This is a genomic window from Microbispora triticiradicis (genome assembly GCF_005864065.1).
In the GTDB taxonomy this organism is placed as follows: Bacteria; Actinomycetota; Actinomycetes; order Streptosporangiales; family Streptosporangiaceae; genus Microbispora; species Microbispora triticiradicis.
The window spans coordinates 57672-114356 of sequence record NZ_VANP01000015.1 but is presented as its reverse complement, the minus strand read 5'-3'; the positions used below and the strand labels follow the sequence as shown (position 1 = coordinate 114356).

At 72.2% G+C, this 56685-nt stretch carries 55 protein-coding genes (2 of these 55 running past the window's edge); 32 read left to right on the top strand and 23 right to left on the bottom strand.

The annotated features are described in order from the left end of the window. Both FED44_RS29585 and FED44_RS29580 read left to right on the top strand, forming a co-directional pair. Positions 1 to 82, top strand: the end of a protein-coding gene (locus FED44_RS29585) for an LOG family protein (protein WP_138462756.1). Its footprint begins 665 nt before the window's first position; the window shows 82 of its 747 coding nt (coding positions 666–747); its start codon lies beyond the left edge, outside the window; its stop codon occupies positions 80 to 82. 9 nt (positions 83 to 91) lie between these two features. Then, the gene (locus tag FED44_RS29580; RefSeq protein ID WP_111701362.1) at positions 92 to 670 is read left to right on the top strand and encodes an LOG family protein; all 579 of its coding nucleotides are present in this window, start codon (positions 92 to 94) and stop codon (positions 668 to 670) included. A 22-nt stretch (positions 671 to 692) separates the two neighbouring features. Here the strand turns inward: FED44_RS29580 and FED44_RS29575 are convergent, their stop codons facing one another. Then, a complete protein-coding gene (locus FED44_RS29575) occupies positions 693 to 1010 on the bottom strand; it encodes a hypothetical protein (protein ID WP_138462755.1) in 318 nt (105 codons plus the stop codon). A 44-nt stretch (positions 1011 to 1054) separates the two neighbouring features. Between FED44_RS29575 and FED44_RS29570 the strand changes: the two genes are divergently transcribed. Together FED44_RS29570 and FED44_RS29565 are read left to right on the top strand one after the other, a co-directional pair. After that, positions 1055 to 1537 carry a hypothetical protein gene (locus FED44_RS29570; protein WP_138462754.1) on the top strand — a complete coding sequence of 161 codons (483 nt, stop codon included), beginning with the start codon at positions 1055 to 1057 and terminating at the stop codon, positions 1535 to 1537. Between the two features lie 22 nt (positions 1538 to 1559). Further along, a complete protein-coding gene (locus FED44_RS29565) occupies positions 1560 to 2138 on the top strand; it encodes a DNA-3-methyladenine glycosylase I (RefSeq protein WP_138462793.1) in 579 nt (192 codons plus the stop codon). Between the two features lie 23 nt (positions 2139 to 2161). Here the strand turns inward: FED44_RS29565 and FED44_RS29560 are convergent, their stop codons facing one another. After that, positions 2162 to 2932, bottom strand: coding sequence for a PaaX family transcriptional regulator (locus FED44_RS29560; protein ID WP_138462753.1), 771 nt, complete (start codon positions 2930 to 2932; stop codon positions 2162 to 2164). 181 nt (positions 2933 to 3113) lie between these two features. Between FED44_RS29560 and FED44_RS29555 the strand changes: the two genes are divergently transcribed. Continuing rightward, complete coding sequence (locus FED44_RS29555) at positions 3114 to 3281, top strand: DUF3117 domain-containing protein (RefSeq protein ID WP_076433904.1); 168 nt, start codon at positions 3114 to 3116, stop codon at positions 3279 to 3281. A 76-nt stretch (positions 3282 to 3357) separates the two neighbouring features. Continuing rightward, on the top strand, positions 3358 to 4794 hold the full coding sequence (locus FED44_RS29550; RefSeq protein WP_244302372.1) for a leucyl aminopeptidase: 1437 nt from the start codon (positions 3358 to 3360) through the stop codon (positions 4792 to 4794). Between the two features lie 7 nt (positions 4795 to 4801). On the opposite strand, the gene FED44_RS29545 is transcribed toward FED44_RS29550, so the two are convergent. After that, entirely contained in the window at positions 4802 to 5431 is a 630-nt protein-coding gene (locus FED44_RS29545) for an O-methyltransferase (RefSeq protein ID WP_111701366.1), read from the bottom strand. A gap of 185 nt (positions 5432 to 5616) precedes the next feature. Between FED44_RS29545 and sigE the strand changes: the two genes are divergently transcribed. From sigE to FED44_RS29525, 4 genes are all read left to right on the top strand, one after another. Beyond that, positions 5617 to 6225, top strand: a complete 609-nt coding sequence (sigE, locus tag FED44_RS29540; RefSeq protein ID WP_111701367.1) for an RNA polymerase sigma factor SigE — start codon at positions 5617 to 5619, stop codon at positions 6223 to 6225. Next, positions 6222 to 6776 (top strand): anti-sigma factor family protein, encoded by a 555-nt coding sequence (locus FED44_RS29535; RefSeq protein ID WP_111701368.1) that lies wholly within the window; start codon positions 6222 to 6224, stop codon positions 6774 to 6776. The genes sigE and FED44_RS29535 overlap by 4 nt, the downstream gene beginning before the upstream one ends. Before the next feature lie 81 nt (positions 6777 to 6857). Further along, the gene (locus FED44_RS29530; RefSeq protein ID WP_111701369.1) at positions 6858 to 8159 is read left to right on the top strand and encodes a S1C family serine protease; all 1302 of its coding nucleotides are present in this window, start codon (positions 6858 to 6860) and stop codon (positions 8157 to 8159) included. 95 nt (positions 8160 to 8254) lie between these two features. Then, positions 8255 to 8608, top strand: coding sequence for a sec-independent translocase (locus FED44_RS29525; protein ID WP_111701370.1), 354 nt, complete (start codon positions 8255 to 8257; stop codon positions 8606 to 8608). Here FED44_RS29525 and FED44_RS29520 read toward each other — a convergent pair. The 3 genes from FED44_RS29520 to FED44_RS29510 are packed head-to-tail and all read right to left on the bottom strand — an operon-like array spanning position 8605 to position 11458. Further along, positions 8605 to 9744: an Mrp/NBP35 family ATP-binding protein gene (locus tag FED44_RS29520; protein ID WP_111701371.1), complete on the bottom strand. Its 1140-nt coding sequence runs from the start codon at positions 9742 to 9744 to the stop codon at positions 8605 to 8607. The two genes, FED44_RS29525 and FED44_RS29520, sit on opposite strands and share 4 nt — an antisense overlap. Before the next feature lie 17 nt (positions 9745 to 9761). Then, positions 9762 to 10256, bottom strand: a complete 495-nt coding sequence (locus FED44_RS29515) for a DUF1003 domain-containing protein (protein ID WP_138462752.1) — start codon at positions 10254 to 10256, stop codon at positions 9762 to 9764. Next, complete coding sequence (locus tag FED44_RS29510; protein WP_111701373.1) at positions 10253 to 11458, bottom strand: magnesium transporter MgtE N-terminal domain-containing protein; 1206 nt, start codon at positions 11456 to 11458, stop codon at positions 10253 to 10255. The genes FED44_RS29515 and FED44_RS29510 overlap by 4 nt, the downstream gene beginning before the upstream one ends. 85 nt (positions 11459 to 11543) lie before the next feature. On the opposite strand from FED44_RS29510, the gene FED44_RS29505 reads away from it, so the two are divergent. From FED44_RS29505 to FED44_RS29490, 4 genes are all read left to right on the top strand, one after another. Then, positions 11544 to 12488: an EamA family transporter gene (locus FED44_RS29505; protein ID WP_138462751.1), complete on the top strand. Its 945-nt coding sequence runs from the start codon at positions 11544 to 11546 to the stop codon at positions 12486 to 12488. Positions 12489 to 12561: 73 nt separating this feature from the next. Further along, positions 12562 to 13500 (top strand): HpcH/HpaI aldolase/citrate lyase family protein, encoded by a 939-nt coding sequence (locus tag FED44_RS29500; RefSeq protein WP_138462750.1) that lies wholly within the window; start codon positions 12562 to 12564, stop codon positions 13498 to 13500. A gap of 56 nt (positions 13501 to 13556) precedes the next feature. Next, on the top strand, positions 13557 to 14690 hold the full coding sequence (locus tag FED44_RS29495; RefSeq protein ID WP_138462749.1) for a CPBP family intramembrane glutamic endopeptidase: 1134 nt from the start codon (positions 13557 to 13559) through the stop codon (positions 14688 to 14690). A 135-nt stretch (positions 14691 to 14825) separates the two neighbouring features. Continuing rightward, a complete protein-coding gene (locus FED44_RS29490) occupies positions 14826 to 18200 on the top strand; it encodes a beta propeller repeat protein (protein ID WP_138462748.1) in 3375 nt (1124 codons plus the stop codon). Here FED44_RS29490 and FED44_RS29485 read toward each other — a convergent pair. Then, positions 18187 to 18624: an NUDIX hydrolase gene (locus FED44_RS29485; protein ID WP_138462747.1), complete on the bottom strand. Its 438-nt coding sequence runs from the start codon at positions 18622 to 18624 to the stop codon at positions 18187 to 18189. The two genes, FED44_RS29490 and FED44_RS29485, sit on opposite strands and share 14 nt — an antisense overlap. A gap of 72 nt (positions 18625 to 18696) precedes the next feature. Between FED44_RS29485 and FED44_RS29480 the strand changes: the two genes are divergently transcribed. The 3 genes from FED44_RS29480 to FED44_RS29470 are packed head-to-tail and all read left to right on the top strand — an operon-like array spanning position 18697 to position 21076. Then, entirely contained in the window at positions 18697 to 19344 is a 648-nt protein-coding gene (locus tag FED44_RS29480; protein WP_117409114.1) for a DUF6758 family protein, read from the top strand. A 39-nt stretch (positions 19345 to 19383) separates the two neighbouring features. After that, the gene (locus FED44_RS29475; RefSeq protein WP_117409113.1) at positions 19384 to 20094 is read left to right on the top strand and encodes an MBL fold metallo-hydrolase; all 711 of its coding nucleotides are present in this window, start codon (positions 19384 to 19386) and stop codon (positions 20092 to 20094) included. 4 nt (positions 20095 to 20098) lie between these two features. Then, positions 20099 to 21076, top strand: coding sequence for a RecB family exonuclease (locus FED44_RS29470; protein WP_244302371.1), 978 nt, complete (start codon positions 20099 to 20101; stop codon positions 21074 to 21076). 36 nt (positions 21077 to 21112) lie between these two features. On the opposite strand, the gene FED44_RS29465 is transcribed toward FED44_RS29470, so the two are convergent. From FED44_RS29465 to FED44_RS38330, 3 genes are all read right to left on the bottom strand, one after another. Continuing rightward, positions 21113 to 22030, bottom strand: coding sequence for an oxygenase MpaB family protein (locus FED44_RS29465; protein WP_138462746.1), 918 nt, complete (start codon positions 22028 to 22030; stop codon positions 21113 to 21115). Between the two features lie 10 nt (positions 22031 to 22040). Then, positions 22041 to 22919 carry an alpha/beta fold hydrolase gene (locus tag FED44_RS29460; RefSeq protein WP_117409111.1) on the bottom strand — a complete coding sequence of 293 codons (879 nt, stop codon included), beginning with the start codon at positions 22917 to 22919 and terminating at the stop codon, positions 22041 to 22043. Positions 22920 to 23265: 346 nt separating this feature from the next. Next, positions 23266 to 25428, bottom strand: a complete 2163-nt coding sequence (locus FED44_RS38330) for a DEAD/DEAH box helicase (RefSeq protein ID WP_316246858.1) — start codon at positions 25426 to 25428, stop codon at positions 23266 to 23268. 464 nt (positions 25429 to 25892) lie between these two features. On the opposite strand from FED44_RS38330, the gene FED44_RS29450 reads away from it, so the two are divergent. Next, positions 25893 to 26552 carry a ferritin-like fold-containing protein gene (locus FED44_RS29450; RefSeq protein ID WP_117409110.1) on the top strand — a complete coding sequence of 220 codons (660 nt, stop codon included), beginning with the start codon at positions 25893 to 25895 and terminating at the stop codon, positions 26550 to 26552. A 401-nt stretch (positions 26553 to 26953) separates the two neighbouring features. Here the strand turns inward: FED44_RS29450 and FED44_RS29445 are convergent, their stop codons facing one another. The 4 genes from FED44_RS29445 to ligD form a co-directional block, all read right to left on the bottom strand. Beyond that, complete coding sequence (locus FED44_RS29445; protein ID WP_138462745.1) at positions 26954 to 27184, bottom strand: DUF3107 domain-containing protein; 231 nt, start codon at positions 27182 to 27184, stop codon at positions 26954 to 26956. A 102-nt stretch (positions 27185 to 27286) separates the two neighbouring features. Then, positions 27287 to 27907 (bottom strand): TetR/AcrR family transcriptional regulator, encoded by a 621-nt coding sequence (locus tag FED44_RS29440; protein ID WP_117409108.1) that lies wholly within the window; start codon positions 27905 to 27907, stop codon positions 27287 to 27289. A 72-nt stretch (positions 27908 to 27979) separates the two neighbouring features. After that, the gene (locus FED44_RS29435) at positions 27980 to 28180 is read right to left on the bottom strand and encodes a hypothetical protein (RefSeq protein ID WP_117409107.1); all 201 of its coding nucleotides are present in this window, start codon (positions 28178 to 28180) and stop codon (positions 27980 to 27982) included. 80 nt (positions 28181 to 28260) lie between these two features. Continuing rightward, on the bottom strand, positions 28261 to 29142 hold the full coding sequence (gene ligD, locus FED44_RS29430) for a non-homologous end-joining DNA ligase (protein WP_117409106.1): 882 nt from the start codon (positions 29140 to 29142) through the stop codon (positions 28261 to 28263). Between the two features lie 237 nt (positions 29143 to 29379). On the opposite strand from ligD, the gene ku reads away from it, so the two are divergent. After that, positions 29380 to 30339: a non-homologous end joining protein Ku gene (gene ku, locus FED44_RS29425; RefSeq protein ID WP_138462744.1), complete on the top strand. Its 960-nt coding sequence runs from the start codon at positions 29380 to 29382 to the stop codon at positions 30337 to 30339. Positions 30340 to 30468: 129 nt separating this feature from the next. On the opposite strand, the gene FED44_RS29420 is transcribed toward ku, so the two are convergent. From FED44_RS29420 to FED44_RS29395, 6 genes are all read right to left on the bottom strand, one after another. Further along, complete coding sequence (locus tag FED44_RS29420) at positions 30469 to 30771, bottom strand: hypothetical protein (RefSeq protein ID WP_117409104.1); 303 nt, start codon at positions 30769 to 30771, stop codon at positions 30469 to 30471. 551 nt (positions 30772 to 31322) lie between these two features. Next, positions 31323 to 31871 (bottom strand): hypothetical protein, encoded by a 549-nt coding sequence (locus FED44_RS29415; protein ID WP_138462743.1) that lies wholly within the window; start codon positions 31869 to 31871, stop codon positions 31323 to 31325. 690 nt (positions 31872 to 32561) lie between these two features. After that, positions 32562 to 33086 carry a hypothetical protein gene (locus FED44_RS29410; protein WP_117409102.1) on the bottom strand — a complete coding sequence of 175 codons (525 nt, stop codon included), beginning with the start codon at positions 33084 to 33086 and terminating at the stop codon, positions 32562 to 32564. Between the two features lie 709 nt (positions 33087 to 33795). Continuing rightward, positions 33796 to 34266 carry a hypothetical protein gene (locus FED44_RS29405; RefSeq protein ID WP_117409101.1) on the bottom strand — a complete coding sequence of 157 codons (471 nt, stop codon included), beginning with the start codon at positions 34264 to 34266 and terminating at the stop codon, positions 33796 to 33798. A gap of 539 nt (positions 34267 to 34805) precedes the next feature. Continuing rightward, positions 34806 to 35420: a hypothetical protein gene (locus FED44_RS29400; RefSeq protein WP_117409100.1), complete on the bottom strand. Its 615-nt coding sequence runs from the start codon at positions 35418 to 35420 to the stop codon at positions 34806 to 34808. Positions 35421 to 35849: 429 nt separating this feature from the next. After that, positions 35850 to 36437, bottom strand: a complete 588-nt coding sequence (locus FED44_RS29395) for a hypothetical protein (RefSeq protein WP_117409099.1) — start codon at positions 36435 to 36437, stop codon at positions 35850 to 35852. Between the two features lie 392 nt (positions 36438 to 36829). Here FED44_RS29395 and FED44_RS29390 point away from each other — a divergent pair, with 392 nt between their 5' ends. Together FED44_RS29390 and moeZ are read left to right on the top strand one after the other, a co-directional pair. After that, positions 36830 to 37747, top strand: a complete 918-nt coding sequence (locus FED44_RS29390; RefSeq protein WP_117409098.1) for an alpha/beta fold hydrolase — start codon at positions 36830 to 36832, stop codon at positions 37745 to 37747. A gap of 112 nt (positions 37748 to 37859) precedes the next feature. Then, positions 37860 to 39038: an adenylyltransferase/sulfurtransferase MoeZ gene (moeZ, locus tag FED44_RS29385; RefSeq protein WP_117409097.1), complete on the top strand. Its 1179-nt coding sequence runs from the start codon at positions 37860 to 37862 to the stop codon at positions 39036 to 39038. An 84-nt stretch (positions 39039 to 39122) separates the two neighbouring features. On the opposite strand, the gene FED44_RS29380 is transcribed toward moeZ, so the two are convergent. Both FED44_RS29380 and FED44_RS29375 read right to left on the bottom strand, forming a co-directional pair. Further along, positions 39123 to 39455 (bottom strand): transcriptional regulator, encoded by a 333-nt coding sequence (locus FED44_RS29380; protein WP_117409096.1) that lies wholly within the window; start codon positions 39453 to 39455, stop codon positions 39123 to 39125. Continuing rightward, a complete protein-coding gene (locus FED44_RS29375; protein ID WP_117409095.1) occupies positions 39455 to 39922 on the bottom strand; it encodes a hypothetical protein in 468 nt (155 codons plus the stop codon). The genes FED44_RS29380 and FED44_RS29375 overlap by 1 nt, the downstream gene beginning before the upstream one ends. 156 nt (positions 39923 to 40078) lie before the next feature. Here FED44_RS29375 and FED44_RS29370 point away from each other — a divergent pair, with 156 nt between their 5' ends. The 10 genes from FED44_RS29370 (at position 40079) to FED44_RS29325 (ending at position 55167) form a co-directional block, all read left to right on the top strand. Further along, positions 40079 to 40798, top strand: a complete 720-nt coding sequence (locus tag FED44_RS29370) for a hypothetical protein (protein WP_117409094.1) — start codon at positions 40079 to 40081, stop codon at positions 40796 to 40798. Beyond that, on the top strand, positions 40792 to 42066 hold the full coding sequence (locus FED44_RS29365) for a S8 family serine peptidase (protein WP_244302370.1): 1275 nt from the start codon (positions 40792 to 40794) through the stop codon (positions 42064 to 42066). Before FED44_RS29370 ends, FED44_RS29365 begins: the two co-directional genes overlap by 7 nt. A 9-nt stretch (positions 42067 to 42075) precedes the next feature. After that, positions 42076 to 42948, top strand: a complete 873-nt coding sequence (locus FED44_RS29360; RefSeq protein WP_138462742.1) for a hypothetical protein — start codon at positions 42076 to 42078, stop codon at positions 42946 to 42948. Then, complete coding sequence (locus FED44_RS29355; RefSeq protein WP_138462741.1) at positions 42942 to 44162, top strand: S8 family serine peptidase; 1221 nt, start codon at positions 42942 to 42944, stop codon at positions 44160 to 44162. Before FED44_RS29360 ends, FED44_RS29355 begins: the two co-directional genes overlap by 7 nt. Positions 44163 to 44263: 101 nt before the next feature. Continuing rightward, positions 44264 to 44632, top strand: coding sequence for a hypothetical protein (locus FED44_RS29350; protein ID WP_117409452.1), 369 nt, complete (start codon positions 44264 to 44266; stop codon positions 44630 to 44632). Then, on the top strand, positions 44625 to 44936 hold the full coding sequence (locus tag FED44_RS29345; protein ID WP_117409451.1) for an MGMT family protein: 312 nt from the start codon (positions 44625 to 44627) through the stop codon (positions 44934 to 44936). The genes FED44_RS29350 and FED44_RS29345 overlap by 8 nt, the downstream gene beginning before the upstream one ends. A 202-nt stretch (positions 44937 to 45138) precedes the next feature. Beyond that, a complete protein-coding gene (locus tag FED44_RS29340; protein ID WP_244302369.1) occupies positions 45139 to 47997 on the top strand; it encodes a CDP-glycerol glycerophosphotransferase family protein in 2859 nt (952 codons plus the stop codon). After that, positions 47994 to 48566 carry a signal peptidase II gene (locus tag FED44_RS29335; protein WP_208759259.1) on the top strand — a complete coding sequence of 191 codons (573 nt, stop codon included), beginning with the start codon at positions 47994 to 47996 and terminating at the stop codon, positions 48564 to 48566. Before FED44_RS29340 ends, FED44_RS29335 begins: the two co-directional genes overlap by 4 nt. A gap of 113 nt (positions 48567 to 48679) precedes the next feature. Next, on the top strand, positions 48680 to 51898 hold the full coding sequence (locus FED44_RS29330) for an ATP-dependent helicase (protein WP_117409448.1): 3219 nt from the start codon (positions 48680 to 48682) through the stop codon (positions 51896 to 51898). Then, complete coding sequence (locus tag FED44_RS29325; RefSeq protein WP_138462739.1) at positions 51892 to 55167, top strand: ATP-dependent helicase; 3276 nt, start codon at positions 51892 to 51894, stop codon at positions 55165 to 55167. The genes FED44_RS29330 and FED44_RS29325 overlap by 7 nt, the downstream gene beginning before the upstream one ends. 60 nt (positions 55168 to 55227) lie before the next feature. On the opposite strand, the gene FED44_RS29320 is transcribed toward FED44_RS29325, so the two are convergent. Then, a complete protein-coding gene (locus FED44_RS29320; RefSeq protein ID WP_117409446.1) occupies positions 55228 to 55860 on the bottom strand; it encodes a TetR/AcrR family transcriptional regulator in 633 nt (210 codons plus the stop codon). 45 nt (positions 55861 to 55905) lie between these two features. On the opposite strand from FED44_RS29320, the gene FED44_RS29315 reads away from it, so the two are divergent. Further along, positions 55906 to 56685, top strand: the 5' portion of a protein-coding gene (locus FED44_RS29315) for an ABC transporter ATP-binding protein (RefSeq protein WP_138462738.1). Its footprint extends 72 nt past the window's final position; 780 of the gene's 852 nt are visible here — the first part of the coding sequence; the start codon lies at positions 55906 to 55908; its stop codon lies beyond the right edge, outside the window.

The window sequence follows — 56685 nt, the reverse complement described above, 5'->3', positions numbered from 1 at the left end:
CGAGCTGGTCTCGGTCACCGACGACCCCGACGAGGCCGTAAGGACCATCGTGGAGGCGGACCGCCGCGACCCCAACAAGTAGGGTGTCCGGGTGTTCGTGTGCGTCTACTGCTCGTCCAGCCAGCGGATCGACCGAAAGTACGCCGACCTCGCCCGGGAGGTGGGCACGGAGCTGGCCCGCCGGGGCCACGGGCTCGTCAGCGGCGGAGCAATCGTCTCCTGCATGGGCGAGGTCGCGCGGGCCGTCCGCGCGGGCGGCGGCCGGACGGTCGGCGTGATCCCCCAGGTGCTCGTGGACATCGAGATCGCCGACACCGACTCCGACGAGCTGATCGTCACCGCCGACATGCGCGAGCGCAAGGGGGTCATGGACGCCAGGTCCGACGCCTTCCTCGTGCTCCCCGGCGGCATCGGCACGCTGGAGGAGCTGTTCGAGATCTGGACCTCCAGGGTCCTCGGCATGCACGAACGGCCGCTGGTCGTGCTCGACCCGTGGGGGCTCTACGGTCCCCTGCGCGTCCTGGTCGACGGCATGTACGAACACGGCTTCCTGCGGCCCGACGCCTTCGACGCGATCGCGTGGGCGACCACCGTGGACGAGGCCCTCGACCTGCTCGAACGGCCGGTCCCGCAGTTGCGCCCCACCGGAGAGGAACTCGGCGAGAGCTGACCGCCCGGAGGACGGGCCCGGCTCAGGCCAGCCCGCGGCGGGTCAGGGCCGGGGGCCGGCGGCCCAGCAGGGCCTCGGTCATATCGAGTGCCTGCCGCACGGAGTGGGAGGTCGCGGGGTGGGAGATCGCAGGGTGGGAGGTCGCGGAGTGCGACGTCCGGAAGACGCCGGCGCCCGCCCAGGCGTACGCCGCGGCGGCGGCGATCGCCTCGGTCTCGTCCTCCGGCAGCGTCACCAGGACGGTGCGCCCCGCCCGGACCAGGGCGGACACCTCCGGCAGCGAGGCAGCCTCGGCCCACTCCGGGTCGGCCGGGTCGTCCGGCCCGATCACCAGCGTCATGCCTTCCATGCTCGCACGCACACGAGTTGTGGCACGATTCGTATGTGCTGGTCGTACTCGTCATCGCCGGGCTCGCCGTGATCGCGTGTGTGGTGATGGTCTCGCTGGGCCACGGGGGTGAGATGGCGGAGTTCTCCTCCGACGCTCCGCCGCTCGGCCTGCCCGCCGCCGGACAGTTAACCCCCACCGACCTGATGACGCTCAGGCTTCCGATCGGTCTCGTGGGCTACAGCACCCATGCCGTGGACGAGACCCTGAACCGGGTGTCGATCGCGCTCGCGGAGCGGGACACCCGCATCGCCGTGCTGGAGCAGCGGGTGGCCGAACTGGCCTACGGACGGCCGGGGGCGCACGACGCGGCCGACGACACGACCGAAGACAAGACCGAGAACAAGACCGGCGACCTCCCCGGCGACAGGGCGGACGGCAGGGCCGACGACAAGGCCGGCGACCAGCCCGAGGTGCCCGTGCCGGCGGCCAGGGAGGGCAGGGACGGCGACCGTTCCGACGCCGAAGAGACATGGTGACCGAGTGACCACGGAGGTGACCATGGAGGTGACCACGGTCATCCGGTGCGGCTGGGCGGGGTCCACGCCGGACTACGTCGCCTATCACGACGAGGAGTGGGGCCGGCCGGTCCGCGGCGACGACCTCGTCTTCGAGCGGATCACCCTGGAGGCGTTCCAGTCCGGCCTGTCGTGGCTGACGATCCTGCGTAAGCGGGAGAACTTCCGCAAGGCGTTCGCCGGGTTCTCGATCCCCGCGGTGGCGGCCTTCGACGAGGCGGACGTGGAGCGCCTGCTCGCCGACGCGGGCATCGTGCGCAACCGCGCCAAGATCGAGGCCGCCGTCGCCAACGCCCGCGCCGCCGCGGAGGTGCCGGGCGGGCTGTCGGCGCTCGTGTGGCGGTACGCCGAGGAGCCCGGGCGGACACCCCCGGCGACCCTCGCCGATGTTCCCGCCCGCACCCCGGGCTCCACCGCCCTGGCCAAGGAGCTGAAGAAGAGCGGCTTCCGCTTCGTCGGGCCCACCACGGCGTACGCCCTCATGCAGGCCATCGGCCTGGTCAACGACCACGTCGCCGACTGCCATGTCCGCGAGGCCGTCGCCGCTCTCCGCGGCGCCTGACCGCGGCGGGTCTCAGCTCGCGGTCAGGTCGCAGTCAGGTTGCGGTCCACGAACGCGGCGGCGGCCGGCAGCAGCCGGGCGGCCTCCTGGTCGAAGAAGGCGCGGGCCTTCTCACCCGGCCAGCCCGGCGGCAGCAGGTCGGCGGGCAGGCCGGGGTCGCGGAACAGGAAGTTGCGCCAGCCGTGCACCAGCTCGCTGCGGACCGCGAAGACCCGGTCGTCCGGGGCCCCCTCCGGCAGTGAGCCGATCAGGCCGGCCGCGCTGGTGAGCCAGTCCTCGTACGCCCTGCCGACGGCGTCCAGGTCCCACGCGCGGGCGAGCAGGTTCCGCGCGTCGCCCTCGTAGGCCGCGTCGAACCGGTGGCCGGGGATTCGCAGCGCGTCGAGCTCCGGCGACGGCCGCGGCCCGATCCAGGTGGTTTCGGACAGCGGCGCGTACCCGAGGAAGGCGAGGTCGGAGCGGAGGCGCTCGCGCCGCGCCCGGTCCCTGACCGGTTCGAGCACCAGGACGTGCCACCGCCCGTCCCAGGGGGTCTCGCCCCCGCGGTACACCCGGGCCGCGGCGTCGTCGAGCCTGCGCTCGCACTTCGGCGTGACGGCGTACCCCGGTCCCTGCGGGAGCCGTACGGGATCGAGCCAACCCTGCCGGACCATGCGGGAGATCGCGGTCCGCACGGCCGGCGCCGCGATGCCGAGCGGCGCGAGCAGCCGTACGAGCGCGGCCACGGAGGCGCGGCCGCCACGGGTGCGGAGGTGGTCCCCATAGAGATCGAAAAGCGCGGCTCGGGCGTTCACGCCACCCAGTGTGGGGTCACGTCCCGCCCTCCGACAACGCGCGCGGTGCGTGCATTGATCCACCTACCGGGGCCGGGCCGTTACCTTTTTGAGCTCCGAGGCGGGATAATAGAACATCACAGAAACGTGAATACGCCGGTTACCCCCAGGGGCGGCCGACAAGGCGGGAAGGGATACACGCATGGCGGCGATGAAGCCGCGGACCGGTGACGGTCCGCTGGAGGTCACCAAGGAAGGGCGGGGCATCGTCATGCGGGTCCCTCTGGAGGGTGGCGGCCGACTCGTCGTGGAGCTCTCGGCGGACGAGGCCAGCGCCCTCGGCGACGCGCTGAAGAAGGTCGTCGGCTGATCATCCGGCCGGCTTGTTGATCCACGGCCCTGGCGGCGGGTCCCTCCGCGCCGGGGCCGCCCTGTTGGAGGTGGACGTGCCCATCGAGACCACGCCGGTCCTCTCCGGCCCCCGCACCGCCGGGCCCGCGCCGGAGGCGGATCTCGTGGCCGTGCCCTTCGGCCCCGGCCCCACTCTGCCGGCCGTGCCCTGGGCGGAGCTGCCGGTGCCGGCGGACGCGCTGCTCGCGCAGTACGAGGCCAAGGGCGAGCCCGGCGAGGTCGTCGAGACGACCGCCCCGCGGGACGGCGGGCTGCGGCGCGTCCTGTTGTACGGCGTCGGCGACGGCTCGCCCGGCGCGCTGCGCAGGGCCGGGGCGGCCGTCGCGAGACGGGCCAGGCGCCGCGCGTCGCTGTCGGTCGTGGTCCCCACCGTCGAGGGGGCCACGGCGCCTCTGGTCGAGGGGGCGCTGCTGGCGTCGTACTCGTTCACCATCGGCGACGGCCGCGCGGGGAAGCCGGTGCGGGAGATCGTCTTCGTCGGCGGCGACGAGCGGGAGCTGCGGCGGGGCGAGGCCCTCGCGCGGGCCACCGCGCTCGCCCGCGACCTCGTCAACACCCCCGCCAGCGTGAAGACCCCCGCCTGGCTCGCGGACCGGGCGGTGGAGGTGGCGGCCGGCGCCGGCCTGGACGTGCGCGTCTGGGCGGGGCCCGAGCTCGACGAGTTCGGCGGCATCCGGGCCGTGGGCCAGGGGTCGGTGAACCCGCCGCGCCTCGTCCGGCTCTCCTACACGCCGGAGAACCCCCGCGCCCACGTGGTGCTCGCCGGGAAGGGCATCACGTTCGACTCCGGCGGCCTGTCCCTGAAGCCCACCGAGGGCATGAAGACGATGAAGACCGACATGGCCGGCGGCGCCGCCGTCATCGCCGCGATGAGCGCGCTGGCGGACTTCGAGGTGCCGGTGCGGGTGACCGGGCTCGTGGCCTGCGCCGAGAACTCCATCTCCGGCTCCGCGCAGCGCCCCGGCGACGTCATCAGGCAGTACGGCGGGCGGACGGTCGAGGTGCTGAACACCGACGCGGAGGGCCGCCTGGTGCTGGCCGACGCGCTGGCGTACGCGGACGCCGAGCTCGACCCCGACGTCGTGATCGACGTCGCCACCCTGACCGGCGCGGCCAAGATCGCCCTCGGCCCGGCGATCGCGGCCCTCTACTCGACCGACGAGGAGCTGGCCGCGGGCCTGGCCGGCGCGGGGGAGGCCACCGGGGAGCGCCTGTGGCGGATGCCGCTGGTCGACGACTACCGCGCGATGCTCGACTCCGACGTGGCCGACCTGGCGAACGTCGACCGGGCGATGTCGGGGTCGGCGGGGTCGATCCTCGCGGCGCTGTTCCTGCGCGAGTTCGCCGGCGGGCGGCCCTGGGCGCACCTGGACATCGCGGGTCCCGCCCGGGCGGGCTCCGACGAGGGGGAGATCACCAAGGGCGGCACCGGCTTCGGCGTCCGCCTGCTCCTGCGCTACCTGACCGCCTGACGCCGGTTCAGGCGAGCCTGACGGCGGCCAGCAGGCCGGAGCCGAGCGGCAGCATCAGCGGGCGCAGCCGCTCGTCGTTCCGGACGAGCTTGCCCAGCTCCCGGATCGCGACCGTGTCGGGGTCCCGCTGGGTGGGGTCGGCGACCTGGTCGCCGCAGAAGGCGTCGCCGAACACCACGACGCCGCCCTGGCGCAGCAGCCGTACCGACTCGGTGAGGTAGTCGATGTACTCCTGCTTGGCCGCGTCGCAGAAGACCAGGTCGTAGCCGCCGTCGGCGAGGCGGGGGAGCACGTCGAGCGCGCGGCCGCCGATCAGCCGGATCCGGCTGCCGGAGAAGCCCGCCTCGGCGAACGTCTGGCGGGCCATGCGCTGGTGCTCCGGCTCCACGTCGACGCTCGTGAGCGTGCCGTCCGGGCGCATCCCGCGCAGCAGCCACAGGCCGGAGACCCCGCAGCCGGTGCCGACCTCCACCACCGAGCGGGCGTTCACCACCGTGGCGAGGAAGCAGAGCGCCGCTCCGCACCCGGGCAGGATCGGGCGCGCTCCGACCTCGATGCCACGCCGGCGCGCGGTCCGCAGGATGTCGTCCTCCGGGACGAACTCCTCCGCGTACTCCAGGCTGGCCGGTGTCGCCATCGGCCTCTCCCTCCCCTGCTTCATCTTGCACGCAGCCTAGGGGAGTCGGCCCGGAACGGGAACTCACGCCACAACGGGGACGTTGCACGCTTTGAACGGTCTTTGTTCAAGGCCGCTCGGCCCACGGTACGCAGGAAGGGGCGAAACCAGGCACTATGGCTGTAGCGACGATCCTGCAGAGAGGAATGCCGGTGGACGAGCACGACCACCAGGCGGAGACTTCGGTGTCCGACTGGACGCCTCCCACATGGGAGGAGGTCGTCAGAACGCATTCCGCGCGCGTCTACCGGCTGGCCTATCGGCTGACGGGCAACGTCCACGACGCCGAGGACCTCACGCAGGAGGTCTTCGTCCGGGTGTTCCGATCCCTGTCGAGCTACACCCCCGGCACGTTCGAGGGGTGGCTGCACCGGATCACCACGAACCTCTTCCTCGACATGGCGCGGCGCAGGCAGCGCATCCGTTTCGAGGGGCTGGCGGACGACGCCGCCGAGCGGCTGCACGGCCGCGAGCCGTCCCCGGCGCAGGCGTACGACGACGCGCACATGGAGCCCGACATCCAGGCCGCGCTCGACGCCCTGGCGCCGGAGTTCCGGGCGGCCGTGGTGCTGTGCGACATCGAGGGCCTGTCCTACGAGGAGATCGCGAGGACTCTCGACGTGAAACTCGGCACGGTGCGCAGCCGCATCCACCGCGGCCGCGCGCAACTGCGGGAGGCACTCGACCACCGGGCGCCCTCGGCGAACCGGAACGGCGACCAAACCCCCCCTTCATTCAGCAGGGAGGGACTGTGAGTCATCTTGGCGAGCGCGTCTCCGCGCTCATCGACGGCGAACTAAGTCACAACGAGCGGGAACGCGCGCTGGCGCACCTGACCTTCTGCGCGGACTGCCGCGCGGAGGTCGACGCGCTGCGGGCGCTGAAGACCCGCCTGCGATCCATGGATCCGCCCGCCATGCCGGCGGACCTCACGATGTCGCTCCTGCGCATGGCGGAGCCGGGAGGGCCGTTGCCGCCGCGGATGCGGCCCTTTCCCGACCACCCGGCCTTCGGCCGGCTTCCCGGCATGCACGCCGCCGGACCGATGGACAACCGGCCCCGGCGCCGGGACGACGGACGATCGGGGCCGGGAAGGCCCGGCAGGGCCAGACGCGCGGGATACGTGGCCGTGGGAATGGCCTCCGCGGCCGTCGCCCTCGGCACCATGCTCATGGCCGGCGGATCGAGCGCCACTCCCAGCCAGACCCCTGGGCAGATGTTCGTTCATCCCGTCCCGAACAAGGCGCCGGTGGTGAGCGTGTCGCCCAGTCCGTCGCAGAGCGTGACCAGGGGTCTTTCGCGCTGACAGGGGGAGACGGCATACGATCGGACACCGCAGCCGTTTGGGTGCGAGAAGTGCGCTCGTGTGCGAGGAGTCACTGTCGCGATGACCGACAACACGCGTTCCCACGGCGCGTCGGACCGGCCCGAGTTCCTGCCCGCCGGACATGAGGCGCCGCAGGAGCCGTCCCACGACTCCTGGGGCGCCCGGTGGGCGCCCCCGCCGGGGGTTCCCCGGCAGCCGTACTTCACGGAGACGGCCTTCACGGAGGCGGCGCCGGAGCCCCGCGGGCCCAACCTCGCGCTGTTCACGGCCCTGGCCGTGGTGATCGCGCTCGTGGCGGGCGGGGTGGCGAGCTGGGGGACGTTCCTGCTGACCCGCCCCACCTCCGGAATCGACCCCGGCTACACGCTGAGCGGGCCGTCGTCCCTCCCCACGGCACGGCCGCCCGGGTCGGTCGCGGGGGTGGCCGCCAAGGTCCTGCCCAGCGTGGTCTCGCTGGAGGTGAAGGGCAACAGCGAGGCCGGCACCGGGTCGGGCTTCGTCATCAAGGGCGGTTACGTCGTCACCAACAACCACGTCGTGGCCGTATCGGGCCAGGTGGGCAACATCCGCGTGCGCTACAACGACGGCACCTCCGCCGCGGCGCGGGTCGTGGGCCGCGACCCGAACTCCGACATCGCGGTGGTCAAGCCCGACGGGACCGTCAGGGCGCCGGAGCTCGCTCTCGGCAACTCCGACGGGGCGGTCGTCGGCGACCCGGTCATCGCCGTCGGCTCGCCCCTCGGCCTGACCGGCACCGTCACCACGGGGATCATCAGCTCGCTCAACCGTCCCGTCGAGGCCGGCGGCAGCACCGGGTCCGACTACGCGCTGATCAACGCGATCCAGACCGACGCCGCGATCAACCCGGGCAACTCCGGCGGCCCGCTGGTGAACACGGCGGGGGAGGTGATCGGCGTGAACTCGGCGATCGCCACGGTCGGCGGCGGCTCGCTGCTCGGCCAGCAGGCCGGCAGCATCGGCCTCGGCTTCGCGATCCCGGTCAACCAGGTGCGCCGGATCGCCCAGGAACTGATCACCACCGGGGCCGCCCGCACCTCCCGGATCGGCATCACCATCGACCAGAACTATCAGGGCGAGGGGGTGCGGATCGCCACGGAGACCGAGGGCGGCGCCGTGCCGGTCACCCCCGGCGGGCCCGCGGCGAAGGCGGGCCTGCGGGCCGGCGACGTCATCCTGGAGGTCGACGGCCGGCCGGTGAGCGACAGCCGCGAACTGGTCGTCACCATCCGCAGCAAGGCACCCGGCGACCAGGTCCGCCTGCGGTTCCGGCACGACGGCGAGGTGCGGACCGCCACCGTCACGGTCGGCGCGGCCCCCGCCCCCAGCGCCGCCCCGTCCTGACCGCCCCGTCCTGATCCTGCCGGGACGCCCCGGTCCCCAGCGTGGGGGCGTGGGCATTAGTCTGAAACCAGTCGTACTTGCTGGAGGAGATCGCCATGTTCGGACTCGGCTGGGCGGAGGCCCTGGCGCTCGTGGTGATCGCCTTGCTCGTCTTCGGCCCGGACAAGCTGCCCCAGGCCGCCCAGCAGGCGGGCCGCACGCTGCGGCAGCTCCGTCAGATGGCCAACAACGCCAAGTCGGACCTGCAGGCCAACATGGGTCCCGAGTTCGCCAACTTCGACCCGGCCGACCTCAACCCCAAGAACTTCGTGCGCAAGCACCTGCTCGACGACCTCGAGAAGGACTGGAACGACCCCGCGCACACGGACCACGGGCCGGACTCCCCGACGCCCGAGCTGCCCGAGCTGGGCGTGGGGGAGATCCCGCCTTACGACAACGAGGCGACCTAGTGCTTGACCGGTGAGATGTCGAGCTTCAGGCCCTTGAGGCCGGTCGGCTTGCGGCCGAGCCCGGCCGCGATCCGGCGCAGCTCGGCGGCCGCCGGGGCGTCGGGGTCGGTCAGCACGAGCGGCTTGCCCTCGTCGCCGCCCTCCCGCAGCCGCATGTCGATCGGCACCTGACCGAGCAGCGGCACCCGCGAGCCCAGCGTGCGGGTCAGCGCGTCGGCCACGGACTGGCCGCCGCCCTCGCCGAACACGGAGATGCGCTCGTCGCAGTGCGGGCAGGGCAGCCACGCCATGTTCTCGATGACCCCGGCGATCTGCTGGTGGGTCTGGGCGGCGATCGATCCGGCGCGCTCGGCCACCTCGGCGGCGGCCTGCTGGGGGGTCGTCACGACCAGGATCTCCGCCGTGGGCACGCGCTGGGCGACCGAGATCGCGATGTCGCCGGTGCCGGGCGGCAGGTCCATCAGCAGGACGTCGAGGTCGCCCCAGAAGACGTCGGTCAGGAACTGGTACAGCGCGCGGTCGAGCATCGGGCCGCGCCAGACCACCGGGGTGTTGCCCTCCGGCTTGAACATGCCGACCGAGATGACCTTGATGTCATGCGCCACCGGCGGCATGATCATGTCTTCGACCTTGGTGGGCCGCTCGCTCACACCGAGCATGCGCGGCACCGAGTGGCCGTAGATGTCGGCGTCGACGACGCCGACCTTCAGGCCCTGGGAGGCCATCGCGGCGGCGAGGTTCACCGTGACCGACGACTTGCCGACGCCGCCCTTGCCGCTGGCGACGGCGAAGACGCGGGTCAGCGAACCGGGCTTGGAGAAGGGGATCTCCTTCTCCGGCCCGCGGTCGCCGCGCAGCTTCGTCTGCAGCTCCTTGCGCTGCTCGGCGCTCATCACGTCCATGTCGACGTGGACGCGCGACACGCCGTCGAGCCGGGACACGGCGCCGGTGATGTCGCGGGTGATGGTGTCCTTGAGTGGACAGCCGGCGACGGTCAGGTACACGCCGACGCGCACCACCCCGTCGGGAGAGATGTCGACGCTCTTGACCATGCCGAGCTCGGTGATCGGCCGGCGGATCTCCGGGTCGTTCACCGTGGCGAGCGCGGCCGTGACCTGTTCAGGGGATGGTGCCATGAATCCATGCTATGGACTCAGCGGGGATCCTCCGAACCCGCCCCGCGCGATCTCGCCGGTTCGCCGCCCAGCTCCTCCTGGAGGCGCTGGAGCTCCGACCGGATGTAGTCGCGCGTGGCCACCTCGCCGATCGCCATGCGCAGGGCGGCGATTTCCCGGGTGAGGTACTCGATCTCGGCCTGGTTCCGCTCGGCCGTCGTCTTGTCCTGCTCGTACTGGACGCGGTCGCGGTCGGCCTGCCGGTTCTGGGCCAGCAGGATCAGCGGCGCGGCGTACGACGCCTGGAGGGAGAGCATGAGCGTGAGGAAGATGAACGGGTACGGGTCGAACGTGACCGGCGCGAACAGGTTCCACAGCAGCCAGACCGCGACGAACACGGTCATGTAGACGATGAAGCGGGCGGTGCCGAGGAACCGCGCGAACCGTTCGGAGAACCTGCCGAACGCCTCGGGGTCGTAGTAGAGCCGCACGCGGTAGCCGATCTCGCGCGGCTGGTCGAGGCGTTCTGTCATGGTCGTTCCCGCCAGTCGTCCGGCAGCATGTGGTCCAGCACGTCGTCGACGGTCACGGCGCCGAGCAGGCGCCCCAGCTCGTCCACGACGGGGACCGCGACCAGGTTGTACGTCGCGAGGTACGCCGCCACCTCGGACACCGTGAACTCCGGCCTGATCGGGTCCACGGTGATGTCTATCACGCTGCCGAGCAGCGTCGACGGCGGCTCCCGCAGCAGGCGCTGGAAGTGCGCCACGCCCAGGAAGCGCCCGGTGGGCGTCTCGCTCGGCGGCCGGGCGACGTACACCTGGGCGGCGATGGCCGGCGTCTGCTCCTGCTGCCGGATGTGCGCGAGGGCCTCGGCCACCGTCGCGGTCGGGGGCAGGACGACCGGCTCGGTCGTCATCATGCCTCCGGCCGTGTCCTCGCGGTAGCTCAGCAGCCGCCGGACCGGGGCGGCCTCCTCGGGCATCATGAGGCGCAGCAGGCCCTCGGCCTGCTCGGCGGGTAGTTCCTGGAGCAGGTCGGCCGCGTCGTCCGGGCCCATCTCCTCCAGCACGTCGGCGGCCCGGTCCCGGTGCAGCCGGCTCAGCACGAGCACCTGGTCGCGCTCGGGCAGCTCCTCCAGGACGTCGGCGAGGCGGTCGTCGTCCAGCGCGGCGGCCACCTCCGCCATCCGCTCGCTGGGCAGTTCGTGCAGCATGTTCGCCAGGTCGGCCGGGCGCAGCGCCTCGAACACGGCGAGCAGGTTGGCCGCGCCCTGGTCCTTCTGGACCCCGGCGAAGCCGGAGACGTCCTCCCAGTCGACGATGAGCGTCTCGCCCCTGCGCCGCGAGCCCCGCCGTACGGCGACCTTCGCGATCAGCCAGTCGGAGGGGCGGGTCCGCTCCATCGCGAGGTCCTGCACGGTGACCCGCTCGCCGCGGTACTCGACGCTGCGGTCGAGCATCTCGCCGATGGCCAGCGTCTCGGTGTCCCGGCACTCGAACCTGCGCATGTTGAGCTTGCCGGTGAAGATGACGGCGCGGGCCTCGATGGAGGTGATCCTGGTGACAGGCAGGAAGACCCGGCGGCGCGGCTGCACCTCGACGACGAAGCCGTGGACCCGGGGGAGCAGCGGCCCCCGCAGCGAGACGACGACGTCCCGGATCCGGCCGATCTGGTCGCCGGCCGGGTCGAAGACCGCCACCCCCGCCAGGCGGGCCACGAAGATCCGATCCACCCTGCCAGGTTACGCAAGGATGCGGGCCGGTCCGTGTTGTGACAGGATCAAAGCCTTTCATTGGTGATTACATGGGCAGGTGGCGATGAGGGCGGTCAGCCTGGCGATCGCGGGCGTATCGGCCTTCTGCTTCGGGTTCTCCGGCCCGATGGCGAAGATCCTCGGTATGGCGGGGCTCACTCCGCTGGAGGCCGTGTGGGTCCGCATGGCGGGGGCGGGGGTGCTCCTGCTGCTGGTCCTGGCCGTCTTCAGGCCGCGGGCGCTGCGCATCCCCCGCGACCGCCTGCCCTTCTTCGCGGCGTACTCGGTGATCGCGGTCGCCGCCGTGCAGGGCCTGTTCTTCGTCGCCATCACGCGCCTGCCGGTCGGCGTCGCGCTGCTGCTGGAGTACACCTCTCCGGTGCTGGTGGTCCTGTGGGTGCGGTTCGTACGGAGGGTCCGGCTGCCGCGCTCGGCCTACCTGGGAGCCCTGGTCGCGGTCGCCGGCCTGGCGATCGTCGTCCAGGTCTGGGAGGGTCTGCGCCTGGACGCGCTCGGGCTGCTGCTGGGCCTGCTGGCCGCGGCCTGCTGCGCCGGATATTTCCTGATGAGCGATTCGTTCGGCGACGACGTGGACACGCTGGGCCTGATCGGCTGGGGCATGCTCGGCTCCGCGGTGGTGCTGCTGCCCGTCTCGCGGCCGTGGCAGATCGACTGGGCGGCGTTCACCCGCACGGCCGAGGTCTCCGGGCACACCGTGCCGGTCGCCGCGGCCGGCTTCTGGATGATCGTGGTGGCCACCGTGGTGGCGTACACGACGGGGGTCACCGCCGTACGGCGCCTGTCGGCGGCGGTCGGCGCGACGGTCGCGTCGGTTGAGGTCCTCGCCGGCGCGCTGATCGCCTGGGTGCTGCTCGGCGAGCACCTCGGCGCGGCCCAGATCACCGGGGGCGCGATCGTGCTCGCCGGCGCGTTGTTCGCCCAGTCGGCGACCACGCGGATCGCCGCCGCGCACCACGCCCCCGAGGCGCCGCAGGCCGTACGCGTGTAAGGGGGGCGGGTTCAGGGGGCGCGGGCCGTGCCGCGGCGGCCTGCCATCCACCGGATCTCGCTACGGTAGGGCCATGCGCGCGCGACGTTCCTGCCTGGCGGTGCCCGGCAGCAACCCTCGATTCCTGGAGAAGGCCCAGGGCCTGGGCGCCGACGAGGTCTTCCTCGACCTGGAGGACTCCGTCGCCCACGGCGCGAAGGAGGAGGCGCGCCGCAACGTGGTCGCCGCCCTGCGGCAGGGCGACTGGACGGGCAAGACGGTCGTCGTCCGGGTCAACGACCTCACCACCCAGTGGACCTACCGGGACGTCGTCGAGGTGGTCGAGGGCGCCGGTGACAGGCTCGACTGCCTGATGCTGCCGAAGGTCCGGGACGCCTCGCACGTGGCCTGGCTCGACACCCTGCTCGGCCAGATCGAGCGGGCCGTCGGGCTGCCCGAGGGCCGCATCGGCGTCGAGGCCCAGATCGAGGACGCCCGGGGGCTCGTCGAGATCGACGACATCGCCCGGTCCTCGCCCCGGCTGGAGACCCTGGTCTTCGGCCCGGCCGATTTCATGGCCTCCATCGGCATGCGGACGCTGGTGGTCGGGGAGCAGCCCCCCGGATACGACGAGGGGGACGCCTACCACTACATCCTCATGCGCATCCTGATGGCCGCCCGCGCGTACGGCCTGCAGGCCGTGGACGGGCCGTACCTCCAGATCCGCGACTTGGACGGCTTCCGGCGGTCGGCGAGGCGGTCGGCGGCGCTGGGCTTCGACGGCAAGTGGGTGCTGCACCCCTCGCAGGTCGAGGCGGCCAACGAGGTCTTCTCCCCGTCCCAGGAGGACTACGACCACGCCGAACTGATCCTCGACGCGTACGAGTACTACACGACGGTCGAGAAGCGGGGCGCGGTGATGCTGGGCGACGAGATGATCGACGAGGCGTCGCGGAAGATGGCGCTGGTGGTCGCGGCCCGGGGCCGCGCCGCCGGGCTCGCCCGCACGAGCGCCTTCACCCCGCCCTCCTGACGCCCTCCCGAAGGCCCGCCTGAAGCGGGCGTACGAGGGCCGCGAAGAATGGACACATGAGCGAGACACAGCCGGATCCGCACCGGCTTCCCGCGGTCTACCTGGCTCCCGGGCCCTACGCGGGCGGGACCGCGTGGCCGGCCGGCCCGCCGCCGGGATGGCACCCCGGCCGGTACCCGCGCGGGCCCCAGTGGGGGGACGCGGCCTGGGGAAGCTCTCCGTGGGGAGGCCCTGCCGCATGGGGAGGTCCTGTCTGGGGAGGCGCTGCCTGGGGGCCGCCCGCGCGGACGCGCTGGGACGTCCCGCCGCCGCCCGGCACGCCGTACGACCAGATGGCGCGCACGGTCCTGAACCGCTGGTGGCGGCCCATCGTGGGCACCCTGGCGATCGTGGCGACCTTCGTGGTGATCTCCATCGGGGCGGGGCTGGTGGCCTACCTCGTCTCCCTGGTGACCCGGGTGCCGATGACGGGGTCGGGACCCCGGCTGTTCGCCGATCCCATGCTCGACCTCGGGTTCCAGCTGGGCGTCATCGCGTTGCTGCTCCCCCTGGTGCTCGGCGCGGCGTGGGTGTTCCAGCGGAGGCCGCCCGGGTCGCTCTCCTCGGTGGCCCTGCGCCTGCGGTGGAGGTGGCTGGCGGCCTGCCTGCTGGTCGCTGTGGTGTCGGTCGTGCTCGGGCAGGCCGCCGAGGCCGGGATGCTGCTGTCGGCCGGAGTGGGTCCGGGGTACGGCTGGGCGGGCTGGGGGGCGTTCCTCCCGGCCCTGATCGTCATCCTGCTGCTCGTGCCGTTCCAGGCGGCGGCCGAGGAGTACGCCTACCGGGGCTGGATCATCCAGGGGCTGGGGGCGTACTTCCGCAGTCCGTGGCCGGCGATCCTGCTGGGCGCGGTGGCCTTCGCCGCCTCGCACGGCTACACGGGCTGGGGGATCGTCTACGTCTTCGTGTTCGGCGTGCTCATGGGGTGGCTCGCGGTCCGCACCGGCGGGCTGGAGGCCCCGATCGCCCTGCACGCCTCGAACAACGTCGTGGCGTTCGGGCTCGTGGCCGCCTCCGGCGACATGAACGGCGCCCTGGAGCAGGGTGCGGTCCCGTGGCAGGCTCTGATCGGATCGGCCGTCCAGTTCGCGGTTTTCGGGTTTGGTGTCCTAATAATCGCCCGAAAGTGGGCAATTCAGACCCTCTCCCGATAAATCTCACTAGAGAGGTATGGTCCCCGGGGCTTTCCCGTGTTGCTCTGGATTCGTGATGGGGTATCACTGTGATCGCTTTGCCGTAATAGAGGTGGAACGGTCCGGATTGACCTCTCCGGGGAGGAGGTACTGAGCGTGGCCTCGGGCCCCGACGAACGTGACCGCCGGCGTACGCCCGGTGAGCAGGAGACGCCCGCGCCCCCTCCGGAGCTGCATCACCGGCCGCCGGGTCCCTCCCCGTGGGCACTGCCCCCCTTCGCCGCCCCCGTACCCGAGGACGCCTTACCCGAGGAGCCCTTATCCGGGGACGTCCTGTCCGGGGACGACGAGGACACCCGGCCCTACCGCAGATTCGGCGACCCGGAACCACGCCCCGAACCCCAGGCAGGGTCTCAGGCAGGATCGCAGGCGGGGTCTCAGGGCGAGGCGCACGACTGGGCGCCGCGGCCGGAGGCGGAGGACCCGCCCCACTTATCCGGCGGCCACCCGCACCGGACCGGCCGCAGGCCCTACTCGGCCCCGTACGGCGCCACAGACGCAGGAGCCGCGGACACGGGAGCCACCGGCCCACCGGGCTCCCCTCAGGACTCCACCACCTGGCACGGCGAGGGTGCCAGGTCGACCGGACCGTCGGAGGCCGGACCGTCGGAGGAAGCGGGCCGGCGGCGGCGCGTCGTGGACCGGCCGGACAAGCTGGTCGCCTCGGGCCCGCCCCGGCAGCGCCGGGCGCAGATCCCGCGTGAGAACCCCGACGGCCCCGGGGCCCCCGAGATCGACACTCCGCCGTCCGGCCCGCTGCGTCCCCCTGCTGGACAGGAGACGGCGGGACACGAGGCGACGGGACAGGAGCACGTGTGGGCGCACACGCCCCCCGAGCCCGCCTCCCGCTACGACCCGGACACAGACGACTCGGAGCCGGGTGAGCCGGAGACAGGCGAGCAGGGCATCCGGATGCGCCCGGAGATCCCCGTCGAGCCGGAGCCCGGTCCGGAGTTCGGCCCTGAGTCCGGTCCTGAGTTCGGGCCGGAGCCCGGGCCACGGCCCGGACCCGAGGCCGGGCCGGTCGAGCGCATCGGCCGCCCGCCGGGAGGCCGCCCGGCCCGGCACGACGTGCTCGTGGCCGTGGGGCCGCCGAGACCGGGCGGAGGGCGCCACCACAGGCGGGTGCTGCCAGGCCGCGGCTCGCCGGTCCGGGGGCTGCCCCGGCTTGTCACGCCGCTGGTCGTCGCGGCGGTCCTCGTCGTGGCGGCGGTGCTGGGCGTGGCGGTGGTGAAGTGGTCCAGGGGCCCGGCCACGACCGGGCTGCGGCTCGCCGCGGGCGACGGCCAGTCGGGCGACACCGCCTTCGCCGCGCCGGGCCTGCCGGGCAACGGCTCCAGCCAGGTGCTCAACGCGTTCGCCTCGGCGGGCTCGACCGTCGTGGCGGCGGGCAGCGACATGACCGGGGCGCTCGCCCGGCCGCTGTTCCTCGTCTCCGCCGACGGCGGCGCGCACTGGCAGCTGGGCCGAGTCGCGGGAGCCCCGGGCTACGAGACCGCGGCGGCGGCCGTGGGCCGGGTCGCGGGCGGCGACGGCCGCTGGCTCGCGGTGGGCACCGACGCGCCGGGCCCCGCGGGCCCCGCCGCGCGCGGCATGTGGGTCTCCTCCGACGGCCGTTCCTGGACCGCGGTCGACCCGCTCCGGCTGACCGCCTTCTGGAGCCAGGACAGGATCACCGATGTGGCGCGGACCGCGACCGGCTTCCTGGCCGTGGGCGCGACGACCCTGCGCGACGGCACGGCGGGCCCGGTGGCCTGGGTGTCGGCCGACGGCACCGGCTGGACGCGGGTGGACACCGAACAGATCGGCACGCCCGACAAGGTCCGCGGCATGCGGGCGGTGGCGGCGCGCGGCGACCGGGTGGTGGCGCTCGCCGACCCCGGCTCCGGCGACACGGTCTCGGTCATCCTGCGGTCCGACGACGGCGGCCGCACCTGGCTGCGTACGGCCGCGGCGATCTCCGACGTACGGCCCGAGCCGGGCGCGCTCGCCGCCGCGGAGAAGGGCTTCGTGCTCGTGCCCACCCGGCAGCGCGACGCGGGCGGCGAGGTGCGGGTGTACTGCTCGCCCGAGGGCGCCGCCTGGACGCAGTGCGGCGCCATCGGGCCGCTCGGCGCGCAGGGCACGGGCGTACGCGGCCTCGCCTCGTCGGCGGCGGGGATCGCGGCGGTCGCCGAGTCGGCCTGGGAGCGGTACGCCGTCTACACCAGCCGGGACGGGCGCGAGTGGACCAAGAGCGCCGACCTCGGCGAGGTTCCCGGCACGGTGCGGGGGCTCGCCATCACCGACGGCGGCACGCTGGTCGCGGGCGGCGACAAGCGGGGCCCCGGCGACGTGGAGAACCTGCCGGTGCTGATCACGGCGGGGAAGGGCGAGACGGCCCACCCCGTGCCGCTCAAGGAGATCGGCGGACTCAACCGGCTGGCCAGGGAGACGGCGGACCTCGCCGCGGCCGGCGGCACGTTCGTGGCGGTGGGCTCGGCCAACGGCGACGCCGCCATCTGGACGAGTGGCAACAACGGGGCGAACTGGAAGGACGCGGGCTTCCCCGACCTGCTCGGCGGCCCCGGACGGCAGGCCCTCGGCGGCGTGGCGCACGGCCCGAAGGGGTGGCTCGCCGTGGGCGGCACGATGACCGACCCCGCCGTGACCCGGCCGCTGCTGGTCACCTCCGCGGACGGCAGGTCCTGGCGGCCCGGCCCGCCGATCGAGGTGCCCCCGGGCCACTTCCTGCTCGCGCCCCGCGTGGTCGCCGCGGGGGAGAAGGGCTACGTCCTCGCCGGTGAGGACCGGAGTGCGGCGGGGGTGGTCGCCGCCCTGTGGTTCAGCCCGGACCTCAGGCGGATCACCCGCTCGGCGGCCGGCAGCCTGCCCGCGGGCGGGGTCAACGTGCGCCTGTCCGGGGTCACGGCGACACCCCACGGGTTCATGGCGGTCGGCGGTTCGGGTTCGGCCGACCGTGAGTCGGGGGTGGTCTGGGTCTCCTCCGACGGGCTCAACTGGACCGCGCGCGGCAGGGTCCTGCCGCCGGACGCCACCTCGGCCGGGCTGCGCCACGTGGTCGCGACGAAGGCCGGGGTCGTCGCGGTGGGCGTCGCCGTGACCGAGGACGGCCCCCGCCCGTTCTCCGCCGTGTCCACCGACGACGGCGAGCACTGGGAGTACGCCATGCTGCCTGCCGAGGCGGACGCCTCGGTCCTCGACCTGACCGCGACCGCGAAGGGCGTCGTGGCGGTGGGATCGCACCGCTCCGCCGAGGCGGACGGCGAGGGGGACAGCACCGCCTGGATCTCCGAGGACGGCCTGGACTGGTCGCGGCACACGCTCACCCAGGACGGCCTGGGCGGGCGGGGCGCACAGTGGCTCGGCGCGGTGGCCGTCTCCGGCAGCCGGGTCGTGGCCGTCGGCAGGTCCACCGACTACGCCGACGACCACCTGACGATCTGGCGCAGCACGGTCACGGACCGGTGATCCTGGAGACGACCCCCCATTCGGCCAGGGCGTCGGCGAGGCCGTCGGTCAGCGGGAGGCCGGCCAGGTCGGCCGGCGCCCACCAGCGGGCGTCGGCGGCGTCGTCCCCGGCCACCGGCGTCCCCGAGGACGTTCCCGAGGGTGTCGCCACGTAGTCGTGGATCTCGTACGTCACGCCGCTGGGGCCGGGCCGCAGCACGGTCCCGGCGAGCCGTACGACGGCGACGTCGAGGCCGGTCTCCTCGCGCAGCTCGCGGCGCACCGCCTGCTCGTCGGTCTCGCCGGGCTCGACCCTGCCGCCGGGCAGCGACCACAGCCCTTCACCGGGCGGGCGGCCCCGCCGCACGAGCAGAAGCCGCCCGTCCGGATCGGTGATGATCGCCCCGACGCATCTGACGCGCTTTCCAAGACCAAGATGTCGCACAACACCAAGATTACGACTAGATAACGGGCAGGCTCTTGACTGATGGACATCACCGACGCACCGTGAATATTTGTGAGAACCGCGCCAACCTGCCCGCGCTGCTTCGGGCCGCTGCACGAACCGAACGTCTGGTCGAGCTCATGGCGATGCGCCGCCCACGGCGACGTCCTGCCGTTCCAGCCGCCCCACCGGCCCTCTCAGCCCGCGCTCGACGCTATGTGCGAGGCCGCCCGGGTTCCCGTGTGGCTTCCGTGGCCGCTCCCCACGGGGTGGCTGGTGACCGGCTTCGCCGAGGTGGGCGATGAACGGACCGGTGCGAGGGCGAGCGTCGTCGCGCTGACCGGCCCCTCGATCACCCACGGGCCCGCCGACATGCTGATCGTCGCCGAGGAGCCCGGGATCGGCCTCGGGGCCGCGTACGCGGGGCTGCCCGGGCCCGATCCCGGCTCCGGCTTCGACGCCGGCCCGCCGCACGCGAAGATCGACGTACGCGGCCACCCGACGGCGCTGTGGTGCGCGGGGCCGGGCGTGCCGGACGACCGTGCCGCCTATGTCGGGGAGGCCCTCGGAAACTGGCTGTGGACGGTCGCCTGGCCGGCCGAGGCCGGTTGTTTCATCGCGCTGGCCGATCTCTCGCTGCGTGACCTGCGCGACCAGGACCAGGCGGTGGCTCCGCCCTTCGGCGCCCTCTCGCCGAGACTGGACGGGGATGCGCGGTAAAGCCGGTCCGAAGCGCCGGGGATAGTAAGGTTCTGAGCCGTGACAGCGCGTATCGAACGAGTGGTGACCTCGGGCCTCGTGGACATCGAGGGCGACGAGCACAAGGTCGAGAACAACACCTGGATCCTGGGTGACGACGACGAGGTGATCGTCATCGACCCGGCACGGGACGCCGAGAAGATCCTGGAGAAGGTCGGCGACCGCGAGGTCCTCGCCGTCATCTGCACCCACGGGCTGCCCGACCACGTGGGCGCCGCGATCGAGGTGGCGGCCAGGGACGAGGCGGTGATCGCCGTCCACGCCAAGGACAGGCGCCTGTGGCGGCAGACCTGGGAGGAGACCTGGCCCGACATCGAGATGGAGGACGAGGGACTGTTCTCCGTGGCCGACGTCGAGCTCGAGGTGCTCGCCACCCCGGGCGTGACCGCGGGCGGCGTCTCGCTCTACTGCGAGGAGCTCGCGGCGGTCTTCACCGGGAAGACCCTGCTCATGGACGGGCCGGGCAAGCTCGGCGGGGAGTATCCCGCTCTCGCCGACCAGCTCACCTCCATCGGCGAGCGGCTGTTCACGCTGCCGCACGAGACGAGGGTGCTGCCCGCGCACGGCGAGGAGGGCCGGATCGGCGACCTGGAGCCCGAGTTCGACCGCTGGCTGTCGGGGTCGCTCACCGGCGCCGAGGAGGCCGAGCCGATCTCGCCGCTGGTGGACGGCACCGGCGCGTCCGGCATCACGCTGAACCGCGACGAGTAGTGCCGTGGAGCAGCTCGGCCTCGAGGGCATGCCGAGGCGGCTCTACACCTGCACTCCGTCACGCCTGAACACCTGGCTCGACTGCCGGCGCCGCTACCGCTTCACCTACCTCGACCGGCCGGCCCCGCGCAAGGGGCCTCCATGGGCGCACAACAGCGTGGGGGCCTCGGTGCACAACGCGCTGGCCGCGTGGTGGCGGGAGCCGTACGAGCGGCGCACGCCGGTCGTGGCGGCCACCCTGCTGACCAGCGGCTGGATCCGCGAGGGGTTCAGGGACGAGGAGCAGTCGGCGGCCTGGCGGGACCGGGCCCGCGAGATGGTCTCCTCCTACGTCGCGACGCTCGACCCGGCCGACGAGCCGGTGGGCGTCGAGCGGACGGTCGCCACGCGCACGTCGGTGCTCGCCCTGTCCGGCCGGATCGACCGGCTGGACCGGCGTGGGGACGAACTGGTCGTCGTCGACTACAAGACCGGCCGACGCCCGACGACGCCCGACGACGCCCGGTCCTCGCTCGCGCTCGCCGTCTACGCGATCGCCTCGTCCCGCATGATGCGCCGCCCCTGCCACCGGGTGGAGCTGCACCACCTGCCCACCGGTTCGGTCGCGGAGTGGGAGCACGGCGACGAGTCGCTGGCCCGCCACCTGCGACGGGCCGAGGAGATCGGCCTGGAGGCGGCGGACGCCGACGACGCCTACCGGGAGTGGGCCGGGCCCTCCTCCCGCGAGAGCGGCCGTACGACGGGCCGCGGGCGGGGCCGTGCGACGGGCGCCGTGCCGGCCCCGAGGCGAGGGGAGGGCGGGTCCGCGGAGGACGGCGCCGCCGTCGCGGTGCCGCCGGAGATCGACGCGTTGTTCCCGCCCGAGCCGGGGCCCATCTGCTCGTGGTGCGACTTCCGCGCGCACTGCCCGGAGGGACGGGCCGCCTCCTCCGAACGCCTGCCCTGGGACGGCCTCCCCACGGCCGAGGAGGTCCCCGGCTAGGCCGTGTCTCCGGGTCAGCCTCCGGTCAGCCTCCGGTCAGCCTCCGGGCGGGGTCGCGGCGGGGTGGCGGCGTGGGTCGGCCAGCCCCCGCAGGCCCTGCCCGACGTCGTACCCGGCCGCGCCGAGGCGCTCCCGGGAGGCCTGCAGCATGGCCCTGGTGCCCTCGCCGAGCACGCGCTGGTGCATCGGGTCGGGAATGGTGTTCATGGTGAGCCGGAACGCCCTCAGCGCCGCCGTGACCGCGATCTCCGGCACCTCCGGCAGCACGCCGTAAAGGCGGCGGGCCCAGCGGGGCAGCGTGTAGTAGCAGAGCGCGCCGAACGGGAAGTAGACCGGCCTGGCCGGGGACAGGAACCGCAGGTTCTCCGGCAGGCGCGGCCAGAGCAGGAACCGGACGGCGGCGGCCGACTCGGGGATGACCCGCAGGACGGGCCGCATCCGGGCGAAGTAGTCGTCCATCTCGCGCATCGTGCCCGGCACGTCCTCCGGGCGCAGCCCGACGTACGCCGCGCTGCGCCGCTGCTCGGTGAGGTAGCGGTCGGCCTGCCGGTCGGTGATCGGGACGCCGGCGCGGCGGACGACCTCCAGGTAGGACGTGACCTCCGCGCAGTGGACCCACAGCAGCAGTTCGGGGTCGTCCACCCGGTGGACCCGGCCCGTGTCGGGGTCGTGGACGCGCAGCGCCCGGTGGATCGCGCGGACCCGCCTGCCGATCCGCTCGGCCTCCTCCGGGCTGCCGTACGTCACGCGGCCCACGAAGTCGGCCGTGCGGCGCAGCCGCCCGAAGGGGTCCTCCCGGAAGTCGGAGTTCTGCCACACGCCCCGCATCGCCACCGGATGCAGGGCCTGCAGCATCAGGCCGCGGACGCCGCCCACCCACATGGTCCGGTCGACGTGGACCAGCCACGTCACGGACTCGGGAGGCTGGACGGTCGGACCGCTGACCCCGGTCATGGCCGTCGCGTCAGCCGTGCTGGAGCAGCCGGCTCTCGGCCGCGTTCCAGAACCGGGTCAGGGCGGCGGCGGTGGTCTCGGGCGCCTCGACGGCGGGTGAGTGGAGCGCCCCGGGCACCACGACGCACTCCGCGTCGAGCCGGCGGGCCATCTCGGCCTGCAGCGGCGGCGGCCAGCCGTCGTCGTGCTCGCCGTACAGGACCAGGAGGTCGAGGTCGCACTGGGCGAGCTCGTCGCACCGGTCGGCGGCGCCGAGCACCTCGTGCGCCATGGTCATGAGCCCGGTGGGGTGGTTGGCCAGCAGCCGCTTGCGCAGGAACGCCACGATGTCGTCCGGGACGCCCGCCTTCAGCGCCTCCGGCTCCATCCGGTTGGACCACATGTAGTCCAGGCCGTACTCGGGCAGTTCGGCGAGCATCACCCGGCCCATCTGCTCCCGGGGTCCGACGATGCCGGCGGGCCCGGAGCTCATGAGCGTGAGCGAGGCGATCTTGGCGGCTCCGTTCAGCGCGACCTCCCGGGCGACGAGGCCGCCGAAGGAGTGCCCCATGAGGTGCACCGGCTCGCCCTGCCCGACGACCGCGGCGATCGCGTCGACGTCCGCGCCGAGCGCCCCGCACGTGTACGCCGCCGGGTCGTCGGGGCCCGGCGTCTCGTACTGCCCGCGCATGTCCACGGCGATCACCCGGCGGCCGGCCTGCGCGAGGGTCTGCAGCACCGCGATGAAGTCCTCCTTCGACCCGGTGAAGCCGGGGACGAGGAGGGCGGGCCAGCGCTCGGGGATCCCGCTCACGGGAAGCGCCTCCAGGGCCGCGAACGAGCCCAGCGGCGTCTCGATCTGCTCGCTGCTGACGCCCGGAGGGAGGGTCAGGAACCGTGGCGTGCTCACGAGACCTCCTCCATCTCACCCGGGTTCCCCGGCACGGACCGTCTGCTGAAGGCTCGCTCACTCACGTGGCATCACGATACCCAGCGGGGACTCCGGCGACACCGCCGAAAGATCCAAGCCGGTTGCGGACCGGCCGGGCAGAGAGAGTCCGGGTGTCATGACGCGTGCCTCCTGTCCAGGTCATACCCACTGCGAACGTGGCGGCCCGCCGGGGGGACCGTGCCCACGTGTGAAGGCGCCCACGCGTAAAGGCGCCCACGCGCGAAGGCAGGGAGGGCGCCGGGTGTCCGGCGCTCTCCCTGCCCTGGTGGTCGTGCTCATCGACGAGCGGGCCGCGGCCGGCCCCTCACCCCGTACGGCGCGGGCGGGGCCGGGCCGGGCGGCGCCGCTGCTGGGCGCGCTCGGTCGCGGCGGACGGAGCGGGATCGTCGTCGTCGGTCGCGAGGTCGGGGGACCTGAACACGACCATGAACGGGCTGGCCGGAATGATCCGTTCCGGCTCCTGCCGGGCGACCGGCGGCCGGACGGGCTCGTCCGCCACGCCGTTCACGGTCGCCTCGCCGGCCGGCACAGACGGCACAGACGGCACAGACGGCGTGGACGGTGCCTCGTCCGAGGTGCCCGCGTCCGTGCTCCGCGTACGGCGGCGCGTGGGCCGGTCCACGGAGACAGCCGGAGAGACCGCGGTGTCCTCAGTGCCCGTGGTGACCCCCGTGGTGGCCGCCGCGGCGGCGCGGGTTCCGCGCCGGCGGGCGGGCCGGTCCTCGACGGGCGCGGCGACCGCCTGGTCCCCGCTCCGCGGCTCGCCGGCCGGTGACTCGACGACCTGTGGCTCGTCGATCCGGGGCCCGGCGGCCGGTGACTCGACGCTTTGGGGCTCGTCGATCCGGGGCTCGGCGACCGGAGTGCCGGCCGTGTCGGCGGCGCGGGTCCTGCGGCGGGAGGTCCGGCGCGGGGCCGGCTCCGGCTCGGACACCGCACCGGCCGCCGGTCCGTCCGCCTGCTCCTCCTGCGGCCGTGTGGCCGGAACCTCGGCCAGCGCGCCGGTCAGGGCGTCGGTGTTGGCGCCCCCTCGCCGGGACCTGCGTCCCTGGGTCTGGGTCTGGGCCTGTGCGGGCTGCTCGGGCGACTCGGAGCCGTCCCCCACCTGCGAGGTCAGGGCGTCGGCGTCGCCGGGAGAGGACGCTCCGGCCTCCTGGAGGCGCCCGCCACGGGTGCGCCGCCGCTCGCGGGTGCGGGCGGGGCGCTCCCGGCGTTCCTCGCTGTTGTCGTGGTCACGATCACGGTCGCGGTCACGGCCGTTGCCGCGCCCGCCCCGGTCGGACTTGCCGCGGGAACGGGTGCGCCCGGTCTCGCCGAGGTCCTCGATCTCCTCGGACTCCAGGCCCGCGCGCGAGCGCTGGGCGCGCGGCAGCACGCCCCTGGTGCCCTCGGGGATGTCGAGTTCGCCGTACAGGTGCGGCGAGCTCGAATAGGTCTCGACGGGATCGGCGAAGTCCAGCGAGAGGGCGTTGTTGATGACCTTCCAGCGGGTCAGCTCGGTCCACTCGACGAAGGTCACCGCGACGCCGGTGCGGCCCGCCCGGCCGGTGCGGCCGATCCGGTGGACGTAGGCCTTCTCGTCCTGCGGGCAGTCGTAGTTGACGACGTGGGTCACGTCGTCGATGTCGATGCCGCGCGCCGCGACGTCGGTCGCCACCAGCACGTTGATCTTGCCGTTGCGGAAGGCGCGCAGCGCCTGCTCGCGCTGGCCCTGACCGAGGTCGCCGTGGACGGCCGCCACCGCGAAGCCCTTGTCCTTGAGCTGCTCGGCGACCATGTCGCAGGCCCGCTTGGTCTCGCAGAACACCATCGTGAGCCCGGCGCCCCTGCTCTGCAGCAGCCGCCCGAGAATCTCGATCTTGTCCATGCGGTGCGTGCGGTACACGTACTGCGTGGTGAGCGTGGTCGTCTCGGCCTCGGCCGTGCCGCTCTCCGCGCGCACGCGGGTGGGCCGGTCGAGGTAGCGGCGGGACAGGTTCACGATCTCGCCGGGCATCGTGGCCGAGAACAGCATGGTCTGGCGGTCGTCCGGCACGAGCTTGATGATCCGCTCGATGTCCGGGAGGAACCCGAGATCGAGCATGCGGTCGGCCTCGTCGAGGACGAGCATGGTGATCTGGCTCAGGTCGAGGTGCTTCTGCTTGACGAGGTCGAGCAGCCGCCCAGGGGTGCCGACGATCACGTCGACGCCGTTCTTGAGCGCCTCGATCTGGGGCTCGTACGCGCGCCCGCCGTAGACGGTGAGGATGCGCGACCCCAGCTTCCCGGCGGCGAGGACCAGGTCCTCGGTCACCTGAAGGGCCAGTTCGCGCGTGGGGACGAGGACGAGACCGCGGGGCTTCTTGCGGTTCTTCCTCGGCTTGCCGACCAGTTGGAGCATGGCGACGCCGAAGGCATAGGTCTTGCCGGTGCCCGTGCGCGCCTGCCCGATGACGTCCTGGCCGGCCAGCGCCAGCGGGAGCGCCATCTCCTGAATCGGGAACGGTGAAGTGATGCCCTCGGTCTCGAGGGCATCGGCGATCTCCGGGATGACTCCCAGGTCTCGGAACGTCGTTGTCAGCGTGGCCTGCCTCAATCTGTGAAGGCGGCCCTCCGGGACATCCGGCCGGCAGATCTTTCCCGGTCCGGGTCCTCGCGGACAGTCGCGCCCTCGTCGTGAACAGCGACCGCGGCATCCACTGGTACCAGAGGTCCGGGGCAAACCCCGGATCGACTCGGTTGTAGGCCAGCGCTGGTTGTTGGCCAGTGCGGTCGCACTTCCACGAACCAGTCTACTCGATACCACAACACGGAACCGATTTCCGCGTCTTCTCGCTAAAAACTGTTGTCCTGTGGGCGGCCGTAGGGGGTTCCACCGGGGGTCGCGCCGGGGTTCCGCCGGACCGGAGCGGCCGGCTCCGCGGGCGTCGCGCCGACCCTTACGCTGCATCCATGAGTGATTCGTCTCCCGGGATCGTCGACCTGCTGGGCGTCCTCGCGTACGCCGAGCTCACCGCCTTCCTCAGGCTGGCCGAGGACGCCGCGCTGTTCGCGCCGACGCTGAACGACAGGGCGGCGCTCGGGGACGTGGCCGCGACCGAGTACGGGCACTTCCGGGTGCTGCGCGACCGGATCGCCTCGCTCGGGGCCGATCCGGAGGAGGCGATGGCCCCCTTCGTCGAGGCGATCGACGCCTGGCACGCCCAGACCAGGCCGAAGGACTGGTACGAGGCGCTGGTGAAGGCCTACGTGGGCGTGGGGATCGCGGGCGACTTCTACCGCGAGGCCGCCCGCCACGCCGATCCCTCGACCACCGCCCTGGTCGACGAGGTGCTGGCCGACGGGGGCCGTTCGGAGTTCGCGGTGGAGCGGATGCGCGCGGCGCTCGACGCCGATCCGCGTCTGTGCGGGCGGCTCGCGCTGTGGGCCCGCCGGATGGTCGGCGAGGCGCTGAGTCAGGGGCAGCGGCTGGCCGCCGCCCGTCCGCACCTCGCCGCGCTGCTCGTGGGCGAGCAGGGGGAGGATCTGGCGGAGATCGGGCGGATGTTCGCCCGGCTGACCGAGGAGCACGGCAGGCGCATGACGGCTCTCGGCCTCACCCCCAACGGGTGAAACCTCGCCGTTCCTGATTCGCGCACCCGGCAAACGGATGTACGGTGCGAGCATGAGGGCCTCGCGCCGCTACGGCAGTTCCTTGACAAGATGTGGGCCGAACAGCTGGACCCCCCGTGCGATTCTGCGGAGAGGAAGCACGGGCTGTCCGACGATCGGCGGAAGACGGGACGATCCGCATCGGGCGGATCTCACCCGGCGTCCCCGCGGATGCGGTTACGGGCGGTCCTGACCCGGGCGGCCGGCTCCGGCCGCCGGCACGCCGCGCGTCCTGGGACACCCGCGCCGCCGGCCGGCTCCGGCCGCCGTCAGACTGTTTCCGCGTCAGAGCGTTCTGAGTCAGAGCGTTTGAAGTCAGGGCGTTCTGAGTCAGAGCGTCTCCGAGCCGGAGCGTTTCCGGGTCAGAGAGTTCCGCCGAAGCCGACGGGACGCGTCTCGTCCTCGCCGATCTCGACGAACCCGAGCGAGGTCACGGGTACGACCACCCGGCGTCCCTTCGTGTCGGTCAGGCAGAAGACGCCCTTGTCCGAGGCGAGCGCCTTGCGGAGCTCCTCTTCGATCTGCTCGGCCGACAGGTCGGTCTCCACGACGATCTCGCGGTGCACCGACTGCACGCCGATCTTTATTTCCATAAGGCTCCCCTTTCGCGAGGGCTGTTCTCTCCCCATCGTCGTCGCCCGGTAGCGCGGCGAGCCCTGTGATCGCGCCAAGCGAACAGGGAACCGGAGGCCCGGTCAGCCGGTGCGGGGGAAGCCGCTGATGCCGCGCCAGGCCAGGCGTGCCATCAGCTGCGTCGCCGCCTCCTTGGGGATCGAGCCGTGGCTGCTCAGCCAGTAGCGCGCGCTTACCTCGGCCATGCCGACCAGTCCGACGCCGAGCAGGTGCGCCTCGTCGCTGGAGCAGCCGGTGTCCTCCTGGATCACCCGGCTGATCGCCTCGGCGCTCTCGTAGAGCGAGCGCTCCATGCGCTGCCGTACGGGCGCCACGTTGCGCAGGTCGGACTCGAAGACCAGCCGGAAGGCCTCTCCCTGACTCGACACGAAGTCGAAGAAGGCGCCGATGGCCGCCTGCACCCGCTGCTTGTTGTCGGTGGTCGACTCGAGCGCCTGGCGGCACCTGTTCACCATGTCGTCCACGTGCAGGTCGAGCAGTGCGAGATACAGCTCAAGCTTGCCCGGGAAGTGCTGGTAGAGCACGGGCTTGCTGACCCCGGCCCGCTCGGCGATCTCGTCCATCGCCGCGGCGTGGTAGCCGTTCTCCACGAACACTTCCTGCGCCGCGCTCAGCAACTGGCGGCGGCGGGCCATGCGGGGCAGCCGGGTGCCCCGGGGCTTGGCGTCCGGGGTAGCGGTCACGGCAGTCTCCTTGCAAGAAGCGCATCGGGGGCTCCCGCCCCGGGGCCTCATCCTACGTGTCGGTATCTGTGATCAGCGATAGTCGTCGTCATCGAGGTCGACCGTGCGCTCCTGCTCGGTCACGTCGGCCGGGTCGGCGTCGAACGGGACGCGTTCGGGCCAGCGCCTGTCCTCGGCGACCTTGACGAGCTGGTGCTGCTCGACCGCGTCGGCCTCCGGCGCCTCGATCGAGATCTCCTCGGCGGCCTCGTCGAGGGGCTCCATCTCTGGCATGTGATCTTCCTTCCGTTCGACGGTCGGCTGCGACAGGTCTGACACTCAGGTCCAACACTACGGCCAGGGGTGCGGCCCGGCTAAGCGCCGAGGGCCACGAACAGGTCGCCGTGTTCCGCGACGCGCTTCAGCACGTCGGAGGAGGTGAAGACGAGCTGCTCCGGGTTCTCGCACGCCTCGACCTCTTCCCACCGCAGGGGCGTCGACACGGTCGGCAACGGGTTCGCGCGCAGCGAGTACGGCGCGACGGTGGTCTTGGCCGGATTGTTCTGGCTCCAGTCGATGAAGACCTTGCCCGGCCTTTCCTTCCTGGCCATCACACTGGTGACGAACGGGTGCTCCGCCTGCATCCGCCGGGCCAGCTCCTTGGCGTAGTCGGAGGTGCCGGGCCCGCGGTCCCACGGAACGTAGAGCTGCATGCCCTTGTTGCCGCTGGTCTTCGGGTGGCTCTCCAGGCCGTCGTCGGCCAGTGCCCGCCGCAGCAGGACGGCGACCCGGCAGCAGTCGACGATCGTGGCCGGGGCCCCGGGGTCGAGGTCGAAGACGAGGGTGTCGGGCGGCTGCGGCTCGCCGTCCTTGGCCACCCGCCACATCGGCACGTGGATCTCCAGCGCGGCCAGGTTGGCGTAGTAGACGAGCGTCGGCAGGTCCTCCACGACCGCGAACTCGATCTCCTCGCGGTTCTTCGTGCTGCCCGGCGCCGGGAGGGTCACCGTACGGACCCAGTCGGGGGTGTGGTCGGGGGCGTTCTTCTCGAAGAAGAACGCGGCGTCCGCGCCGTTCGGGTAGCGCTTGACCGTGAGCGGGCGTCCCCGCAGATGAGGGAGCAGGGCCGGGGCGATCCGGGTGTAGTAGTCGATCACCTCGGCCTTGGTGAACCCGGCGCCGGGATAGAGGACCTTGTCCAGGTTGGTCAGGACCAGCATCCGGTCCTCGACCTTCACCCGCACCTTCTCCGTCATCACCGCTCCTCCCGCCGGCCCCCCGGCGGGCATTCCCGGAGATCGCCCTTGGCGGCCCGCCAGAGAAGGGGCTCTGCCCGATCTCGAGCGGCTCAATCAGGCACGCGGGAGAGCGCCGGAGGCCGCGAGCGCGGGTTCCACCGGGTACGGCGCCGCCATTAGTGGGTACCTGCCCATGAGGTAACTCCCTTGAATCCCACCATAGCGATATTCGAACACAGAGACGAGAATGTAGCCATGCGGAGCATCTGGAAGGGCGCCATCTCGTTCGGTCTGGTCACCATTCCCATCAAGCTGTACTCCGCGACCGAACAGAAGGACGTCAGCTTCCACCAGGTGCACCGGGAGGACGGCGGGCGGATCAAGTACAAGAGGGTCTGCTCGGTCGACGGTGAGGAGGTGCAGTACTCCGACATCGCCAAGGGGTACGAGCTTCCGACCGGTGAGATGGTCGTGCTGACCGACGAGGACTTCGCCGACCTGCCGCTGACCACCTCGCGCCGGATCGACGTGCTGCAGTTCACCCCCGCCAGCCAGATCGACCCCATCTACTTCGCGAAGTCGTACTACCTGGAGCCCGACGGGCAGGGGACGAAGCCGTACGTGCTGCTGCGGGACGCCCTGGAGAGGTCGGGGCAGGTGGCGGTCGTGAAGATCGCCCTCCGCCAGCGGGAGTCGCTGGCCGCGCTGCGGGTCCGGGACGGCGTGTTCGTGCTGGAGACGATGCTCTGGCCGGACGAGATCCGTGAGGCCGAGTTCGGCTTCCTGGAGGAGGACGTCCAGGTGCGGCCCCAGGAACTGAAGATGGCCGAGTCGTTGATCGACACGATGGTGGCCGACTTCGATCCGGCGGAGTACACCGACGCCTACCGGGAGGCTCTGCAGGAGGTCATCGAGGCCAAGGTCGCGGGCAGGGAGATCGTCGCGCCCGAGGTCCCCGCCGAGCAGGGCCCGGCCGTCGACCTCATGGCCGCGCTGCGCGCCAGCGTCGAGGCCGCCAAGCGGGAACGCCAGGGCGCCGGGGCGGCCGAGAAGAGCGCGGCGAAGACTCCGGTGAAGACCGCCGGGAAGAGCACTGCGAAGAGCGCCGGGAAGAGCACTGCGAAGAGCGTCGCGAAGAGTGACGGCAGGGCGGCCGCGGAAGGCGCGGAGGAGGAGAGCGCGCCCAGGAAACGAAAGACCCGCCGCTCCGCCTGATCGTTCGCCTTCCTCGCCGCTCCACCGGAGCCCCGGCGGCTGTCCCGCCGGGGCTTGTTCACGGTACGGATTGTTCACACTACGGCTTGTTCACGGTACGGAAGCGGCGCAGGGTAGCGCCGTCCGGGATCAGTCGTCGTCGTCGCCGTCGATGTCGACGACGGCGTCGCCGGACGCGAAGGCGGCGTTGTTCCGGTCGACCTTCTTGATCCTGTAGTACTTGAAGCTGCGGAAGTCGTTCCGGTTCACGAGCTTGTTCTTGTTGTAGTTGCGGCCGTGCCCGTGGCCGTTCCAGCCGTTGCCCCCGTTGGTGCTGATGGTGGCGGTGGTCGGGGTGGAGGCGTGGGCGGTGACGGTGCTCAGAGCGAGCGCGCCGCCGGCCATCGCCGTGCTGACCGCCAGGCCGGTGATGACGTTCCGGAATTTGGGCATAGAGGCCCTCCTCGAAGGATGGATTGCCCGTACTTCTGACTTCTCCGGTGGGAACCGGAGATGTCCGGTTCTGACCTATATGTCCGGTCATCGCCGTGGTGTCTTGATTGCCGAAGGGGCCCCCGGCCAAACTCGGCGGGGGAGAGTTTGACCTCTCGTTGCGACCCATGGCGCGGGTTGGCCGGCCGCTGACGCAGTCGGTGTCCGGCCCGCGATTCGCCGACCGTTCCGGAGGGTACTCGCCGGGCCGTTTTCTCCGTCGCCAGGTCCCCGATCCTCGCGGCCGCGGACTTGCCCGCCCTTCCAGGGCGTGGAAAGGTCAGGGCTCCGGCGAGGATCTCGCCGGAGCCCTTGTCTCATGCCATCCGATGGAAGGCGTCTCCAGACTTCCGGTCGCTCGGCGCGCGGATGCGCTGGAAACACCTGGCTGCACTCACCGGCGCCGTCGTCCCCGGCCGGAGGCGGAGAGGCACTCGTGGGTGGTCCCGCCCACCGGCTCCCGTCACCCGACCGGACGGCGCGGTGCCGCGCGAGGCGTCAGGCCTCGCGGATCAGACGTCGTTGCCGTTGTTGTTGTTGTTGCCGTTGTTGGTGTGCTCGCGGTCGTTGCGGTTCCACCAGTCGTTGTTGTTGTGGTCCCACCAGTTCTGGTCGGCCCACCAGTTGTTGTTGAGCCAGTTGAACGCCTTGTCGTCCTTCTCCTGGAAGCCGAAGGCGACGTCCTTGGCGACGAGGCCGAAGGCGTCGTGCTGGGCCTTGTCGTCCTTGTAGAGGTTCTGGCCCCACCAGTTGTTGGTGTCCCAGAAGTTGTTCTGGTTGCGGTCGTTGATGTTGTGGTTGCGGTCGTTGCGCTCCCGGTTGTTGTTGTTCGGGGAGAACGCGCGCGGGAAGTCCACCCCCTTCTTGTTGTCCTGGGCGATGCCGCCCGTGCTGTCGTCGACGCCGTTGGCCGCGCCGTCCTTGACGATGGGGCGGTCCTCGTTCTTCGTCCAGAAGGGGCTGTCGTCGGCGCTGGCGGCCGCGGCACCCATGGCGACGGCTCCGCCGACGACCGCGGTGCTGAGCGCGAGCCCTGCGAAGATCTTCTTGAGGTTGGGCATTATGGTTCCTCCCTGACAGGATTCGATTTCGAATTGCCCTGTGTTTGCCGGCGTTTCCTGGCCGCCTACTGCGGTCAGGATTTTTTCTTCATGGCCCTTATTGGGCCCTGCTCCCGACGCTAGGGTGATTTCCTGCCGGGTGGCCCGACAAACTGACGTCTGCTGCTTTTGATTAATGATTAGCTGCGTATAGGCTTGATTCGATGGATAATGCGCCTTATGTAGTGATAGGTACGATTTGTTCCCTGGCGCGGACGCGGCCCGACGCCCCGTGAGCGGGGGCGCCCGTTCAGCTGCGTCCGCCATCGCGGTCGGCCGGCAAGGTTGGGGAGGCCGGGGAGGTCGCGGAGGTCGGGGAGGCAGGGGAGGCCGGGAGCGGCCGCGGTCGCGGGCGGGGAAAGGCCGCGAAGGACGTGGTGGCGGCGACGACCACGGTCGGGGGAAAGAGCAGGGCTCCGGCGGAACCTTCCCGCCGGAGCCCTTGGTTGTCCCTGTAGGAGGATTGACGGCCGTTCCCGTTCAGGCCGCCGCCGCGCGGTGAGCGAGCGGCCGGCCGGTCGGGGAGCGTGTCTCTGCACTCAACGGCGCCAGTCCCTCAGCCGGAGTCGGAGACCTCGTGGGAGGTCTTCGGGATCCGTCGTCTTCCCGGAACGGCGCGATCGTCTCGCAGGAGCCGCTGGACCTGCCTTCTCAGTTCACGTGGTCGTTGTTGTTGTTGTTCCACCAGTTGTCGTCGTTGCAGTTCCACCAGTTGTTGTTGTTCCACCAGGCGTTGTTGAACCAGGTGTTGTCCTTGTTCGTCTTGTCCTGGAAGCCGATCGCGACGTCCTTGGCGACGAGACCGAAGCCGGAGAAGTCGTCCCGCTTGTCGGAGAACGCCCCCTGGTTCCAGAACTGCTGGTTGTTCCACCAGTTGCTGTTGTCGTTCTGGTTGAGGTTGTGGTTCTGATTGTTCCTGTCGACGTTGTTGTTCGGGCTGGAGAAGACAGGGAAGACGTTCTCCTGATCACCGCGCTCGCCGACGCCCCTGTTGCCCTGGGCGATGCCGCCCGTGCTGTCGTCGACGCCGTTGGCGAGGCCATTCCGGGCGATGGGACGGTCGACGTCGCCGGTCCTGGTCGTGGCGCCGGCGGCACCGGCGCCCAGGGCCAGTGCGCCGCCGACGGTGGCGGTGCCGAGCGCGAGGCCAGCGATGATCTTGTGGAGCTTGGACATGCGTGTCCCCCTTGACAGGATTCAGTATCCCTGAATTTGTTAAGGGCGTTTCTTTGAGAGAAAGGCCCTTCGGGCTCTTAATTGAGCCCTAACTTCCTGTGCTGTGATGATTTCCAGCGTGGTGGGCAGACAAACGGCCATCTAAGCCTTTTGATCACCAGTTAGACTCTTATGGACTGACTTAGAGGTATTGAAAGTGAAATGTCGCGATTGACCGATTTCTGGAAGGGTGTTCACCGGCCTGGCCACGCGGCGGAAACGGAGGCGGCGGCCTGAGCGCGTCGTCGCGGGCGTCCCGGCAGGCGTCGTTCGCCCGCGTACCGCTGACGCACCGCCGCCGCATGGCCGCGGGAAATCCTGCCGGGGCGGGGAAAGGCGATCTGGAGGGCTCCGTGCCGCCCGGAACCCGCCGGTGAACCTGTCCCTTCGGGCTCCGTGCCTGAGCCCGCCGTACGGGGGAAAAAGTCAGGGCTCCGGCGAGAGTCTCGCCGGAGCCCTTGTTTCTGCTTTCTGCTAAATCGAACGGCCGTTCCCTGAGCGTGAAGTGCTACGGATCTTTCGGCGCTGTGGGAACGTGGCTGCGCTTCAGGGCGCCGTTCTCCTGTCGAGGCGGTGGACGACCGGGTGGCCGGCCGTATCAGTCATCCCTTCACCCGGCAGGATTCCGAGCGGCGCGGTCGTCTCGCAGGCCGCTGCCGGCCCCGCCTTCTCAGTTGACGAAGTTGTTGTTGTTGTTGTTCCAGTTGTTGCAGTTGTTGTTGTTCCACCAGGAGTTGTTCTGGAACCAGCCGTTGTTGAACCAGTTGCTCTCGCGGTTGGTCTTGTCGCTGAAGGCGATCGTCGCGCAGGGCCCGACGATGGCGAAGTTGGAGTCGCTGTCCAGGTTGTCGCAGAACGCGCTCTGGTTCCAGAAGCTCTGGTTGTTCCAGAAGTTGTTGTTCTGGTTGTTGTTGCACCAGTTGTTGTTCGCGAAGTTTTCGTTGTTGTTGTTCCCGCAGTTGTTATTGTTGTTGGTGTTGAAGGGAACGAAGTTGTTGTTGTTGCAGGGCATGCCGCCGCCGAGACCCATGAGGCCGTCTCCACAGCCGGCGCTCGCGGCCGTGGCGCTCATGGCGATCGCGCCCCCGGCGATCGCGGTGCCGAGTGCGAGTCCGGCGAAAAGCTTCGTGAACTTGGGCATTGCTGTCCCCCTTGAAAGGATTGGAATTCCCCGCATCCTTCGGTATTTCTCCGTGGAGATTCGAGAGAAATACCTCTATGGCCCCCGTGGGCCGGGTTCCTGCGATACGTTGATATCCGGCGACATCACCCGACAAACGCGCCCTTATGGCTTTTGGTCAGCTATTAGCAGGCTATGGCACGAATTGGAGATAAAAGGGGCGACTTGTCCCATAATGTCCGATTTGAACGTGGGGTGCTCAGTGGAGACCAGAGGCGGGTGGTGGTGTTCCAGAGGGGTTCGAGAGGGCATGGGGCGGGCCGCGGCGGGGGCGGCTGGACGGCGACCCGGAGGTGGCGGCCGGGGGGACCGCGACCCGGATGACGAACCCCCGGGGCGGGCGCGGGGAAAGCGGTCGGGGGAGACGAAGAGTGCCCGTGCTCACGATGGGCGTGTGACTTCACGCTCAGGTGAGCACGGGCACATGTTTTCGGCACCCGGGCCGGCGGCCCGAGGCTCAGCGCGACCGGTCGTCCCGGTCACGCGAAGGACGCCGCGGATCAGGGAATGGCGTCGTATCCCGGCCGCTCGTAGTCGTCCCTCTTCTTCTTCTCCTCTTCCTTCTTCTTGATGTCGGCGTCGACGTCGATGTCGACGTTCTTGGTCTTGGCCTTCGGGTTGATCTCGGTGGCCGTGTTCGTGCGCGGGTCGGCCTGCGAGGACTGGTCCTGCCAGGGCCGGTTGTGCATCTGGTTCCAGTCGGTGGTGTTGGTGTACGGGTTGGTGGAGTTCTGCGACCACTGGGCGTTCCACGGCACCGCGGCGGAGCCGTTCGACGACTTCTGGAACGGAGTGAGCACGAGCGTGAAGTCACGCATCAGGAACTGGTCCTGGTACTCCGACTGCCGGGCGTGCTGCCACTCGTGGTTCTTGTTCTTGTTCTTGTTCTTGTTGCGGTTCAGCGCCTTGTGCCCCTGGCGCTGCCGGTTGGTGTTGTAGTTGTAGTTGTAGGCCCGCGGGACGTAGCGGGCGCCACCGGACGGAGCGGGAACGTAGCCGCCCATGACGGTCGCCGCGCCGGCTGTGCCGGCGGCGACGCCACCGAGCACGATGGCCGCGCCGCTCAGCGCGGTGCCGAGAGCGAGGGCCCCGGCGATGTTCTTCAACACGGACATTTGGGTGTTTCTCCTCTGAATATCGCGACCCCGGCCCGGTCCGGTGGGGGACCAGGGCGGGTGGTAGTTGGTTCGGCGCCGTCGTGTGTGACGCGGCGCGATGCGTTCACTGGCACCGGCGGCCCTCTCCTCGAAACACGCCTCCGGTGCTCTGCTCTCTCGACTGCTCTCTCAACTGCTCTCGACTGCTCGCACGGCCGCGGACGGAGCGGCGGACGCGGGTGGCGCCGGTGCCGTGTCTCACGGTCATCCGGTCGCCGCCCGTCCCGCCGGGCGGGTGTGCCCGCCGCTCCGCCGCTCGCGTGTGTCTCCCGCCGCTCGCGGATTCCGGCTCGGGTGAGGCCGCCGGTCACGAGTACGGGTGGCCGTCGGCCGGCGCGTCACCCGTCGTGGCCGGGACGTCTGCCGAGGCCGCTCGTGCCGATCGCGTCAGCGCACGAACTCCGGCTCGCTGCCGTAGTCCTTCTTCTTCTCCTTCTCCACGTCCACGTCGATGTCCGCGTCGATGTCCTTCTTCTTGATGCGCGGGTTGATCTCGGTGGCCGTGTTCGTCTTCGGCTGGGCCTGGGCGTCCTGGCCCTGACGCGGGTTGTTGAACTGGTCGCTGAAGCTGTTCGTGCGGGTGTACGGGTACGACTGCGTGTTTCCGTACTGCCAGTTGTACGGAAGCGCCCGCGCGTCGGTGTCGGTCTTCTGGAACGGCGTGAGGACGAGCGTGAAGTCACGCAGCAGGAACTGGTGCTGGCCCTGGTTCTGCCGCTCGTGCTGCCACTGCTTCGTCTTGTTCTTGTTCTTGTTCTTGTTGCCGTTCAGCGCCTTGTGCTTCTGCCGCTGCGAATTGCGGTTCGCGTTGAAGTTGCCGTAGGGGTACGGGTAGCCACCGCCGCCCACGTAGCCGCCCATGACGGTCGCCGCGTTCGCGCTGCCGGCGGCGACCGCGGTGCCCAGCGTGACGGCACCACCGGTGAGCGCGGCGCTGATCGCGAGGATCCCGACCAGGTTGTTGAACTTGGGCATTTCATGTCCTCCTTGAAGGATTGTTGCCCCGACACTCCGGCGTTTTCCAAGTCGTTCGGAAAATGCCCTTACTGATGACCCTTGGTGGATCATCCCTGCATTGTCTTGATTTCCTCGGTGTCCGAGCGACAAACGGCGATCGGCGGCTTTTGCCTTCTGCTTATCGCTTTATTGGCTCCGTTGAACCGCTAGCGCTCGGTTTGGCGTGGAATGTCATTCATATCCGCATTTCGAAATGTCCGAATGGGGTGGATATTGGGCTTATGTCACGCCCGGCCGATCGGGATGAACCGGATGATCGCTCCCGTCTCGCCTGGGTAGGGGGAGCGCCCGCCGAGGTGTCGCAGGGGCGGGGTTATGGTCGGAAACGCGAGGTGAACGGGGGAGGACACGTGCGAGACGAGCCGATTCCGGTGTGGCCCGGCCGGTTCATCGACGTGGAGGGCGGCGGCCGCCTCCATCTCCGGGCGACTCCGGAGGGGCCGCGGGAGACCGCCGTCTACGTACACGGACTGGCGGGTTCGGCGACGAACTGGACGGACCTGATGGGCGAGCTCGCCGGTGAGGTGCGGGGCGTCGCGGTCGACCTGCCCGGTGCCGGGCACTCCCCGGAGCCGCCGGACGGCGACTACTCCGTCGCGGCCAACGCCACCGCGGTGGTCAGGCTCGCCGAGGCGCTCGGGGACGGCCCGGTCCACCTGTTCGGTCACTCCATGGGCGGCGCGGTCTCGGTCCGGGTCGCGGCCATGCGGCCCGACCTGGTCAGGTCGCTGACGCTGGTCTCGCCGGCGCTGCCCGACCTGCGGCCGAGGTACGGCCCGGCCAGGATCGCCCTGTCGGCCGCCCCGTCCATCGGCGAGCTGGCCGTCCGGTGGCTGAGCGCGCTCCCGCCCGAGCGGCGCGTGCTGGCGACGGTGAGCATGTGTTACGCCGACACGGGCCGGGTGCATCCGGACCGGCTGCGCGAGGCGGTGGAGGAACTGCGCCGCCGCGACGCGCTTCCGCACGCGGTGTTGTCCATGGTCGGCTGCACCCGCGCGATCGTGCGGGAGTACTTCAGGTTCGGCGAGGAGAACCTCTGGCGGCAGGCCGGGCGGGTCGCCGCGCCCACCCTCGTCGTGTACGGCCTGCGCGACCGCCTGATCCACGCCCGCATGGTGCACCGGTCCGGGCGGGCCTTCCGTGACGTGCGCCTGGTCACACTCCCGCACGCCGGGCACGTGGCGCAGATGGAGTATCCCGAGCTCGTCGCGCGGGAGGCGCGCCGCCTGCTGGCCTACGCGAGGATGTCCCCGCGCCGAACAGCGTGATTGGGGAATGCGGGGCCACCCCGGTTAAGTTGTGAGAAGAGCTTGTGATGGGCCCATGGAGCCGAGCGCGACCATTGGCACGAAGACGGACACGCAAAGCAGGAGTGGAACTGTGTCGTTGCCACCGCTGGTAGAGCCGGCAGCAGAGCTGACGGTCGACGAGGTGCGCCGCTACTCGCGCCACCTGATCATCCCCGATGTGGGCATGGCGGGTCAGAAGCGGCTCAAGAACGCCAAGGTGCTGTGTGTGGGCGCGGGCGGCCTGGGCTCTCCCGCCCTGCTGTACCTGGCCGCGGCCGGGGTGGGCACCCTCGGCATCGTCGACTTCGACGTCGTCGACGAGTCGAACCTCCAGCGCCAGGTGATCCACGGCCAGTCGGACGTGGGCCGGCTGAAGGCCGAGTCGGCCGCCGCGAGCGTGCGCGAGGTCAACCCGCTGGTCAACGTCATCATCCACAACGTCGCTCTGACGACCGACAACGTGATGGACATCTTCTCCGGCTACGACCTGATCGTGGACGGCACGGACAACTTCGCCACCCGCTACATGGTCAACGACGCGGCCGTGCTGCTGGGCAAGCCGTACGTGTGGGGGTCCATCTACCGCTTCGACGGCCAGGCGAGCGTCTTCTGGGCCGAGCACGGGCCTTGCTACCGCTGCCTCTACCCCGAGCCCCCGCCGCCGGGCATGGTGCCGAGCTGCGCCGAGGGCGGCGTGCTCGGCGTGCTGTGCGCGTCGATCGGCTCCATCCAGGTGAACGAGGCCATCAAGGTCCTCACCGGCGTCGGCGAGCCCCTCGTCGGCCGCCTGATGATCTACGACGCGCTGGAGATGAAGTACCGGGACGTCAAGGTCCGCAAGGACCCCGAGTGCCCGCTGTGCGGCAAGAACCCCTCGATCACCGAGCTGATCGACTACGAGGCGTTCTGCGGCACGATCTCCGACGAGGCCCAGCAGGCCGCCGCGGGCAGCACGATCACCGCGGCCGAGCTCGAGGCGATGCGCGACCGCGGCGACGACATCATGATCATCGACGTCCGCGAGCCGAACGAGTACGAGATCGTCAACATCCCCGGCGCCGTGCTGATCCCCAAGGGCGAGTTCCTCAACGGCTCGGCCCTGGAGGGGCTCCCGCAGGACCGGAAGATCGTGCTGCACTGCAAGTCGGGCGCCCGCTCGGCGGAGGTCCTCGCGGTGCTGAAGAACGCCGGCTTCTCCGACGCCGTCCACGTGGGCGGCGGCGTGCTGAGCTGGGTCAAGACGGTCGACCCCAGCCTGCCGACCTACTGATCGCCGCCACGGGGCTCCGCCACGACGGCCGCGGCCGCCGCCTCCACCCCGGGGGCGGCGGCCGCGTCGTTCCGGCCCCCGCGCTCAGAGGGGCCTGCCCGCGGGCTGCCCGCGTTCCTCCTGCACCACGTTGAGACCGCTGGGCGAGACGATGCGCTGCAGGTTCGCGACGTACGCCGTGAACGCCGCCCGCCCCCTGTCCGTGAGCTTGAACCAGGTCTTGGGCCGCTTGCCCACGTACCCCTTGCGTACGTGGACGTATCCCGCGTTCTCCAGCGCGCTGCCCTGCTTGGACAGGACCGAGTCGCTGACGCCCAGGGTGTCGCGGACGAACGCGAACTCCGCCTCCTCGGCCGCGGCGAGCAGCGAGACGATCTGCAGCCGGGTGGGCGCATGGATGACGGGGTCGAGTTCCATCACGAGCCGCTCTCGATCCGGCGGGCCAGCAGCGCCGACATCCACCGGCCGACGAACGGTCCGGTGACCAGCAGGAAGGCGGTCATGACCAGGCCGGCGTACGTCCGCGCGTAGGCCACCTCCGCCGCGTCGAGCCGGAAGGCGACGGCGAGGCAGAGCCCGATGCCCAGCGCGAGCCAGAGCATGAAGAGCGTCATGACGTTCGCCCGCACCAGGCTGCGGTGGGCCGTCATGGTGCGGGTCCGCACCAGCAGGGCGATCAGCGCGCCCATGCCGGCGGCCAGCAGGAGGCCCGTGACCATCATCACCACGACGGGCGTGCCGGGCTCCGTGACGAACTGCACGCCGGTGACGAACAGCCCGACCCCGGCGGCGTACCAGGCCGGGAACCAGGGCTGCGACCTGACCGCCTTGGCCTGAGTCCGCCGGATGAGCGCCAGGCTCCGCTCCGCTTCCTCGACGTTCATGGGGACTCCGTTCGCGCGACAACCACTTTCCAGTATGGAAAGTACTTTTCACTTTCCATGGCGTCAAGTACTTTCCGTCGCATTTGGGGGTATGGCGGGCGGTTGGTCGCGTTAAGGTCACGTAGGAGAGGAGGCCGAGACGCGAACGGAGGCGCAGTGGGCGAGACCCGCACCTGGCCGGCCGTCGCCGTGGCCTCCGCGATCACCTTGATCTGCGCGATCGTCGGCGGCATCGCGGCGAGCGCGGCGGTCGCCGAGCTCACCCGGGGGCCCAGCCGGGCCGAGTTGCGCGAGGCGCAGGCGGCCGAGACGGCGCTGCGCTGGGAACGCTGGCCGGTGGGGCGCGTCTTCCCCGCGAGCCTGGCGTACAACAGCGAGCAGGGCGGCCGAGAGCTGGCGCGGCGGGTGGGCGTCTCCACGCGCACCGACTGCCGGTCGGCCGTCGACACCGCCGCCGTCAGGGCGCTGCGCGCGGCCGGGTGCCGGGCGGTCCTGCGGGCCACCTACCTCGACGGCCTGCAGGGCGTCGTGGTCACGATCGGCGTGGCGGCCTTCCCCGACGCGGCCCGGGCGCGCACCGCGCTCGCCGCCTTCCCCCGCGAGGGGGCGCCCGTCCCGGGCCTGCGCGCCCTCCCGTTCCCCGGCACCGTGACCGACCGCTTCACCGCGGGCGGACGGCAGGCCGCGACCGTACGGCAGGCCGGGCCCTACCTCGTGCTGACCACGGCGGGCCAGGTCGACGGGCGGCCGGCCCGCGGGGTCGGGCAGCAGCGGGCGACGATCTTCTCGTTCGCCGGCGACCTGGCCGGGGACGTCGCCGCGATCCTGACCGCACCGGTGTCCCCGGACTGCCGGGCCCGGGAGTGGCAGTGCTGACCCGCCGCGCACGGACGAAGATCCGGAGGTGCGTCCTGGCCGCGCTCACGGCCGGGACGCTCACCCTGCCCGGCGGGGCGTTCCTCCACGCGGCCCGGGCCGACGACGTACGGCTCAGCCAGCAGGACGTGCTGCGGACCCTCGACGTCGACGACGCGTGGCAACTGACGAAGGGCGCGGGCGTCACGGTGGCGGTCCTGGACTCGGGGGTCGACCCCGACCACCGCGACCTCGCCGGTTCGGTCGTCACCGGCAGGGACTTCACCGCCGGCGCCAACCCCCGCGGGGTGCAGCCGGTGCGGCTGCACGGCACGTACATGGCCTCGCTCATCGCCGGGCACGGACACGGACCCGGCGGGGCCGACGGCATCATCGGCGTCGCGCCGGAGGCCAGGGTGCTGTCCGTGCGGGTGATCCTGGAGGACGAGGAGCCCGGGTTCCGCACGTTCAACTCCGACGCGCGTTACGAGGGCGTGGTCGCCAAGGGCATCAGGTACGCCGTGGACCACGGCGCCGAGGTCGTCAACCTGTCGCTGTCGAAGGACATGCCGACGGAGGACGAGCGCGCGGCCATCCGGTACGCGATCTCCAAGGGCGTGGTCCTGGTCGCCGCGGCGGGCAACGACGGCGCGGGCAAGCAGACCGCGCCGTACTCCTACCCCGCGGCGATCCCCGGCGTGATCTCGGTGGCCGCGGTCACCTCCACGCTGCGGCGGGCCTCGTTCTCCAACCGCAACTCCTCGGTCATGGTGGCCGCCCCCGGCGTGGACGTCCTCGGGGCGGGCCCGGGCGACGAGTACTGGGTCGGCCGGGGCACCTCGCAGGCCACCGCGCTCGTCTCCGGGATCGCCGCGCTCATCAAGTCGCGCCATCCGCGGATGTCGCCCGCGCTCGTCGCGCAGGCGCTCACCTCGTCGCCCGCCCGCAAGGGGCCCTACAACACGGGCACCGGCTTCGGGGTGGTCAACGCGTACCGCGCGCTGAGCGTCGCGGCCACCCTCGCGCGGCACCGCGCCGTCGCGTCCGGCGCCGGCGTGCTGAACCCCGCGCGCCCCCTCCGTACGGCGGCGCGCGGCCAGGAGCCCATCGTGGTCGTACGGCGCGACACCGGCGCGATCCTGCTCTACGGCGGCATCGCGCTCGCCGCGTTCGCGGGCTCCGGCGCGGGACTCGCCGTCCTGCTCGTGCTCGCCCGGCGGGCGAGCCGGCGGGAACGAGAGGACGACGCGCTGCCTCCGGCTCCTTGGCCGTCGAGCCTGCCGACGTAGCATCGGAGTATGCCGCCCGAGCAGTCCCACAGCCCCAAGAGGGCGCGGATCCCGCAGACGGCCCGGCTGCCGCGCCGGGCGCGGGCGCGGCCCTGGACGGCGTCGCGGGGACGCGCGGCCGCGGCGCTGGCGGCCAGGGAGCGGGCGGAACTGGCGCGCGGGGTCCGGTTCCGGTCGGCCTATCTCACGATCATGGGTGTCGTCCTCGCCGTGGCCGCGGTCAACGTGCTGCTCGGGGCGTTCGGGCTCTTCCGCGAGACCCGGTCGAGGCCGCTCACCGACGCCGAGCGCGCCCGCTACGTCGCGCAGGACGTGGCCCGCCGATGGCAGGCCTGGCCCGCGGGGATGGTCTTCCCCGAGGAGCTTCCCTACACCGGGCTCGGCCGGACCCAGCAGTACGCGCGCAGGGTCGGCATCGCGCCCGAGGCGGCGTGCGGGTCGGTGGTCGACGCCACGGTGGCGCCGGTGCTGAGCGAGCACGGCTGCCTGACCCTGCTGCGCGCCACGTACGTCGACCAGACGGCCACCTTCGCCGTCACCGTGGGCGTCGCCGTCATGCCGAGCGAGGAGGCGCGCGCCGACGCGGCGGCCGACCTGCCCGTGGACGACCGGGTGGGGGTGCGGCCGGTGGCCTTCCCCGGCACGGTCACCGACTCGTTCGGCGCGGCCCAGCGGCAGCGCACCGGCTGGGTCGGCGCGGGACCGTACATCGTCTTCCTCACAGTGGGGTACACAGACGGAAGGACACGCGCGTCCGTCCCCCTGGAGGAACAGGTGAACAGCGAGATGTGGCCCCTGGCCCAGACCGTGGCCGGGCGCATCGCGCGTGCCCTCGGCGAGCCCCCGGACGTCCCCCGCTGCACCCAGGGGAACGCGTGCTGAGGGCCGTCTCGCTCCGCGCGGGGCTGGCGGCCCTCCTGCTCGGGACCGGCCCGGCCGTCTCCGCGGCGGCCCTGCCGGACGAGATCCCCACCGCCGCACGGGCTGCCGCACGGGTCGCGGCGCCGGGCGGCGGGGAGGAGCGGTGGGCGCTCGACGTCGTCGACGCCTCCGCCGCCTGGAAGGTGACCAAGGGCGCCGGGGTGGTCGTGGCCCTCCTCGGCGAGGGCCAGCCCGACACCGGCCTGCCCGAACTGGCCGGCCGGGTCGAGCGCGGACCGGACATGACGGGCACCGTGATCGGCGACGAGACGCAGCGGCCGGGCGACGACGCGACCGGGCTGGCATCGGTGATCGCGGGGAGCGGAAGCGGCGGCGGGTTCTCCGGGGTCGCGCCGGAGGCGCGGGTGCTGTCCCTTCCCGTCACGGTCGACCGGCCGGAGCGCGACTACGTCGATCCCGAGGAACGGCCGGAGGAGACGCGGGACAGCCCGCTCGCCCGCGGCATCCGGTACGCCACCGCCCAGGGAGCCAAGGTCATCTGCCTGCCCGTCCCGGCGTACGGCGTCGACCGCGTGGAGCGCGACGCCATCTCCTTCGCGCTGGCCAGAGGCGTCGTGCTCGTGGCCGCGGCGGGCGACGCGGGCCAGTCGGCGTACACGCGCCAGAACGGCACCTCCTTCTGGGCGTTCCCGGCGGGATATCCCGGAGTGGTGGGCGTGGGCGCCGTCGACCGGCGGGGCGGCAAGACCTCCGGCAGCAGCGACAACCTCTCGGTCCTGGTCGCCGCGCCCGGAGAGCGGGTGCCGGTCGCGCTTCCCGGCGGACGCAGGGGCACGGCGTCGGGAACCGGGGTGGCCAGTGCGATTGTCGCCGGCACCATCGCGCTAATTAAGGCGAAATATCCGGATTTGCCACCGGAATTGGTATCACGGGCACTGACCGCGACGTCGCGTCCCCATCCACCCGCCGGTTATGACGACAAAGTCGGATTCGGAGTCGTGGACGCGGCGGCGGCCCTCGCGAAAGCCGGAGAACTGGTCGGATACGGCCACGCGTCGGCGGTGCAGGACGACGCGCACTTCGGCAAGGGCCCGGTCTCACGGGCGCCCGCGCGCCCGGGGCCGGATCCCGTTAGGCTCTGGGTCTACGGCATCGCCGTCGTTCTCGGGATCGGCGGTTTCTGCGCGGCCGCCCTCGCGCTCAGCCGCCGGTGATCACATGTTGGCCGCCGTTCGGCCGCATTTCGGGCGCGGTCTTCCCGTTGTTCGCGTTTCCGGTCACAAAGCCGGGTCAATTTTCGCTAAGGTCGCGGCTCATGGGGTACGAGCTGCGCGTAGAGCGTGATGCACCGCTCGCCTACGCAGAACTCGCGAACGTCTCGGCGCAGGCCGGATTCGAGCTGCGGGGGTCGCACGAGGCGGGCGAGGTCCTGGCGCGCCACGGCGACTCCGAGCACCGGATCGCGACCTGGTCCGGACGGCTCGTGGGCCAGCCGGGGTCGGACTGGCAGGTCGCCCAGCTCGCCCGGCTCACCGATCTCATGGGAGCCCGGCTCGTGGGCGAGGACGGCGAGGCGTACGGCATCAGGAACGGCGTCGTCGAGCAGATCAACGGGGCGGCGACCTACGAGTTCGGCAAGCTCGAAGAGATCATCGCGGCCGGGCCCACCGACTGGGGTGTCTGAGGCCGGCCGCGAGCCCCCGCCGTACGCGGAGCGGGTGCTCGACGTGGTGGAGCGGATCCCGCCCGGCAAGGTCATGTCGTACGGAGACGTCGCCGAGTATCTCGGCGAGGGCGGTCCCCGGCAGGTCGGCCGGGTGATGTCCCTGTGGGGCGGCGCCGTGCCGTGGTGGCGGGTCATCCGCGCCGACGGGACCCCGGCGGCCGGCCTGGAGGCCGAATGCCTGGCGAGATGGCGGGCCGAGGGCACTCCGACCCGGGGCGCGCGGGCCGACATGCGCACGGCCCGCTGGGACGGCCGGGAGTGACGCCCCGGATCCGGCCCGGCCCCTGACGGGTCACCCTTCGCCGTCGGCGCGTCACGCGCCGGATCACACGAAATTCACAGGCTGCGCGGAGTCAGGTCTGGCAGTGTCCTGACAGCATTACCATTTTCTGAACACAGGTCTGGCGAAGGGCGGTGCCTCCCTTATGACACCCGCACCCACGAGCGACGCCGTCGCTGAACGATTGCGGGCTGTCCAGGAGCTTTACGACCGGGGCGAGCCCATCGACGCGTTGGTCGCGCTCGTGCGCGCGGAGGGCCTGAGCCCCGCGCAGCGCAGAGAGCTCGACCGTGAGGCGATCGTCGGCCCCCTGGGCCTGCGCCTCGACGCCGCGGCCAAGCGCGGGGCGGCCCGCCGCCGCCAGGCCGTCGACGTGCTCCGGCCGTACCTGGCGCAGGTCGATCCGAAGGTCAAGCGGGAGCTGCCGGTCGGGCGCCGGGTCGCCTGCCACCTCATCGAGACCCAGGATCCGGGCGCGCTCGCCGAGGGCGACGCGCTGGTCAAGCTGGCCGCCGCCGCGGCTGAGCCGTCCCGCCGGGTCCGCCGGGGCCTGCGGTGGTACGCCGACCTGCCGGTGGAGGTCGGCGACCCCTCGCTGCTGCGCCTGCGGGCGGCCGACCTCGTGCCGGTGACGCAGATCGACGACATCACCTGGGCGGGCAACCGGCTGCGGATCACCGGGCACGCCTACATCGCGGGCCTGTCGGTCCGCGGCCGGCGCTTCAACCACGCCACGGTCGTGCTGCGCGGCCCCCGCTGGCTGCCCCGGGTCACGCTGCGGACCCGGCGGATCTACCGCCCGGAGGCCACCCACGCCGCCCGCGAGCCCGGGTGCAACTACGACTGGGCGGGCTTCACCGCCGAACTGCACCCGTTCTCGCTGCGCTGGCGGGCGGGGGTGCGGGCCCTGGTGCGCGGCGGCAAGCGGCTGCTGCGCCGCCGCCACACCGTCCAGGACACCACCACCTGGCGGGCCGAGATCGTCATCTGGAGCCGCGCCGCCCGGTCCAGGGGCGTGCTGCGCGGCCCCGTGATCGGCCGCACCGAGCGCCCGGCCGGCCTGCGGGTGCGCCCGCGCTGGTGGGTGCGCCCGGTGTGGACCTCCGACAAGGCCCTGCAGGTGGTCTACCAGCCCACCCGCGCGGAGCTCACCGGCGTCCGGCTGAACGGCGACAGCGTCGAGCTCACCGGCTTCCTGCCGGGCCGGCCGGTCGCCAGGGGCAAGGCCCGCGTCGGCGGGCACCGGATGTCGGCCGACTTCACCCCGGCCGAGGGCGGCAGCCGCTTCTCGCTCTCGCTCGCGGTCAACACCCTGCTCAGCGCCGAGTCCCGGCGGCTGTGGGTCGAGCCGAAGGGCGACCCGGCGGCGGCGGTGATGCTGGAGGGCGCGGAGGAGACGCGGCTGCTCGTGGGCGACCGCGAGATCACCGTGCAGGGCGACCGGCGCGACCGGGTCGTCATCTCCGGCCACAAGATCCTGCCCGTGATCACCTCCGCCGTGTGGCAGGACGAGTCGATCACGCTGAGCGGGCGCTACCCCGACCCGGACGGCGGCCCGCGCGACCTCGTGCTGCGGCACCGGGGCGGGCTCACCATCCGCGTCCCGCTGGAGCGCGACGGCGAGCGGTTCACCGTACGGCTGTCGCCCGGCGCGATGCCACGCTTCGGCACCGCCGTGCCGCTGGCCGAGGGCACCTGGAACATCTCGGTGGCCCCGCCCGGCAAGTACGGCCCCGCCATGGTGCCCACCCGGTTCGACCACGCGGCGCTCGACGGGCTGGACGAGGGACCCCGGACGATCGGCGGCCGGGTCTACCGGTTCGTCGCCACCCGGTTCGACGTGCCGGTGCTGGTCACGGCCGAGGACCGGCCGGGCGACGAGCGGAGCGCGGCGGGCGTCTGGGCGCTCAGCCGCACGTTCTACCCCGCCGAGCGGGCCCGGCCGGTGCGCGACGCCACCGTCTACGTCTCCTTCGACGGCCGCGCCTACTCCGACAACCCGCGGGCCATCTACGAGGAGCGGCTGCGCCGCGGCGACGAGAGCGAGCACATCTGGGTCGTCCGGGACGGCGCGTTCGTCCCGCCGGGCTCGCGCGAGCTGGGGCTCGGCGACGGCGTGACGCCCACCGTCGTCCGCGAGGGCAGCCGGGAGCACTACGAGGCGCTGGCCCGGGCGCGGTACGTCGTCTCCAACGGCTTCCTGCCGCAGTGGTTCCGCGCCCGTGACGAGCAGGTGTGCGTGCAGACCTGGCACGGCACGCCGATCAAGCACATCGGCCGCGACCAGGCCCACATGAAGCGGGAGCCCCGGCCCCCGGTCTGGCACCGCCAGGCCGTCGAGGTGCGCGGATGGGACCTGCTGCTGTCGCAGAGCCCCTGGGCGTCGTCGGTGCTGCGCAAGGCGTTCGGCTACGAGGGCGAGATCCTGGAGTCCGGCTACCCGCGCAACGACGTGCTGCTCGCCGGTGACCGCGACGTCATCGCGGCCGAGATCCGGCGCCGCATCGGCGTCCCCGAGGGCAAGCGGGTCGTCCTGTACGCGCCGACCTTCCGGGACTGGGACCGCAGGAACGCGGCGGTCAAGCTCGACCTGGCCGACGCGAGGCAGGCCCTGGGCGACGACCACGTCGTGCTGGTGCGCGGGCACATGATGCAGGCATTCCCGCACGTGCACGCGCACGGCGGGTTCGCGATCGACGTCACGACCTACCCCGACACCGCCGACCTGATGCTGATCGCCGACGTGCTGGTGACCGACTACTCGTCGGTGGTGTTCGACTTCGTGGCGACCGGGCGGCCGGTCGTGCTGTTCACGCCGGACCTGGCCAAGTATCGCTCGTCCCGCGGGCTGTACCTCGACCTGGAGTCGCAGCGGCCGGGGCCGCGCCTGGAGACCTCCGCCGAGGTGGTGGAGACGCTCCGCCACATCGACACGGTCACCGCGAAGCTGCACGACCGCTACGCCGCCTTCGTCCGCACCTACGCCCCCCACGACAACGGCAAGGCCGCCGCCCGCGTCGTCGACCACGTCTTCACGTCTTGACCGGCACCGAGGACGTCGTGGACAGCGGGGAAGAGGTGCCGGACGGACGAGGTTCGCCGGGGACGGGACCAGGAACGCGGCCGTACGGGCGGATGCTCGTGCTGGCCGCGGTGGTCCTCCTCGTGGACCAGGCCTCCAAGCTCTGGGCGACCTCCGCGCTCTCCGACGGTGCGGCCATCACGGTGATCCCGCGGCTGCTGCGCTTCCGGCTGCTGCTGAACCCCGGCGCCGCGTTCTCGATCGGCGAGGGGGCGACCTGGGTGTTCACCCTGGCCGCGGCCGGCGCGGTCGGCGGCATCCTCTACGTCGGGCGGCGGCTGCGTTCACCGGCCTGGACCCTGGTGCTGGGCGCGTTGCTGGGAGGCGCCACCTCCCATCTGCTCGACCGCCTCTTCCGTCCGCCCGGCTTCGCCCAGGGGCATGTCGTGGACTTCATCGACTACGGCGGCCTGTTCGTCGGCAACGTGGCGGACATCGCGCTGGTCGGAGGCTGCGCCCTCCTCCTGCTGCTCAACCTGCGCGACGTCCCCCTCGGAGACCCGGCCGACCAGGCCCGCCCCTCCTCGTAGGTCAGGCGGGGGGCCCGATGAGCATGGGATTCGGGGCGTCGGGCGAGACCGGATAGCGCTGTACTGGGCATTCGGGCACGATCTGCCGCAGGGATCTGGTGGAATGCTGTGTTGTGAGTGGTCAGAACTACCGGCTGGTGCGGCGTGGGGGCGTGGGACGGCGCGCTGCTCCCGTGCTGGACGAGCACCAGAGGGCCGTCGTCGAGCACGAGAGCGGGCCGCTGCTCGTGCTCGCCGGGCCGGGCACCGGAAAGACCACGACGATAGTGGAGACCGTCGTCGACCGGGTCGAACGGCGGGGCGTGGATCCCGAACGGGTGCTGGTGCTCACGTTCAGCCGCAAGGCCGCCGGGGAGCTGCGTGAGCGGATCACCGCGCGGATGCGCCGGACCACCAGGACCCCGCTGGCCCTCACCTTCCACAGCTACGCGTACGCGCTGCTGCGGCGGGAGGCGGTGTTGGCCGGTGAGCCGCCGCCGCGCCTGCTCACCGGCCCAGAGCAGTTGCTGGAGGTCCGGCGGCTGCTGCACGGCGAGCTGGAGGACGGCGCCCGGCACTGGCCGGCGGACATGCGGGAGCTGCTCAAGACCCGGGGGTTCGCCGAGGAGCTGCGTGACTTCCTGTCCCGGGCGGCCGAGCGCGGCCTGTACGGCGACGCGCTGGTGCGGCTGGGCCGCGAGCACGGCAGGCCCGACTGGGAGGCCGCCGGGCTGTTCTCCTTCCGCTACCAGGACCGGTTCGACCTCGATCCCGTGCCCGCGCTGGACTACTCGGAGCTGATCCGGGAGGCGGCCGGCCTGCTGACCGACGGGGAGGTGCGGCGGCGCGAACGGGCGGCCTACGACGTGGTGCTCGTGGACGAGTACCAGGACACCGACCCGGCGCAGGAGTTCCTGCTCAGGCAGCTCGCCGGGGACGGCCGCGACCTCATCGCCGTGGGCGACCCCGACCAGTCCATCTACGGCTTCCGCGGCGCCGACGTGCAGGGCATCCTGCGGTTTCCCGAGCGGTTCCCGGCCCGGGACGGTCGCGACGCGCCGGTGGTCGCGCTGCGCGTGTGCCGCCGTAGCGGCCCGGCCCTGCTGGAGGCCTCCCGCCGCGTGGCCTCCCGCCTGCCCGCCGTACCGGGTCATGACAACAGGGCCGGCGGCCACCGTGACCTGATCCCCGTCGGGGACGCGGACCCGGGCGAGGTCAGGGTCCTGCTGGCCGACAGCGTCAGCCAGGAGGCCGCGGTGGTGGCCGACACGCTCCGCCGGGCCCACCTGCTCGACGGGGTGCCGTGGTCGCGCATGGCGGTGCTGGTGCGCAGCGCCATGCGGCAGGTGCCGCTGCTGCGGCGGGCGCTGGTGTCGGCGGGGGTCCCGGTCGTGGTCGCGGGCGACGAGCTGCCGCTCGTGCAGGAGCCCGGCGTACGGCCGCTGATCACGCTGCTGCGGGTCGCGGTCTCGCCGTCCGCGCTCGACGTGGCGACCGCCGAGGAGCTGCTGACCGGTCCGCTCGGCGGCACCGACATGATCGGCGTACGCCGGTTGCGCCGTGCCCTGCGGATCGCCGAGCACGAGGCGGTCGCCGCGGAGGCCGCCAAGGAGGAGGCGGGCCAGCCGGCGCTGCCCTTCACCTCGCGTTCGTCGGACGAGCTGCTGGTCGCGGCGCTGCGCGACGCCCGGGAGCTGACCGGGGTCGAGCCGCACGTCGCGGCCCCCGCGGAACGCCTCGCACGGCTTCTCACGACCGCCCGGGACGCCGTACGGCACGGCCGGGGCGCTGAGGAGGCCCTGTGGGAGATCTGGCAGGCCAGCGGGCTCGCGGAGCGCTGGAGCGAGGCCAGCCTCGCGGGCGGGGCGCGGGGCGCCCAGGCCGACCGGGACCTCGACGCCGTCGTCGCCCTGTTCGACCACGTGGCGCGCTTCGCCGACCGGCTGCCCAAGGCCGGCGTCGCGGTCTTCCTCGACGACCTGACGTCCCAGGAGATCGCCGGTGACTCGCTGGCCGAGTCGGCCCCCGAGGGCGACGCCGTACGGATCCTGACCGCGCACCGGTCCAAGGGCCTGGAGTGGGACGTGGTGGTGGTCGCGGGCGTGCAGGAGGGCCTGTGGCCCGACCTGCGGCTGCGCGGCTCGCTTCTCGGCACCGAGGCGCTGGTGGAGTTCGCGGGCGGGTCGGCGCTCGACACCACCCAGGCCGCGGCGGCGGCGCTGGCGTCGAAGCTGCTCGCCGAGGAACGGCGGCTGTTCTACGTGGCGGCGACCCGGGCCCGCCGGAGGCTCGTCGTCACCGCCGTCGGCGGCGAGGACACCGACGAGCGGCCGTCGCGCTTCCTCACCGAACTGCTGCCCCACGGAGTGGAGGCGGCCACCGTGGACGACCGGGCGCGGTGGCTCAGCATGTCCGCGCTGGTCGCGGACCTGCGCGCGGCCGTGTGCGACACGACCAAGGCGGAGGCGGTGCGCCGGGAGGCCGCCGCGCACCTCGCCCGGCTGGCCCAGGCCGGGGTGCCGGGGGCCAACCCCGGCGAGTGGTACGCCCTGACCCCGATCTCCGACGACCGGCCGCTCGGCTGGCCGGACGACATCGTGCAGATCTCGCCGTCGTCGGTGGAGAACTTCACCAAGTGCGGGCTGCGCTGGATGCTGGAGACGGCGGTCGGGGCGGGGTCGAGCAACGTCACCCAGAGCCTCGGCACGGTCGTCCACGCGATCGCCGCGATGGCCACCGAGGACGGGACCGACTACGTCAAGCGGCTCGACGACATCTGGGACCAGTTCGACTTCGGCGGGCTGTGGTTCAACCGCAAGCAGCGCCGCGTCGCCGAGCAGATGGTCGACCGCTTCGTCCGGTGGCAGAAGGACAAGCAGCGTGACCTGGTCGCGGTCGAGGAGGCCTTCACCGTACGGGTGCCGGGTCACGACATCCAGATCACCGGCCGGGTGGACCGGGTGGAGCGGGACGGCGCCGGCCGGGCCGTGATCATCGACATCAAGACCGGCAGCGGCAGGCCCAAGGACACCGAGATCGACCGGCATCCGCAGCTCGGGGTCTACCAGCTCGCCACGACGCTCGGGGCGTTCGAGCGGCACGGCCTCACCCAGCCGGGCGGCGCGTCGCTGCTGCACCTGGGCAAGGCGGCGGGCCAGGGCGCGGACGCGCGGGAGCAGGCGCAGCGGGCGCTCGCCGACGACCACGCTCCCGGGTGGGCGGACGACCTGGTCAAGACGGTGGCGACCGGCATGTCCGCCAACGTGTTCGTCGCCACGGTCAACGACGGCTGCCGCAACTGCGCCGCCAGGATCGCCTGCCCGGTGAACGACAACGGGGGACAGGTGTGCTGACGCCGGGTGAGCTGGCCGGCCGGCTCGGGATCCTCCCGCCCACGCCCGAGCAGGCCGCCGTCATCGAGGCGCCGCTGGAGCCGATGGTGGTCGTGGCGGGCGCGGGCTCGGGCAAGAGCGAGACGATGGCGGGGCGGGTGGTCTGGCTCGTCGCCAACGGCTACGCGCGCCCCGAGCAGATCCTCGGCCTCACCTTCACCCGCAAGGCCGCCGCCGAACTGGCCGAGCGGGTGCGCCGGCGGCTGGCCGGGCTCGCGGAGGCCGGGCTGGTCGAGCCCGAGATGCTCGACTCCGAGCCGACGGTCTCCACCTACCACGCGTACGCCGCGCGACTGGTGACCGACCACGCGCTGCGCGAGGGGTTGGAGCCCACGATGCGGCTCGTCACGCCCGCCGTGTCCTGGCAGATGGCGGCGCGGGTGGTCGGCCAGTACGACGGGCCGATGGACCGGGTGGACCTGTCCCCGCCCAGCGTCACCGCCGCCGTCCTCGACCTGGCCGGGGAGCTGGCCGAGCACCTGCGCGAGCCGGGAGAGGTGCGCGAGGTCGGCGACTGGCTGCGCGAGCGCCTCGCCTCGCTCACCGGGCGGATCACCAAGGACCAGCGCAAACCGGTCGACACCCAGGCCGTGCGCGAGCAGTTGCTGCCGATGGTCGAGGCGTACGGCCGGCTCAAGCGCGGCCGGGAGGTCATCGACTACGGCGACCAGATGGCGCTGGCGGCGCGGATCGCCTCCCGGCATCCGGAGGTCGGCGCGTCCGAGCGGTCGCGGTTCTCGGTCGTGCTGCTCGACGAGTACCAGGACACCAGCCACGCCCAGCTTGTGCTGCTGCGGTCCCTGTACGCGGGAGGCCACCCGGTCACCTCGGTCGGCGACCCCTGTCAGTCGATCTACGGCTGGCGCGGCGCGTCGGCGGGCAACCTGTCCCGTTTCCCGCAGGACTTCCCGGCGGCGTCCGGGGAGCCGGCGCAGGTGCGGCGCCTCTCGGTCAGCTTCCGCAACGGCGAACACGTGCTCGGCGTCGCGGCCCGGATCCAGGCGCCCCTGCGGCGGGAGGCCCGGGAGGTGCCGGTGCTGGTGCCGGGCGGCAACCGGACCGGACGCGGGCGGGTGGTGTGCGCCTTCCACGAGACGGCCGAGGACGAGGCGGAGTGGATCGCCGGGGGCCTGGCCGCGATGCTGCACGGCGAGGGCGCCCCGGACGGCCTGCCCTGGGGGGAGGGCGAGCGGGCCAGACGCGGACCGGCCCTGCAGCCGCAGGACGTCGCGATCCTCGCCCGCAAGAGGTCGCAGTTCCCGGCGCTGCGCCGGGCCCTGGAAGCGCGGGGCATCCCGGTCGAGGTCGTCGGGCTCGGCGGGCTGCTGACCGTGCCCGAGGTGGCCGACATCGTGGCGACGCTGCGGACGCTGTACGACCCGACCGCCGGGGACGCGCTGGTCCGGTTGCTCGCCGGGCCGCGCCGGCGGATCGGCCCGGCCGACCTCAAGGTGCTCGGCGACCTGGCCCGCGAGCTCAACCGCGAGATCAGGGCGGCCAGGGGAGGGCCGCGGCCGGAGGACCCGCTCGACCAGGTCGTCGCCGACCTCGCCGAGGAGCGCGGCAGCCTGGTCGACGCGCTCGACGAACTGCCCGACCGGCCCGACTGGCTGGCGCGGTTCTCCCCGCTCGCCCAGGAGCGGCTGCCCGCCGCCGCCCGCGAGCTGCGTCAGCTGCGCGCCCACGCGGGGCAGCCGCTGCCCGACCTCATCAGCGAGATCGAACGCCGCCTCGGGCTCGACGTCGAGGTGGCCGCCCGGGGCCGCGGCGGCGGCCCGCTGGCCGCCCGCGCCGACCTGGACGCCTTCCTCGACGCGGCGTCCCGGTTCGCCGGCGACTCGGAGGACCCGACGCTCGGCGCGTTCCTGGCGTACCTGAAGGCGGCCGAGAGCGAGGAGTTCGGCCTGGAGGCCGGGCGGGTCGGCGACAGCAACACCGTCAAGCTGATGACCGTCCACGCGTCCAAGGGCCTGGAGTGGCCGGTCGTGGTGGTGCCGGGGCTGTCGCAGCTCACCTCGCAGAAGGGCGGGCTGATCAAGGGCAGCGTGTTCCCGGCGACCCCGGTCACCAACTCCCGCTGGACGGAGAACCCGCGCAAGCTGCCGTACCCGCTGCGGGGGGACAGTTCCGATCTGCCCGAGCTGGCCGGGCTGGACCGGGAGGCGCTCGGCGCGTTCGACGAGCGCTGCCGCGACCGCGACCTGATGGAGGAGCGGCGGCTGGCGTACGTCGCCGTCACCCGGGCGCACTACCTGCTCATCGCCTCCGGCTACCGCTGGGGGAGCTCGTCCCGGCCGCTGGAGCCGTCGGACTTCCTGCGGGAGATCCGCGAGGCGGGTGCGGGGGTCGTCCGCTGGGCGGAGGACGAGGACGCGCGGAGCCTGCAGAACCCTCTGCTGGCCGAGCCGTCGGCGGCCGAGTGGCCGTCCGTCACCGTCCACGACGCCATCCGCGACGGCGCCCGCCTCGTGGAGGAGGCGATGACCGGCGCCACACCCGCGACGGCCTCGGCTGGTGACGGTCCCGCTCTGCTGCGGGACCGGGACCTGGAACGGATGCGGGCCTGGGCCCGCGACACCGACCTGCTGCTGCGCGAGCGCGAGACGAACCGCCAGAGAGCCGGCGCGGTGGTGGAGCTGCCGTCGCGGCTGTCGGTGTCGTCACTGGTGACACTGGCCCAGGACCCGGCGGCGTTCGCCCGGCAGGTGCGGCGGCCGGTGCCGCGCAGGCCCGCCCCGCTGGCCCGGAGGGGCACCACCTTCCACCGGTGGCTGGAGTCGCGCTGGGGTCAGCAACGCCTGATCGACGACCTGGAGCTGCCGGGCGCCGCCGACGAGCTGTCGGAGACCGACGTGCAGCTCGCCGAGCTGCAGGAGCGGTTCGAGGAGAGCGAGTGGGCGGTGCGGGAGCCGGTCGACCTGGAGGTCCCGTTCGAGACGATGATCGGCGATCGGCTGGTGCGCGGGCGGATGGACGCGGTCTTCCGCGAGCGGGAGGGCTACGTGGTGGTCGACTGGAAGACCGGCGAACGGCCGCACGGCCGGGCCGCCGACACGGCGTCGGTGCAGCTCGCGGCGTACCGGGTGGCCTGGGCCGCACTGGCCGGGGTGCCCCTGGAGCAGGTCGGGGCGGCCTTCCACTACGTCCGCTCGAACGAGACCGTGCGCCCCGTGGACCTCCTCGACGCGGACGGCCTCACCATCCTCATCCAGCGCGTTCCCGAGGAGTGACCGAGAGGAGCCGCCGGCCGTCGTCGGATTCAGGAGGCTTTCCCGCCGCAGGGGCCGCGGTCAGTCGCGCCCGCCCGCGACCGCCTTGATCAGACGCAGCAGGTCGTCCAGGTCGGCCTCGAACTCCGTGTCGAGGTCCCAGGGCAGGTCGAGCCACGGCGCGAGCCTGCCGTGGCCGGGAAGCTCGCCCTCCGGCAGCCGGCCGCGCCGGCCGCGCGGATCGAGGGAGCCGGTGCCGAAGCGGCCGGAGGCCTCGGAGGCGGCGAAACCGATCACGAAGGTGGAGATCAGGCGCTCCAGCCGGGGCACCTCGCGGTCCGGAACACCGGCCTCGACGAGCGCGGTGTAGATGAGGTCCACCACCCGCACGGCGTCCGGTGTGACGGCCGGCCGGGAGAACAGCAGTTGCGCCGCCCAGGGATGTCGCCGGGCCATCCCGCGGACGGCGTACCCGAGGGCGGCGAGTCGTTCGTGCCACGCCCGGCCCTTCCCCGCGTCCGGTGGCAGGAGCCCGGCGAGAAGCCGGCCGACCATGCCGTCCAGGAGTTCGGCCTTGTCGCTGACGTGCCGATACAGCGCCATCGGCGTCACTCCGACCCGCTCGGCCAGCGCGCGCATCGAGACCTTGCCGATGCCGTGCTCGTCGGCGATCGCCAGCGCCGCGTCCAGGATCTCTTCTCTCCGGCCACTCACGCGTATACAGTGTAGACGTATACACCGTAGACTAGAGGGGGCGGGATGCTCGTCGCGGAGGGGTTGGTGAAGCGCTACGGCCGGCGCAGCGCGCTCGACGGCTTCGACCTCGCGGTCGCGTCCGGCGAGATCGTCGGCCTGATCGGGCACAACGGAGCGGGCAAGACGACCTTTGTCGAAGTCGTCACCGGCCTCGTGCGCCCCGATGCGGGCCGTGTACGCATAGCAGGTGGCTCCGGTCGTGCCGTACGTCGGCTGCTCGGCGTCGCCCCGCAGGAGTTCGCGCTCTACAACGGCGTCAGCGTGCGCGAGAACCTGCGGCTGTTCGCCGGACTGGCCGGGCTGCGCGGGCGGCGCCGGGACACGGAGATCACTCGCGTCCTGGACGAGCTTCGCCTCGCCCCGATCGCGGATCGGCCCGTCGGCGTCCTGTCCGGCGGCCAGCGCCGCCGCGTCCAGGCGGCCACCGCCATGGTGGGCTCGCCACCGCTGCTGCTGCTGGACGAGCCGACCGCGGGCGCCGACCCGGAGACCCGCTCGGCCCTGCTGGCAGCGGTCAGGGCCCGCGCGGAGGCGGGGGCCGCGGTCCTCTACATCACGCACTACCTGCCGGAACTCGTGGATCTCGACGCGACCGTGGCGCTCGCCCGAGCCGGTCGGGTCGTCGCGCGCGGCACCCAGCGGGAGCTGACCCGAGGGCTGCCGGGCGAGCTCAGGGTGACCTTCGCCGATCCCGCCGAGCCCGAACTGCGTCTGCCGACCACCGATCCCGGCGCCGACCTCGCCGCGTTGCTCGCCTCGGGCCGCACGCCCACGTCCGTCGAC

Coding starts and splice junctions, on each gene's coding strand:
- FED44_RS29575 (WP_138462755.1), bottom strand. CDS start 1,010: ATGACGCTGGTGATCGGGCCGGACGACCCGGCCGACCCGGAGTGGGCC.
- FED44_RS29565 (WP_138462793.1), top strand. CDS start 1,560: ATGGAGGTGACCACGGTCATCCGGTGCGGCTGGGCGGGGTCCACGCCG.
- FED44_RS29555 (WP_076433904.1), top strand. CDS start 3,114: ATGGCGGCGATGAAGCCGCGGACCGGTGACGGTCCGCTGGAGGTCACC.
- FED44_RS29545 (WP_111701366.1), bottom strand. CDS start 5,431: ATGGCGACACCGGCCAGCCTGGAGTACGCGGAGGAGTTCGTCCCGGAG.
- sigE (WP_111701367.1), top strand. CDS start 5,617: ATGCCGGTGGACGAGCACGACCACCAGGCGGAGACTTCGGTGTCCGAC.
- FED44_RS29530 (WP_111701369.1), top strand. CDS start 6,858: ATGACCGACAACACGCGTTCCCACGGCGCGTCGGACCGGCCCGAGTTC.
- FED44_RS29525 (WP_111701370.1), top strand. CDS start 8,255: ATGTTCGGACTCGGCTGGGCGGAGGCCCTGGCGCTCGTGGTGATCGCC.
- FED44_RS29520 (WP_111701371.1), bottom strand. CDS start 9,744: ATGGCACCATCCCCTGAACAGGTCACGGCCGCGCTCGCCACGGTGAAC.
- FED44_RS29515 (WP_138462752.1), bottom strand. CDS start 10,256: ATGACAGAACGCCTCGACCAGCCGCGCGAGATCGGCTACCGCGTGCGG.
- FED44_RS29505 (WP_138462751.1), top strand. CDS start 11,544: ATGAGGGCGGTCAGCCTGGCGATCGCGGGCGTATCGGCCTTCTGCTTC.
- FED44_RS29500 (WP_138462750.1), top strand. CDS start 12,562: ATGCGCGCGCGACGTTCCTGCCTGGCGGTGCCCGGCAGCAACCCTCGA.
- FED44_RS29495 (WP_138462749.1), top strand. CDS start 13,557: ATGAGCGAGACACAGCCGGATCCGCACCGGCTTCCCGCGGTCTACCTG.
- FED44_RS29465 (WP_138462746.1), bottom strand. CDS start 22,030: ATGACCGGGGTCAGCGGTCCGACCGTCCAGCCTCCCGAGTCCGTGACG.
- FED44_RS38330 (WP_316246858.1), bottom strand. CDS start 25,428: ATGGCGCTCCCGCTGGCGCTGGCCGGCCAGGACGTCATCGGGCAGGCG.
- FED44_RS29450 (WP_117409110.1), top strand. CDS start 25,893: ATGAGTGATTCGTCTCCCGGGATCGTCGACCTGCTGGGCGTCCTCGCG.
- FED44_RS29445 (WP_138462745.1), bottom strand. CDS start 27,184: ATGGAAATAAAGATCGGCGTGCAGTCGGTGCACCGCGAGATCGTCGTG.
- FED44_RS29435 (WP_117409107.1), bottom strand. CDS start 28,180: ATGCCAGAGATGGAGCCCCTCGACGAGGCCGCCGAGGAGATCTCGATC.
- ligD (WP_117409106.1), bottom strand. CDS start 29,142: ATGACGGAGAAGGTGCGGGTGAAGGTCGAGGACCGGATGCTGGTCCTG.
- ku (WP_138462744.1), top strand. CDS start 29,380: ATGCGGAGCATCTGGAAGGGCGCCATCTCGTTCGGTCTGGTCACCATT.
- FED44_RS29420 (WP_117409104.1), bottom strand. CDS start 30,771: ATGCCCAAATTCCGGAACGTCATCACCGGCCTGGCGGTCAGCACGGCG.
- FED44_RS29415 (WP_138462743.1), bottom strand. CDS start 31,871: ATGCCCAACCTCAAGAAGATCTTCGCAGGGCTCGCGCTCAGCACCGCG.
- FED44_RS29410 (WP_117409102.1), bottom strand. CDS start 33,086: ATGTCCAAGCTCCACAAGATCATCGCTGGCCTCGCGCTCGGCACCGCC.
- FED44_RS29405 (WP_117409101.1), bottom strand. CDS start 34,266: ATGCCCAAGTTCACGAAGCTTTTCGCCGGACTCGCACTCGGCACCGCG.
- FED44_RS29400 (WP_117409100.1), bottom strand. CDS start 35,420: ATGTCCGTGTTGAAGAACATCGCCGGGGCCCTCGCTCTCGGCACCGCG.
- FED44_RS29395 (WP_117409099.1), bottom strand. CDS start 36,437: ATGCCCAAGTTCAACAACCTGGTCGGGATCCTCGCGATCAGCGCCGCG.
- FED44_RS29380 (WP_117409096.1), bottom strand. CDS start 39,455: ATGGAACTCGACCCCGTCATCCATGCGCCCACCCGGCTGCAGATCGTC.
- FED44_RS29375 (WP_117409095.1), bottom strand. CDS start 39,922: ATGAACGTCGAGGAAGCGGAGCGGAGCCTGGCGCTCATCCGGCGGACT.
- FED44_RS29360 (WP_138462742.1), top strand. CDS start 42,076: ATGCCGCCCGAGCAGTCCCACAGCCCCAAGAGGGCGCGGATCCCGCAG.
- FED44_RS29350 (WP_117409452.1), top strand. CDS start 44,264: ATGGGGTACGAGCTGCGCGTAGAGCGTGATGCACCGCTCGCCTACGCA.